At 71.8% G+C, this 57086-nt stretch carries 51 protein-coding genes (2 of these 51 running past the window's edge); 17 read left to right on the plus strand and 34 right to left on the minus strand.

Annotation, left to right across the window (positions count from 1 at the left end):
• Positions 1–292: the 5' portion of an SsgA family sporulation/cell division regulator gene (locus ACFYS8_RS28910; RefSeq protein WP_387646357.1), read on the minus strand. The gene continues 206 nt to the left of window position 1, outside the view; 292 of the gene's 498 nt are visible here — the first part of the coding sequence; it begins with the start codon at positions 290–292; its stop codon lies beyond the left edge, outside the window.
• A 275-nt stretch (positions 293–567) separates the two neighbouring features.
• Between ACFYS8_RS28910 and ACFYS8_RS28915 the strand changes: the two genes are divergently transcribed.
• Positions 568–1473: a hypothetical protein gene (locus ACFYS8_RS28915; RefSeq protein WP_387646360.1), complete on the plus strand. Its 906-nt coding sequence runs from the start codon at positions 568–570 to the stop codon at positions 1471–1473.
• A gap of 167 nt (positions 1474–1640) precedes the next feature.
• Here ACFYS8_RS28915 and pepN read toward each other — a convergent pair whose 3' ends face one another.
• Complete coding sequence (pepN, locus tag ACFYS8_RS28920) at positions 1641–4133, minus strand: aminopeptidase N (protein WP_387646363.1); 2493 nt, start codon at positions 4131–4133, stop codon at positions 1641–1643.
• 139 nt (positions 4134–4272) lie between these two features.
• On the opposite strand from pepN, the gene ACFYS8_RS28925 reads away from it, so the two are divergent.
• Both ACFYS8_RS28925 and ACFYS8_RS28930 read left to right on the plus strand, forming a co-directional pair.
• Complete coding sequence (locus tag ACFYS8_RS28925) at positions 4273–5391, plus strand: TerD family protein (protein ID WP_387646667.1); 1119 nt, start codon at positions 4273–4275, stop codon at positions 5389–5391.
• Positions 5392–5400: 9 nt separating this feature from the next.
• Positions 5401–5820 (plus strand): barstar family protein, encoded by a 420-nt coding sequence (locus ACFYS8_RS28930; protein ID WP_387646366.1) that lies wholly within the window; start codon positions 5401–5403, stop codon positions 5818–5820.
• 68 nt (positions 5821–5888) lie between these two features.
• Here ACFYS8_RS28930 and ACFYS8_RS28935 read toward each other — a convergent pair whose 3' ends face one another.
• Both ACFYS8_RS28935 and pruA read right to left on the minus strand, forming a co-directional pair.
• Entirely contained in the window at positions 5889–6818 is a 930-nt protein-coding gene (locus tag ACFYS8_RS28935) for a proline dehydrogenase family protein (RefSeq protein ID WP_387646368.1), read from the minus strand.
• 92 nt (positions 6819–6910) lie between these two features.
• On the minus strand, positions 6911–8539 hold the full coding sequence (pruA, locus tag ACFYS8_RS28940; protein WP_387646370.1) for an L-glutamate gamma-semialdehyde dehydrogenase: 1629 nt from the start codon (positions 8537–8539) through the stop codon (positions 6911–6913).
• Between the two features lie 282 nt (positions 8540–8821).
• Between pruA and ACFYS8_RS28945 the strand changes: the two genes are divergently transcribed.
• Positions 8822–10414, plus strand: a complete 1593-nt coding sequence (locus ACFYS8_RS28945) for a PucR family transcriptional regulator (protein ID WP_387646372.1) — start codon at positions 8822–8824, stop codon at positions 10412–10414.
• A gap of 122 nt (positions 10415–10536) precedes the next feature.
• Here ACFYS8_RS28945 and ACFYS8_RS28950 read toward each other — a convergent pair whose 3' ends face one another.
• The 3 genes from ACFYS8_RS28950 to ACFYS8_RS28960 all read right to left on the minus strand — a co-directional run bounded on the left by ACFYS8_RS28950 (position 10537) and on the right by ACFYS8_RS28960 (position 15015).
• Positions 10537–12030, minus strand: coding sequence for an alkaline phosphatase PhoX (locus ACFYS8_RS28950; protein WP_387646374.1), 1494 nt, complete (start codon positions 12028–12030; stop codon positions 10537–10539).
• 144 nt (positions 12031–12174) lie between these two features.
• Positions 12175–13281, minus strand: coding sequence for a hypothetical protein (locus ACFYS8_RS28955; protein WP_387646376.1), 1107 nt, complete (start codon positions 13279–13281; stop codon positions 12175–12177).
• Between the two features lie 153 nt (positions 13282–13434).
• Positions 13435–15015, minus strand: coding sequence for a hypothetical protein (locus ACFYS8_RS28960; protein WP_387646378.1), 1581 nt, complete (start codon positions 15013–15015; stop codon positions 13435–13437).
• A 376-nt stretch (positions 15016–15391) separates the two neighbouring features.
• Between ACFYS8_RS28960 and ACFYS8_RS28965 the strand changes: the two genes are divergently transcribed.
• Entirely contained in the window at positions 15392–16717 is a 1326-nt protein-coding gene (locus ACFYS8_RS28965) for an MFS transporter (RefSeq protein ID WP_387646381.1), read from the plus strand.
• A gap of 221 nt (positions 16718–16938) precedes the next feature.
• Positions 16939–17094, plus strand: coding sequence for a hypothetical protein (locus ACFYS8_RS28970; RefSeq protein WP_387646384.1), 156 nt, complete (start codon positions 16939–16941; stop codon positions 17092–17094).
• Positions 17095–17154: 60 nt separating this feature from the next.
• Here the strand turns inward: ACFYS8_RS28970 and ACFYS8_RS28975 are convergent, their stop codons facing one another.
• The 8 genes from ACFYS8_RS28975 to ACFYS8_RS29010 all read right to left on the minus strand — a co-directional run bounded on the left by ACFYS8_RS28975 (position 17155) and on the right by ACFYS8_RS29010 (position 23949).
• Positions 17155–17442 carry a metal-sulfur cluster assembly factor gene (locus tag ACFYS8_RS28975; RefSeq protein ID WP_051055973.1) on the minus strand — a complete coding sequence of 96 codons (288 nt, stop codon included), beginning with the start codon at positions 17440–17442 and terminating at the stop codon, positions 17155–17157.
• A gap of 126 nt (positions 17443–17568) precedes the next feature.
• Positions 17569–18021: a Fe-S cluster assembly sulfur transfer protein SufU gene (gene sufU / locus ACFYS8_RS28980; RefSeq protein ID WP_073814843.1), complete on the minus strand. Its 453-nt coding sequence runs from the start codon at positions 18019–18021 to the stop codon at positions 17569–17571.
• A 9-nt stretch (positions 18022–18030) separates the two neighbouring features.
• The gene (locus tag ACFYS8_RS28985) at positions 18031–19293 is read right to left on the minus strand and encodes a cysteine desulfurase (RefSeq protein ID WP_387646387.1); all 1263 of its coding nucleotides are present in this window, start codon (positions 19291–19293) and stop codon (positions 18031–18033) included.
• Positions 19290–20054: a Fe-S cluster assembly ATPase SufC gene (gene sufC / locus ACFYS8_RS28990; RefSeq protein ID WP_387646389.1), complete on the minus strand. Its 765-nt coding sequence runs from the start codon at positions 20052–20054 to the stop codon at positions 19290–19292. The genes ACFYS8_RS28985 and sufC overlap by 4 nt, the downstream gene beginning before the upstream one ends.
• A gap of 7 nt (positions 20055–20061) precedes the next feature.
• Positions 20062–20385, minus strand: a complete 324-nt coding sequence (locus ACFYS8_RS28995) for a non-heme iron oxygenase ferredoxin subunit (RefSeq protein ID WP_380365196.1) — start codon at positions 20383–20385, stop codon at positions 20062–20064.
• Positions 20382–21614: a Fe-S cluster assembly protein SufD gene (gene sufD / locus ACFYS8_RS29000; protein ID WP_387646392.1), complete on the minus strand. Its 1233-nt coding sequence runs from the start codon at positions 21612–21614 to the stop codon at positions 20382–20384. The genes ACFYS8_RS28995 and sufD overlap by 4 nt, the downstream gene beginning before the upstream one ends.
• A 60-nt stretch (positions 21615–21674) precedes the next feature.
• Positions 21675–23087 (minus strand): Fe-S cluster assembly protein SufB, encoded by a 1413-nt coding sequence (gene sufB, locus ACFYS8_RS29005; protein WP_363480938.1) that lies wholly within the window; start codon positions 23085–23087, stop codon positions 21675–21677.
• A complete protein-coding gene (locus tag ACFYS8_RS29010; protein ID WP_387646397.1) occupies positions 23080–23949 on the minus strand; it encodes a helix-turn-helix transcriptional regulator in 870 nt (289 codons plus the stop codon). The genes sufB and ACFYS8_RS29010 overlap by 8 nt, the downstream gene beginning before the upstream one ends.
• 124 nt (positions 23950–24073) lie before the next feature.
• Here ACFYS8_RS29010 and ACFYS8_RS29015 point away from each other — a divergent pair, with 124 nt between their 5' ends.
• Positions 24074–24991 carry an ABC transporter ATP-binding protein gene (locus ACFYS8_RS29015; RefSeq protein WP_387646399.1) on the plus strand — a complete coding sequence of 306 codons (918 nt, stop codon included), beginning with the start codon at positions 24074–24076 and terminating at the stop codon, positions 24989–24991.
• Positions 24988–25758 carry an ABC transporter permease gene (locus tag ACFYS8_RS29020; protein WP_380485442.1) on the plus strand — a complete coding sequence of 257 codons (771 nt, stop codon included), beginning with the start codon at positions 24988–24990 and terminating at the stop codon, positions 25756–25758. The genes ACFYS8_RS29015 and ACFYS8_RS29020 overlap by 4 nt, the downstream gene beginning before the upstream one ends.
• 31 nt (positions 25759–25789) lie before the next feature.
• Here ACFYS8_RS29020 and ACFYS8_RS29025 read toward each other — a convergent pair whose 3' ends face one another.
• Entirely contained in the window at positions 25790–27058 is a 1269-nt protein-coding gene (locus ACFYS8_RS29025) for a choice-of-anchor A family protein (protein ID WP_387646401.1), read from the minus strand.
• 213 nt (positions 27059–27271) lie between these two features.
• Between ACFYS8_RS29025 and ACFYS8_RS29030 the strand changes: the two genes are divergently transcribed.
• Complete coding sequence (locus ACFYS8_RS29030) at positions 27272–28237, plus strand: heme A synthase (protein ID WP_387646403.1); 966 nt, start codon at positions 27272–27274, stop codon at positions 28235–28237.
• A gap of 267 nt (positions 28238–28504) precedes the next feature.
• On the opposite strand, the gene ACFYS8_RS29035 is transcribed toward ACFYS8_RS29030, so the two are convergent.
• The 3 genes from ACFYS8_RS29035 to ACFYS8_RS29045 are packed head-to-tail and all read right to left on the minus strand — an operon-like array spanning position 28505 to position 30690.
• Complete coding sequence (locus ACFYS8_RS29035; protein ID WP_387646406.1) at positions 28505–28837, minus strand: hypothetical protein; 333 nt, start codon at positions 28835–28837, stop codon at positions 28505–28507.
• A gap of 9 nt (positions 28838–28846) precedes the next feature.
• Complete coding sequence (locus ACFYS8_RS29040; protein ID WP_387646409.1) at positions 28847–30103, minus strand: FAD-dependent monooxygenase; 1257 nt, start codon at positions 30101–30103, stop codon at positions 28847–28849.
• On the minus strand, positions 30100–30690 hold the full coding sequence (locus tag ACFYS8_RS29045) for a chorismate pyruvate-lyase family protein (protein WP_387646412.1): 591 nt from the start codon (positions 30688–30690) through the stop codon (positions 30100–30102). The genes ACFYS8_RS29040 and ACFYS8_RS29045 overlap by 4 nt, the downstream gene beginning before the upstream one ends.
• Before the next feature lie 137 nt (positions 30691–30827).
• Here ACFYS8_RS29045 and ACFYS8_RS29050 point away from each other — a divergent pair, with 137 nt between their 5' ends.
• Positions 30828–31472, plus strand: a complete 645-nt coding sequence (locus ACFYS8_RS29050) for a DUF2461 domain-containing protein (protein ID WP_387646415.1) — start codon at positions 30828–30830, stop codon at positions 31470–31472.
• A gap of 28 nt (positions 31473–31500) precedes the next feature.
• On the opposite strand, the gene ACFYS8_RS29055 is transcribed toward ACFYS8_RS29050, so the two are convergent.
• A complete protein-coding gene (locus tag ACFYS8_RS29055; protein ID WP_387646669.1) occupies positions 31501–32442 on the minus strand; it encodes a heme o synthase in 942 nt (313 codons plus the stop codon).
• A 402-nt stretch (positions 32443–32844) separates the two neighbouring features.
• On the opposite strand from ACFYS8_RS29055, the gene tkt reads away from it, so the two are divergent.
• From tkt to pgl, 5 genes are all read left to right on the plus strand, one after another.
• The gene (gene tkt, locus ACFYS8_RS29060; protein WP_387646418.1) at positions 32845–34941 is read left to right on the plus strand and encodes a transketolase; all 2097 of its coding nucleotides are present in this window, start codon (positions 32845–32847) and stop codon (positions 34939–34941) included.
• Positions 34942–35038: 97 nt separating this feature from the next.
• Positions 35039–36172 carry a transaldolase gene (gene tal / locus ACFYS8_RS29065; protein ID WP_387646419.1) on the plus strand — a complete coding sequence of 378 codons (1134 nt, stop codon included), beginning with the start codon at positions 35039–35041 and terminating at the stop codon, positions 36170–36172.
• Positions 36173–36240: 68 nt separating this feature from the next.
• On the plus strand, positions 36241–37800 hold the full coding sequence (gene zwf, locus ACFYS8_RS29070) for a glucose-6-phosphate dehydrogenase (protein WP_387646672.1): 1560 nt from the start codon (positions 36241–36243) through the stop codon (positions 37798–37800).
• On the plus strand, positions 37797–38852 hold the full coding sequence (gene opcA, locus ACFYS8_RS29075; protein ID WP_387646422.1) for a glucose-6-phosphate dehydrogenase assembly protein OpcA: 1056 nt from the start codon (positions 37797–37799) through the stop codon (positions 38850–38852). The genes zwf and opcA overlap by 4 nt, the downstream gene beginning before the upstream one ends.
• Positions 38849–39586, plus strand: a complete 738-nt coding sequence (pgl, locus tag ACFYS8_RS29080; RefSeq protein ID WP_387646424.1) for a 6-phosphogluconolactonase — start codon at positions 38849–38851, stop codon at positions 39584–39586. Before opcA ends, pgl begins: the two co-directional genes overlap by 4 nt.
• 159 nt (positions 39587–39745) lie before the next feature.
• Here pgl and ACFYS8_RS29085 read toward each other — a convergent pair whose 3' ends face one another.
• From ACFYS8_RS29085 to uvrA, 11 genes are all read right to left on the minus strand, one after another.
• A complete protein-coding gene (locus ACFYS8_RS29085) occupies positions 39746–40081 on the minus strand; it encodes an RNA polymerase-binding protein RbpA (RefSeq protein WP_073814874.1) in 336 nt (111 codons plus the stop codon).
• Positions 40082–40208: 127 nt separating this feature from the next.
• On the minus strand, positions 40209–40442 hold the full coding sequence (gene secG / locus ACFYS8_RS29090; RefSeq protein WP_387646428.1) for a preprotein translocase subunit SecG: 234 nt from the start codon (positions 40440–40442) through the stop codon (positions 40209–40211).
• An 88-nt stretch (positions 40443–40530) separates the two neighbouring features.
• Complete coding sequence (gene tpiA / locus ACFYS8_RS29095) at positions 40531–41316, minus strand: triose-phosphate isomerase (RefSeq protein ID WP_387646431.1); 786 nt, start codon at positions 41314–41316, stop codon at positions 40531–40533.
• 7 nt (positions 41317–41323) lie between these two features.
• Positions 41324–42529, minus strand: coding sequence for a phosphoglycerate kinase (locus ACFYS8_RS29100; protein ID WP_387646433.1), 1206 nt, complete (start codon positions 42527–42529; stop codon positions 41324–41326).
• A 158-nt stretch (positions 42530–42687) separates the two neighbouring features.
• Entirely contained in the window at positions 42688–43695 is a 1008-nt protein-coding gene (gene gap / locus ACFYS8_RS29105) for a type I glyceraldehyde-3-phosphate dehydrogenase (protein ID WP_387646436.1), read from the minus strand.
• Between the two features lie 233 nt (positions 43696–43928).
• On the minus strand, positions 43929–44909 hold the full coding sequence (whiA, locus tag ACFYS8_RS29110) for a DNA-binding protein WhiA (protein WP_043910002.1): 981 nt from the start codon (positions 44907–44909) through the stop codon (positions 43929–43931).
• Complete coding sequence (yvcK, locus tag ACFYS8_RS29115; protein ID WP_387646440.1) at positions 44900–45958, minus strand: uridine diphosphate-N-acetylglucosamine-binding protein YvcK; 1059 nt, start codon at positions 45956–45958, stop codon at positions 44900–44902. Before yvcK ends, whiA begins: the two co-directional genes overlap by 10 nt.
• A 62-nt stretch (positions 45959–46020) precedes the next feature.
• Positions 46021–46905 carry an RNase adapter RapZ gene (rapZ, locus tag ACFYS8_RS29120; protein WP_369880792.1) on the minus strand — a complete coding sequence of 295 codons (885 nt, stop codon included), beginning with the start codon at positions 46903–46905 and terminating at the stop codon, positions 46021–46023.
• Entirely contained in the window at positions 46902–48893 is a 1992-nt protein-coding gene (gene uvrC, locus ACFYS8_RS29125; RefSeq protein WP_387646443.1) for an excinuclease ABC subunit UvrC, read from the minus strand. The genes rapZ and uvrC overlap by 4 nt, the downstream gene beginning before the upstream one ends.
• A gap of 43 nt (positions 48894–48936) precedes the next feature.
• Positions 48937–49347 (minus strand): Rieske (2Fe-2S) protein, encoded by a 411-nt coding sequence (locus ACFYS8_RS29130; protein WP_387646446.1) that lies wholly within the window; start codon positions 49345–49347, stop codon positions 48937–48939.
• 195 nt (positions 49348–49542) lie between these two features.
• Positions 49543–52419, minus strand: coding sequence for an excinuclease ABC subunit UvrA (gene uvrA, locus ACFYS8_RS29135; protein WP_387646448.1), 2877 nt, complete (start codon positions 52417–52419; stop codon positions 49543–49545).
• Between the two features lie 240 nt (positions 52420–52659).
• Here uvrA and ACFYS8_RS29140 point away from each other — a divergent pair, with 240 nt between their 5' ends.
• Both ACFYS8_RS29140 and ACFYS8_RS29145 read left to right on the plus strand, forming a co-directional pair.
• Entirely contained in the window at positions 52660–53409 is a 750-nt protein-coding gene (locus ACFYS8_RS29140; protein ID WP_387646452.1) for a maleylpyruvate isomerase family mycothiol-dependent enzyme, read from the plus strand.
• Between the two features lie 46 nt (positions 53410–53455).
• Positions 53456–54109, plus strand: coding sequence for an MBL fold metallo-hydrolase (locus ACFYS8_RS29145; RefSeq protein WP_387646455.1), 654 nt, complete (start codon positions 53456–53458; stop codon positions 54107–54109).
• Positions 54110–54160: 51 nt separating this feature from the next.
• Here the strand turns inward: ACFYS8_RS29145 and ACFYS8_RS29150 are convergent, their stop codons facing one another.
• The 3 genes from ACFYS8_RS29150 to uvrB all read right to left on the minus strand — a co-directional run.
• Positions 54161–55141 carry a TerC family protein gene (locus tag ACFYS8_RS29150; RefSeq protein WP_387646457.1) on the minus strand — a complete coding sequence of 327 codons (981 nt, stop codon included), beginning with the start codon at positions 55139–55141 and terminating at the stop codon, positions 54161–54163.
• Positions 55142–55410: 269 nt separating this feature from the next.
• A complete protein-coding gene (locus ACFYS8_RS29155; protein WP_387646460.1) occupies positions 55411–55989 on the minus strand; it encodes a TerD family protein in 579 nt (192 codons plus the stop codon).
• Positions 55990–56162: 173 nt separating this feature from the next.
• Positions 56163–57086, minus strand: the end of a protein-coding gene (gene uvrB / locus ACFYS8_RS29160) for an excinuclease ABC subunit UvrB (protein WP_387646463.1). It continues 1167 nt past the right edge of the window; 924 of the gene's 2091 nt are visible here — the last part of the coding sequence; its start codon lies off the right edge, out of view; the stop codon is at positions 56163–56165.

Below are 57086 nucleotides of genomic sequence, written 5' to 3' on the forward strand. Positions count from 1 at the left end.
CGTCGCCCTGGCCGGACAACGAATCCAGGCCGTCCCGCAGCAGATCGCGGGAGAACACCCAGTCCGCCTCGTCGGGACGCCCCGCGTGGAACGTCAGGCGCACCTCGTACGGCGCGGCGGCGTCGTAGCGGAACCGCGTCCGCACCTCGCCGACCTGCTCCTCGTCCAGCGCGATCCGCAGCACCAGCGTCTCCTCCAGCACCCGGGGCACGGCGGCACCGGCCGGCTCGCCGCCCGTGGGGGTGGCGGCGAGCGGCTGGTCGGACGGGGCGGGCAGCGGATCGCGCGGCATGACTGTCTCTCCGGGGCGGGCTGGGTGTCCGCCAAGCCTGCTCCCGCACACCGGCGCCCGCAACGGTTGCAGGGGGTTGCACGGGTGTCCGCTTCCGGCCGGCGGGCGGCGGCCCGATTCGCACCCGGGTTCGGTCCGGAATCTGGCGGACCGTCAGGCCGCTGGTACTCTCGTCCTTCCTCCGCCGTTCGTCCGGGCACCCCCGGCGGCGCGGGATGCGGCGTGGCGTTCGGACCGAACGCCGGACGCGGACCAGACCCAGGAAGGGGAGCCCGGTGGCGCTCCGCGAGCACTCCCGGCCCGTCGCCGCCGGGCGAACCGGCCGGCACGGCCGCCCCCGGCCCTTCGGCGGACGGCTCCGGCTGCCCACCATCCGCTTCTCCGGCGCGGCGATGGCGATGTCCACGGTGGTCGGCATCAGCCTGGCCACCACCTGGCTGCTGAACGAACAGCAGCAGATCGGCCGCCGCCCCGGAGTCACCGTCGGCGGCCCGCCCGTCCCCAGCCCCGACGCCTCGCCCACGACCGACGCCACCCCCGTCGACGAGCCCACCGACACCCCGCCGCCCCCGCGCAGCTCCGCGACCGCCTCCCCCGTCCCGGGACCGACCCGCACCGGAGCCCGCCCCGCAGCCGCCACCGGCCCGGCCGCACCCTCCGCTTCGCCGAGCATCCCCGCCGCCCCGTCGACCCGGCCCTCGCCGTCGATCCCCGCCGGCCCCACCACGCCGTCCCCGACGCCGTCCCCGAGCGACACCCTCTCGCCCCTGAACCCCGCCGAGCCTTCACCGACGGCCGCGCCCGCCCCCTCGCAGCCGCTGAGCGGCACCGCCCGGGTGGACGCCCTGGGCCGCGCCGGCACCCGGCACGTCGTACAGATCCAGCTCGACGAAACGATGACGGCCCTCCAGGTCGAGTTCCGCCTCGCCCGCCCCGCCGCCCTCCCCGGCACCGCCCCCGCCACCGACCTGCCGGGCGCGGTCGCCACCATCGCCCTCGAACGCGACACCCTGATCTACCGCTTCACCACCCCGTCCCACCTCCAACTGCCCCCCGGCACCTACACCTTCACCGTCACCGGCGCCCTCGCCGCCCCCACCCCCACCACCCCGGAAACCTGGACCGCCTCCGCCTTCGCCCTCCCCACCACCCGCGCAGTCGCAGCCCGCGGCAGCTTCTGAGCCTGCGGCAGGGGGGAAGCGGAGCCCCCGCCAGGGGCCCGGGGAACGGCGGGGCCGTGCCTGCGGAGGATCAACAGGGCGCGGAGCGTTCCGCCGTTTCTGGCCCCCGTCTCTGACCCTCCGCAGCCACGGACAACCGCCGTCCCCGGGCCCCTGGTTTCGCACCCCTACTCGAACGCCACCCGAATCGCCCGCGCCCGCCGCAAATCGTCCGCGCAGTCGGCCAGGTTCCGCCGCAGCCCGGGCGTCAACTCCGGCTCCGCGAGCGCAGCTTCGGCCGCAGCCACCACCTCGGGCGTCGCCTGGTCCACCGGGAACAGCGTCCCCCCGAGCAAGTGCGCGACAATGTCGCCGCGGTCCGAGGCCTCCCCGATCCGCTCGAAGTACCGCAGCGCGTACGCGGCCTTCTCCTCCGGGTCACCGGAGGCCCAGAAACCACGCGCGGTGGCTTCCAGCAGACGGTTGGACATCGACTCGGGCGTGAACAGGACCTGCCACGCCGCGGCCTTGGCCGCACTCTCCGGCCGGGCCGCCCGGCACTGCGCGGCGCCGAACTCGGCCTCGGTGCCGGGCTCGCGGGCGAGCTCCGCAGCGATCTCGTCCTCGGAGAGTTCGCCGAGCGAGGCCAGCCGGGCCAGGCCCGCCCAGCGCAGCTCGGGGCCGATCTCCAGCCCGGCGGGGACCCCGTCGCCGGCCAGCCAGCCGCGCAGTTCGGCGAGTTGCTGCTCGCCGCCGGAGGCCTCCACGGCGACCCGCAGCGCGGCCAGCCGGATTCCGTCGCCGGCGCCGCCGGTGACCAGCGCGCGGGCGGTGCGGCTGAGCGCGGCCAGGCCTTCGGTGCGGCGTTCGCCGGTCAGGTGCCGGCCGACGACGTGGAGGTGGGCGAAGGTGAGCACCGCCTCGACGATCGCGTCGGAGGTCTCGGCGGGCAGGTGCCGCTCCAGCAGGGCGAGGTAGGCGACCGGGTCGAGCTCGGCGTCCCGGACCAGGTCACGGGCGTGTGCCCAGAGCACGGCGCGGGTGACGTCGTCCTCGACGGCGGACAGCGATTCGGTGACGAGCTGCCAGGAGTGCGCGTCCAGGCGGATCTTGGCCCAGCTGAGGTCGCCGTCGTTGGGGACGACCAGCTGCGCGCCGGCCTCCACCAGGGCGGGCACGGCGACCCGGCGGCCGGGGGCGAGCTCGACGGCGGCGCGGCCGACGGGGACGACCCGGCCGTCCTCGATCCGGTAGCCGCCGACCTCGATCAGGTGCGGCCGCTCGCCCTCGTTGACCACGGTGAGCGCGGTCAGGGTGCCGTCGGCGGCGCGCTCGGTCTCGGCGCGCAGCGTGTCGACGCCGCTGGTGCGCAGCCAGCTCTCGGCCCAGGCGTGCACGTCGCGGCCGCTGGCGGTGGCCAGCGCGGCCAGGAAGTCGGGCAGTTCGGCGTTGCCGTACAGGTGGTCGGCGAAGTAGGCGTTCAGGCCGGTGAAGAACGCCTCGTCGCCGAGCCAGGCGACCAGCTGGCGCAGCACGGAGGCGCCCTTGGCGTAGGAGATGCCGTCGAAGTTGACCATCGCCTCGGCGACCGAGCGGGTGCCGTTGCCGGCCACCGGGTGGGTGGAGGCGCGCTGGTCGGCGTCGTAGCCCCAGCCCTTGCGCTGCACCGAGAAGCCGGTCCAGGTGCCGGTGAAGCGGGTGGATTCGGCGGCGATCCGGTAGCCGAGCATCTCGGCGAACGACTCGTTCAGCCACAGGTCGTCCCACCAGCGCATGGTGACCAGGTCGCCGAACCACATGTGGGCCATCTCGTGGCAGACCACCATGGCGCGGCGCTCGCGCTCGACATCGGTGGCCGGCGAGCGGAACAGCATCTCGTCGCGGAACACCACGCAGCCGGGGTTCTCCATCGCGCCCCAGTTGAACTCGGGGACGAACGCCTGGTGGTACTCGCCGAACGGGTAGCGCTCGTCGAAGAATTCGTGCAGCCGGTCGAACGAGGCGGCCGTCACCTCGAACAACTCGGGGGCCTCGCGGTCGAGTTCGGCGGCCAGCGAGCGGCGGGCGTGCAGGCCGAGCGGGATGCCGTCGTGCTCGCCGTACACCGAGTGCAGCGGGCCGGCCACCACGGTGAACAGGTAGGTGGAGATCGGCTTGGTGGCGACGAACTCCCAGTGCCCGCCCTCGGACTTGACCGGCGCCCCGTTGGAGACCAGGGTCCAGTCCTCGGGGGCGGTGGCGGTGAGGGTGATGGGGGCCTTCAGGTCGGGCTGGTCGAAGCAGGCGAACACCTTGGCCGCCAGGTCGGGGCCGCAGGTGGCGTACAGGTAGACCGCGTCGTCGGCGGGGTCGGTGTAGCGGTGCAGGCCCTCGCCGGTGCGCGAGTAGCGCATCTCGGCCTCGATCAGCAGCTCGTTCTCGGCGCGCAGTCCGGGCAGCGCGAGCCGGTTGCCGTCCAGGGCGGCCACGTCCAGCGGCTGCCCGTTCAGGACGGCCCGGTGCAGGGTGGCCGGCTCCAGGTCGACAAAGCTGTCGCTGCCGGGCTCGGCGCATCCGAACCGGATCACGGTGGTGCTGCCGAACCGGTCCGGTCCGCGGGTCAGGTCGAGGTCGACGGTGTAGCCGTGGACCGCCAACAGGCGGGCACGGACAGTTGCTTCGGCTCGTTGCAGTGCTGGCATGACTGCATGCTCGCCGAGCCCGCCCGGGACCGGCAAGCGGGTTCGACCCGGATTCGCTGGCGGCGTACCAGGGGCGGTCCGGGGAGTTGGCTAGGGTGTGTCGCGGCGGCGAGTCGAGGAGGAGCACGTGACGACAGTTCTGGTGCGGGGCGGCAATGCGTCGCTCGGCGCGAGCCGGGTCGTGGTGGAGGTCACCGCGCGCAAGCAGCTGGACGTGTCCGCGCTGCTGCTGACCCAGTCCGGCAAGGTCCGTTCGGACGCCGACTTCGTCTTCTTCAACGCCCCCACCGGCCCCGGTGTGACGCACCGTCCGGCCGCCGGCAGCAACCCCGACGCGATCACCGTCGACACCGCGGGCGTGCCCGCCGACGTCACCCGGATCGTGGTCACCGCCTCCCTCGACGACCGGCAGGCCACCTTCGCCGGCACCGAGCCCACCGCGACCGTCCGGGACGCCGACAGCGGCCGCGAACTGTTCACCTTCACCCCGCCCCGGCTCGGCGGCGAGACCGCCCTGGTGGTGGTCGAGGTGTACCGGCGCGGCGCCGAATGGAAGATCCGCGCCGTCGGCCAGGGCTACGCCAACGGCCTGGCGGGCATCGCCACCGACTTCGGCGTCACCGTCGAGGACGCACCGGCCGCGGCCGCACCCCCCATGCCGTCCGGCTCCCCCGCCGTCGGCAAGATCACCCTCGACAAGGGCAAGGTCAACCTGGTCAAGGGCGGCTCGGTCTCCCTGGAGAAGGCCGGCAAGCCGTTCCTCGCCTCGGTCCGGATGGGCCTCGGCTGGGAACCCGCCACCCACGGCCGCGGCATCGACCTGGACGCCTCGGTGATCGCCTTCGACGCCCGGCGCGAAAAGGTCGACACCGCCTGGTTCATGAAGCTCTCCGTCTTCAACGGCGCCATCGCCCACTCCGGCGACAACCTCACCGGCAAGGGCGGCGGCGACGACGAAGCCATCACCGTCCACCTCGAAGGCCTGCCCGCCGAGGTCTGCGGCCTGGTCTTCGTCGTCAACTCCTTCTCCGGCCAGAAGTTCACCGACGTCAAGAACGCCTACTGCCGCCTCACCGACGCCGCCACCGGCGAAGAACTCGTCCGCTTCGACCTCACCCACGCCGAACCCCGCACCGGCGTCGCCATGTGCAAACTCGTCCGCCAGTTCTCCGGCGAATGGGTCATGACCGCCCTCGGCGAATACGTCGACGCCAAAACCGCCCGCTCCATGGTCCAGCCCGCGGCGGCGATGCTCTGAGCGCCCCCCGTGCCGGCGCCGCTCCGCACCCCCGGGGTCACCCTGGTCGATCCGTCCGCGATCGGCCGGGCCGCAGCAGCCCGGGACGCCGTCCTGCGCTACCGGGTCGACACCGTCGCGGCCACCTCCCGCGCCGACTTCTTCGACGCCGTGCGCGGCGCGCTCCCCATGGACCCGCCGCTGCTCGGCCGGCGCGGCTGGGACGCCCTCGCCGACTCGCTGTGGAGCGGCCTGCACGGGGCCCCCGGCGACACCGCCCTGATCGTCGTGACCGACCTCACCCTCCTGCACGACCGGGCCCCCGGGGAGTTCCGGACCGCCGTCGGCATCCTCACGGAACTCGCCGACACCCTCACCGACCCCTCCTTCACCGGGGGCCGCCCCACCTCCCTGCACTGTCTGATCGGCCTGCGCGGCGCGGCCGGCTGACGGCCCTCCGCACGCCGACGGGGCCCGTGGCGTCATGCCACGGGCCCTGTGCGGGAGTTGAGCCGTCGTCAGCCGCGGGTGGCCATCGCCCGCAGGAAGAACGTCAGGTTCGCGGGGCGCTCCGCCAGGCGGCGCATGAAGTAGCCGTACCACTCCTGGCCGTACGGCAGGTACACGCGCATGGTGTTGCCGGCCTCGGCGAGGCGGAGCTGCTCCTCGGGGCGGATGCCGAACAGCATCTGGTACTCGAAGGAGGTGACGTCGCGGCGGTTCCACTCGGCCAGCTGGCCCGCGATCTTGATCATGTTGGGGTCGTGCGAGGCCACCATCGGGTAGCCCTGACCGGCCATCAGGACCTTCAGCGCGCGGACGTACGCGAGGTCGACCTCGTGCTTGCCCTGGAAGGCGACCGACTCGGGCTCCTTGTAGGCACCCTTGCAGATGCGCACCCGGGAGCCCTCGTGGGAGAGGTCTCGGCAGTCGGCCTCGGTGCGCCGCAGGTAGGCCTGCAGGACGACGCCGAGCCACGGGAAGTCGGCGCGCAGTTCGCGGGCGATGCCGAGGGTGGAGTCGGTGGTGGTGTGGTCCTCCATGTCGAGGGTCACCGTGGTGCCGGCGTCGGCGGCGGCCTGGCAGATCCGGCGGGCGTTCTCCAGCGCGATCTTCTCGCCGTCCACGGGCAGGAACTGGCCGACCGCGGAGAGCTTGACGGAGACCTCGGCGTTCGCGGCGAGGCCGGTCTCCTTGAGGGCGGTCAGCAGGTGCTCGTACGCCAGGGCGGTGCCGGCCGCCTGGGCGGCGTCCTTGGTGTCCTCGCCGAGGTGGTCGAGGGTGACCTTGCGGCCGCTGTTGACCAGCGTCTCGGTGGCGTCCACGCCCTGGTCGAGGCGGTCACCGGCGACGAAGCGCTCGACTATCGCGTGGGTGGGCGGGAACTTCTCGACCATGGTGCGCACCTGCGGGGAGCGCGAGGCGGCGAGGAGGGCGGAACGGAGCATCGGTACTCCCGGATCAAGGTTCAGCTGGTGGCGAGAGGTGGCGGGGCGGCCGGGGTGGCGGCCGCCCCGCCGAAGAGCACAGCGGGGCTGGGTCAGCCCATGTGCGGGTAGCGGTAGTCCGTCGGCGGGACGAACGTCTCCTTGATGGACCGGGTGGACGTCCAGCGCATCAGGTTCTGCTTGGCACCGGCCTTGTCGTTGGTGCCGGAGGCCCGGCCGCCGCCGAAGGGCTGCTGGCCGACGACGGCGCCGGTCGGCTTGTCGTTGATGTAGAAGTTGCCGGCGGCGTTGCGCAGCACGTGCATGGCGTGCTGCACGGCCTCGCGGTCCTGGGCGATGATCGAGCCGGTCAGGCCGTAGGACGACACCGACTCCATCTGCGCGAGCATCTCGTCGTACTTGTCGTCCTCGTAGACGTGCACGGAGAGGATCGGGCCGAAGTACTCGTCCTTGAAGTACTCGGCGGTCGGGTCCTCGCAGACCAGCACGGTCGGGCGGACGAAGTAGCCGACCGAGTCGTCGTACGTGCCGCCCGCCAGGACCTCGACCTTCGGGTCGGCCTGGGCGCGGTCGATCGCGGCCTTGTTCTTGGCGAACGCACGCTCGTCGATGACGGCGCCCATGAAGTTCGCCAGGTCGGTGACGTCACCCATGGTGAGCCACTCGACCTCGTCGCGGAAGTCGTCCTTCAGCTCGGCCCAGATCGAGGCCGGGACGTACGCGCGGGACAGCGCCGAGCACTTCTGGCCCTGGAACTCGAAGGCGCCGCGGGTCATCGCGGTCTTCAGGATCGCCTTGTCGGCGGACGGGTGGGCGACCAGGAAGTCCTTGCCGCCGGTCTCGCCGACGATCCGCGGGTAGGTGCGGTAGTTGGCGATGTTCTCGCCGACCGTGCGCCACAGGTGCTGGAAGGTGGGGGTGGAGCCGGTGAAGTGGATGCCGGCCAGCGCGGGATGCTTCAGCGCGACCTCGGAGACGTCCAGGCCGTCACCGGTGACCATGTTGATGACGCCCTTGGGCAGGCCGGCGGCCTCCAGCAGACGCATCAGGTAGTGCGCGGCGAACTGCTGCGTCGGGGACGGCTTCCAGATCACCACGTTGCCCATCAGCGCGGGCGCGGTCGGCAGGTTGAGGGCGATCGCGGTGAAGTTGAACGGGGTGATCGCGTAGACGAAGCCCTCCAGCGGGCGGTGGTCCATGCGGTTCCACACGCCGTCCGAGGAGATCGGCTGCTCGGCCAGGATCTGCCGGGCGAAGTGCACGTTGAAGCGCAGGAAGTCGACCAGCTCGCAGGGGGTGTCGATCTCCGCCTGCTGGGCGGTCTTCGACTGGCCGAGCATGGTGGCGGCGGCCAGCGTCTCGCGCCACGGGCCGGCCAGCAGGTCGGCGGCGCGCAGGAAGATCGCGGCGCGCGAGTCGAAGGAGAGCGCCTGCCAGGCCGGGGCGGCGGCCAGCGCGGTGTCGATGGCCTCACGCGCGTCGTCCTGGGTGGCGTTGCGCAGCGTGCCGAGCTTCGCCGCGTGGTTGTGCGGCTGCACCACGTGGAACTCGGAGCCACCGCCGAGGCGCTGCTCGCCGTTGATCGTCATGGTGAGCTGGATCGGCCCCTGGCCGCCCAGCTCCTTCAGCTTCGCCTCCAGGCGGGCCCGCTCGGGGCTCCCGGGGGCGTAGCTGTGGACCGGCTCGTTGACCGGCGCGGGGACCTGGGTCACAGCATCCATGGCGCACGCTCTCCTTCTCGTCATGGGACGCCGACGGGGTTCACACGTCGGCCATGTCACGAACGCTATTCCCCGTCCTGGCCGCCAACTGTTGGCCGCGCCGCCAAAGTCCCCCGCTCGCCGTTGTCCGCCCGGACGAACACCGTCACGTCCCGGTCACGGCCGCCGAATCCTGTCCGGCTCACTAAACTCGGGGCCGGGATGTTGTCCGCCCCGACGAAGACCCGACGGGCTCGACGGACCCCGCCAGACCCCGACAGTGACTCGACGAGGACCCCGCCCATGAACGGCCTGCCGCTGCGCCAGTTGCTGATGTCGCTCGGCGAACCCCTGGTCGAACTCCAGGCCGCGCCGGCCGGCCTGGACGTCCCGGTCCGCGACGTCGCCATCCTCGACCCGGAGGACCCGCCGACCGCCGCCCCGGGCGAGCTCGTCCTGGCCATCGGCGCCCGCGGCCGCGCCGCCCTCCCCGCCCTGCGCGCCGCCGGCCGCGCCCGGGCCGCCGCCGTCGCCGTCAAACTCGACGGGCCCGGCCAGGCCGACGCGCTGCGCGAGGCCGCCACCGAAGCCGGCGTCGCCCTTCTCTCAGTACGCCGCGAAACCCGCTGGGAACACCTCGACTCGCTCGCCCGCGCCCTGCTCGCCGGACCCGACAGCGGAGAACCGGGCGAGGCCGACACCGGCGACCTCTTCACCCTCGCCCAGACCGTCGCCGTCCTCACCGGCGGCATCGTCTCCATCGAGGACACCTCCAGCCGGGTCCTCGCCTACTCCCGCACCTCCGACTCCGACGAGGTCGACGACCTGCGCCGGCTGTCCATCCTCGGCCGCCAGGGGCCCGAGCCCTACCTCGCCAAGCTCCGCGAATGGGGCGTCTTCTCCCACCTGCGCGGCTCCGACGGCGCGATCGAGATCGCCGCCCACCCCGAACTCGGCATCCGCCGCCGCCTCGCCATCGCGATCCGCTCCGGCGCCCAGCCGCTCGGCACCATCTGGGTCCAGGAGAGCACCCGCCCGCTCGCCCCCACCGCCGACCGCGCCCTGGTCGGCGCCGCCCGCGTCGCCGCCGGCCAACTGGTGCGCCGCCGCCGCGAGTTGTCGGCCGACGCCCGGCTCACCCAGACCCTGCTCACCGGCCTGCTGGAAGGCTCCACCGGCCCCCAGTCGCTCGCCACCCACCTCGGCCTCGACCTGCGCCGCCCCGCCACCGTCCTCGCCTACGCCCCGGCCGCCACCGCCGAACGCGACGTCGAACTCTCCCGCGACGAAGTCACCGGCCTGATCTCCGTCCACACCGCCGCCCGCCACCGCGGCGCCCTGCTCGCCCCCGTCGACTCCCGCATCTACGTCCTGCTGCCCGAACTCCCGCCCGCCCTCCCGCAGTCCACCCTCCGCGACTGGGCCCAGGAAACCGTCGACGCCGCCCGCACCCACCTCGCCATCCCCCTGCGCGCCGCCATCGGCCCCACCGTCCCCGGGCTCGCCGACGTCCCCTCCTCCCGCGCCCAGGCCGACCGCATCCTCGACGCCATGGGCCGCGGCGGCGTCGTCCCCGACGTCGCCGCCCTGCACGACGTCCAGGCCGAAGTCCTGGTCTCCGAAGTCCTCGCCCTCCTCCAGGACCGCCCCGAACTCCGCGACCCCCGCCTCACCGCCCTCACCACCTACGACACCCGCCACCACACCCGCCTCGCCGAATCCGTCCTCGCCTACCTCGAAGCCCTCGGCGAAGTCCGCGCAGCCGCAGACGCCCTCCACATCCACCCCAACACCCTGCGCTACCGAGTCCGCAGAGCAGAGCAGTTGACCGGCCTCGACCTGACCCAACCCCAACAACGCCTCCTGGCCATGCTCCAACTGCGCCTCTCCGACTAACGGTCCGCGCCCCGCCAGGGGCGCTGGGGGTCCCCCCAGCGGAGCGCGAGCAACCACCCACAAACGGCAAGGTCCGCCCAAGGGAGCGCAACACCCCTCCCCGGGCGGACCCACCAGTCACGTCACATCCGGTGCCACGGCCCACTGATCGCGAGCATGATCCCCGGCTCCTGAATATTCGCGAACAACGTCCGCCCGTCCCGCGAGAACGTCACCCCGGTGAACTCGCTGAACTCCGGCTTCTCCGCCGTCCCCAGGTTGAGCTCGTTCCGCGCCAGCGCATACGTCCGCCCGTCCGAAGTCGCCCCGAACAGGTGCTGCAGCCCGTTGCCGTCCTCGGCGATGATCAGCCCGCCGTGCGGCGACACCGTGATGTTGTCGGGGCCGTCGAAGTTCCCCTTGTCCGTCCACACATCCGCGTTGACCCCGAGGATGACCTTCAGCGTCAGCGTCCGCCGGGCCGGATGGTAGAACCAGACCTGCCCGTCGTGCTGCAGCGGCGACTCCTCACGCGCGAACGACGACACGAAGTAGATGCCGCCGTCCCCCCACCACATGCCTTCGAGCTTGCGGGCCCGGGTGATCTCGCCGGCTGCGAACTGCTTGCGGATCGAGGTGGTGCGGGCGTCCCGGTCCGCGACCTTGACCCAGTCCGCGCCGTACGTGGTGCCGGGCTTGGTGGCGCGGGAGAGGTCGTCGACCAGCTTGCCCTGGGCGTCGAACGCCTTCAGCGCCTCCAGCACGCCCGCGTCGGCGGCCAGCGTGCGCAGCTTGCCCTTGCCGTGCCGGAAGCCGGCCGGCGGCGTCCAGCGGTAGAAGAGGCCGTTGGGCTTGGCCGCGTCCTCGGTGAGGTAGGCGTGGCCACGCTTCTCGTCGATGACGACGGCCTCGTGCGGGAACCGGCCGAAGGCCTTGATCGGCTGCGGGTTCCGGTTGGCGTCCTGGTCGTGCGGGTCGACCTCGAAGACGTAGCCGTGGTCCTTGGTGAAGCCGTTGGTGCCGGCCTTGTCCTCGGTCTCCTCGCAGGTCAGCCAGGTGCCCCAGGGGGTGGCCCCGCCGGCGCAGTTGGTGGCGGTGCCGGCGATGCCGACCCACTCCCGCACCCGCCGCCTGCCGTACCCGTGCCCGCGACCGTGATCGTCGCCGTCCTCCTGGAAATGACCACGCCCGGACACCTCCACGACCGTGCACCCACCGGCCGCCGCCGGGTCGTACACGTAGCCGTCCAGCAGCGGCACGGGGTGCGGCCAGTTCGCCCGCGGGCCGGCCAGTTCGTGGTTGTTGACCAGCAGGGTCGCGCCGTGGCGGCCCTCGAACGCGGCGGTGCCGTCGTGGTTGCTGGGGGTGCTCTCGCCGGTCAGCAGGGTGGTGACGCCGGTCCGGGTGATGATCTCGTAGGAGAAGCCCCTGGGCAGTGCCAGGATGCCCTCGGGGTCGGACACCAGCGCGCCGTAGCCGACCGCGGCGTGCCCGGCCCCGGCGAGGGCGGCCTCGCCGCCGGAGGGAGCGGCGATCGCCCCGGGCGCGGTGGCGAGGACCTCCGCGCTTCCGGCGATCAGGACGCCTGCGCCGAGCACGGTCGAACGGTTCAACAAGTCCCGGCGGGACAGCGACATGACGGTCACTCCTCAGCGGAAGGAGACGGATCGGTGACCGTCAGAGTCCGGCCCGCGCGTGAACCGGGCGTGAATCGGACGCTACGTCAAAGCGCCGATCCACCGACCGTTTTGCCAACCGGAGACGACCCCGTGACCGGGTCTTTACCACTGGTTCCGGTGCTGGGTACGCTCGACGCGCCACTGCTCCCAGGCGGTCAGCCAGGCGTCCTCCGTGCCGGACGGCAGCTCGGGCGTGCCCCCGGCCCACAGGCGTTCCCAGGCGCGCTGCGCGGGCAGGCTCGGCACCTCACTGGCGAACACGGTGTACCGCACCACCTCCTCGGCGGCCGCGGCGCCCTCCGCGGTGCCGGTCAGCCAGTCCACGTGGTGGGCGAGCCGGCCGAGGTGGTTGACCATCGAGGTGACGGCGCTGTCCGCCTCCTCCTCGGTCTCCGAGGCGAGCCACATCTGCTGGCGCACCACGGTCTCCCAGCGGGCCTTGCGGTCCGCACCGCGCAGGTACCGGGGGAGCCTCGCGCTGCGGCCGGCCCGGAGCTGGGTGACCATCGCGGTGGCCCGGGCAATGCCGTGCTCGACGAGTTCGCGGTGGGCGGTCAGGCCGAGCTCGGCGGGTGTCGGTTCGGCCGCGGGCTCGGACGCGGTGGTCCGGCGGGCGGCCAGGGTCCGCAGCAGCGCGGTGCGGCCGATGATGTACTGCTCGAAGTCGGCGATTCCGCGCAGTTCGATCGCGCCGGGCGGCACCCCGCGTCCGGTGACGGTGACGGTGGTGCCGTCCATCCACAGCCGGCCGGCCCAGACGGTGCCGGCGCCGGGGCGGCGGTCCTCGTGGATCTGCAGGGCGCGCGGGTCGCCGTCCACGGTGATCCACTCGCGCAGCGCCCGCACGCCGCCGGGGGTGTCGCCCTCGTCGATGCCGAGCTGCTCGTACACCCGGTCGCGCTCGTCCTCGACCACGTCCTCCAGGTCGGGCAGCGGTTCGGTGAGTTCCGCGCCGGGCCGGTAGGTGCGGACGGTCACGTACGGACCGTCCGCACGGTTCCAGTCACCGGAGCGGACCTCCACCCAGCCGAGTTCGCCGTTGTCGACCTGGTACTCGGCGAGGACGTCCCGCCCGGGCAGGCCGCCCGCGCGGTGCTCCCAGCCGAACACCGGGAACCCGGCCCCGGCCATCAGCCGCCGGCTGTACGCCTCCTGGTCCGCGTAGACCTCCTCGATCTCCCACGGCCCGCTCGCGTGCTGCCTCTTCATTTCTCGCCGCACCCCCGGCACTCGCCACACCGTTCCGCTGCCGGGCGGGCCCGGCACGGCGACCACCATACGGCCCGGGGAACCTGTCGATCCATCAGCTCCGCAGTGGTCTTCCGCCAGGGTGACGCGGCGGGAACCCGCCCGGGTTGCCCGTCAGCGCTGCGCCCTCAGCGAACGGGCCTTGATCGCGGCCCGCCGCGCCTCCTTGGCGACCTTGCGGTCCAGGTGGAGCGCGCCGATGACCTCCAGCACCTCGGGCGTCAACGGGTGCGGCACCCGCCACACCTCACCGAAGTAGCTGGCCGGGTTGTCGGTGACCGGCAGGTCGGCGACCAGCGCCTGCAGGCGGCCGCCCTCACCGGCGGTGAGCAGCAGCACGGCGGCCACCGAGTCGACCACCCGCCACAGCGCGTCGGGGCGTTCGGCGGCCTCGACGTCCTCGCCGCGGGCGCGCAGCCACTCGCGGGCCAGGCCGCCCAGCTCGGGGTCGTCGACGACCTCCCGGACGGCGGGGACGGCGTCCTCGCCGAGCTCGCCGAGCGCGAACCCGCAGTAGTAGCGGCGCACCGGCGACTGCACGTCGCGGCCCCGCCCGCCGGACAGCAGCGCGCGGGCGGCGTCGGTGGCGTTCTCCCGGGCGGCCAGCCAGGCCTTGAGCTCGGGCTCGGCGAACGTGTTGCCGTTCTCGGCGAGGGCGCGCAGCAGGGCGGGGCCGTCGAGGTCGGCGAGGTCACCGATCAGCGGGGCGTCGAGGCCGTCGGCGATCAGCCACTCGCGGACGGCGTACTGGCCGAGCGGGGTGAGCCGGACGGTGCCGAAGCGAGCGGCGTCCTCGTCGGTCAGCGGGTGCTCGGGCTCGGCGGCGGCGTCGTCCTCCTCCTCGAACAGTTCGGGGTCGATCGGCGTGTGCTCGACCAGGCCGAGTTCGGCGAGGTCGCCGAGCATCGGGTCGAGGACGACCATCAGGTCGGTGATCTCGCCGAGCATCTCCTCGTCGGGCTCCTCGCCCTCGGGGACGACCAGCAGCGCGGCCAGCACGCCCAGCGGGACGGTGGTGTCGGCGCCGGGCTCGGCGAACGCGGTGGACTCGTACAGCACGTGCAGCGCCTCGTCGAGGATCTCGGCGGCCTGGTCCCGGGCGTCCTCCACCTCGGCCAGGCCCTCGGGATCGTCCCGCTCGCTGCCCTCGACCACGTCCGGGTCCACCGACTCGGCCTCGGCGGCGAGTTCGCGGACCAGTTCGGCGGCCTCGAACCACAGGCCGAGCACGGCCGCCGGCTCGCCGGCCTCGACGGCGGGCAGGTCGGCGCCGGGGACGGCGATGTGGGTGCCGCCCTCGGTGGTGCCGGTCTCCACCGCGCCGAGGTCGCAGGCCAGCGCCCAGGCGCGCATCGCCTCGACGACGTCCTCCTCGTCCGGGTTCTCGATGCCGAGCATCCGGGCGGCCCGGATCCGGTCCTCGGGGCCGAGGTCGCCGTGCTCGTCGACGTCGCGGTGCGGGTCGACCCAGCGGGCCAGCGCGACCACCTGGGCGATCAGCGGGACGGCGAGCGCCGCGTCGGCGAGTTCCCGGTCCGAGGGCAGCACGATCGGCGGGATCAGCACCGCCGTGTCGTCGGGGTCCTCGTCGCCGCTGCTGGAGCCGTACAGCTCCGCGAGGTCGTAGTCGGCGGGCAGCAGGCCCTCGGCGTCGGACGGCTGCTGCTCAGGGGTCTTACGGCTTCGTCCGGCCATCGCGCGCGAACTCCCGCTGTTCGTCGGAGGTAACCGCCGCCCGGTGGGCGGTCCGACAAATGGGCGGACGCCGGGGCATCGGCGGCGCGGACCGGTGTGTCGGCCCGTCAACCCAGCGTATCGGCCGCCACCACCGAAAGCGTGAGCCGCCCGGGCGTCCCCCCGAACGAGTGGGACGGTGCGGCCGAACGAGTGCCCGGGTGCACGTATCCTTCGGTGGGCGCCGCGCACCACCCCCGCGCGTGCGTCCCCGGAGCGACGGAGCTCCGAACCCCAAGAACCACGTGCACACCCGCGCCGACCGGGCCAGTCCGCCATGCCACCACTCCCCGGCCTGGCCACGCCCGGCGGCGCCCGGCCACAGGAGACCCCTGCCATGGCGGACCTCTCCCCCGCCGGCCCCGGCCTGAGCACCGCTCAGTACGCCGGCCGCCGACTGTCGGAGGCCCTGCTTCCGCTGGAACTCGCCCCTCGCAAGCAGCTCCAGCTCTCCGCGATCAGCCGATGGAACGCGCTGCGCGGCATCCGGGTCGGCCTGGTCGCCGCCGGCCTGCTGCTGATGCTGATCGGCGCCAACCTGGTCACGCCGCTCTACCCCGCGCTCCAGCAGCGGCTCGGCCTGACCCCGCTCGACACCACGATCCTGTTCACGGTCTACGTGTTCGCCCTGGTCCCGGTACTGGCCGCGGTCGGCCACTGGTCGGACCACCTCGGGCGACGCGCCATGATCCTGCCCGCGGTCGCGCTGTCCGCCGCCGGCGACGTCGTCTTCGCCACCGCCGGCTCCTTCTGGCAACTGGCCGCCGGACGCGCCGTCCAGGGCATCGCCGTCGGCCTGTCCACGGGCGCGGCGGGCGCCGCCCTCGGCGACCTGCTGCCCGACCGGCCCACCCTCGCCGCCAAACTCACCCTGGCCTGCTCGGCCGGCGGCGTCGCGCTCGGCCCGCTGGTCGGCGCGGCCATGGCCTCGGGTTCGAACCCGCTGCCGGGCCTGTTCCTGACCCACGCCGTCGCGCTGCTCGCCCTCTGCGTACCCCTCGCCCTGGTGCACCCGCGGATGCCCGGCTCGGTCCGCCCCCCGGCCTCCCCGCCGCGCATCACCACCCCCACCCACCTGCGCCCGCAGCGCCTGCGGCTGCCCCGCTCCGGGCGCCGCGAGTTCCTGCTCGCCTCCGGCGCGGGCTTCGTCTCGTACGCGGTCTTCGGCGTCTACCTGGCGCTCGCCCCGGCGTTCTCCAGCACCCTGCTGCACACCGACTCCAAGATGGCGGGCGCCGCCGTCGCGGCCCTGCTGCTCGGCTCCTCAGCAGCCGCCCAGCTGCTGGTCCCGCCCACCTCCGACCGCATCGTGGTCGCCGCCGGCCTGACCGGCCTGGCCACCGGCCTCGGCCTGCTCACCGCGGCCGCCGCCACCGGCACCCCCGCACTCCTCTTCATCGGCAGCGTGGTCGCCGGCGTCAGCCAGGGCATCGCCTTCCGCTCCCTGTTCACCGCCGCAGTGGCCGCCCTCGACCCCGCCCGCCGCGGCAGCGAACTCTCCACCCTCTGGGTGATCGTCTACCTCGGCTCCTCCGCCCCGATCATCGCCGTCGGCGCCCTCACCCGCGCCTACGGCCTGATCCCCGCCATCACCACCTTCGCCGCCCTCGCCGCCACCGCCTCCCTGGCCCTGGCCGCCGCCGTCCTGCGCCGCAAGGACTGACCCCCCGCCGCGAGGCGGACATCCCCGAAGGCGACACCCGCCGGGCCGGGCCGAGGACACCCCCGCCCCAGCCCGGCCCGGCAGCGCCCTCGCCGCCACCGCGACTGGCTGGCCAAACTGCATCTGGTGGCGGCGGGCTGCGGGCTGCGGGCTGCGGGCTGCGGGCTGCGGGCTGCGGGCTGCGGGCTGCGGGCTGCGGGCTGACCACGGTCTCCCCGGCGATGGCCGCCGCCGCGCCGCCGGGCGTGCGGGTGCTGCCGGTGCGCGGCGGCCCGCAGGAGGTGCGCCGGCTGCTGCTGGCCCGGCTGCCCGACCGTCCGCAGTCGGGCCCGGTCCGCCAGGTGGCGGCGGCGCTGCGGGAGGCAACGATCAAGTGAGCACACGCAGCAGGGGCGGAACCCGAAGGTCCCGCCCCTGCCAGAAGTACTACTGACCGATCAGACGTTGAAGCCGAGCGCGCGCAGCTGGTCGCGGCCCTCGTCGGTGATCTTGTCCGGGCCCCACGGCGGCATCCAGACCCAGTTGATCCGCAGGTCCTTGACCAGGCCGTCGGTGGCGGTCCGGGCCTGGTCCTCGATCACGTCGGTGAGGGGGCAGGCCGCGGAGGTGAGGGTCATGTCGACGGTGGCGGTGTCGTCCTCGTCGATGTGCAGGCCGTAGATCAGGCCCAGGTTGACGACGTCGATGCCCAGTTCGGGGTCGACGACGTCCATCAGGGCCTCCATGAGGTCCTCGGTGGTGACGGTCCCGGCGGTGGTGAACGCACCGGGGCTGTCGGACACCGCGACCTCGGCCGTGGCGGCCTCGGGGGTCTCGTTCTCGCTCATGAATTCAGTGTCCTTACCGGAACGTCAGTCGGAAATCTCGGGGTGGCCGGCCAGCGCCTTGGCGGTGGCGTCCTTCCAGGCCATCCAGCCGAGCAGGGCGCACTTGACCCGGGCCGGGTACTTGGAGACCCCGGCGAACGCGACGGCGTCCTCCAGGATCTCCTCGTCGCCCTCGGACTGGCCCTTGCTCTGCATCAGCTCCAGGAACGCCTCCTGGACCTGCTGCGCCTCGCCGACCGTCTTGCCGACCACCAGGTCGTTGAGCACGGAGGCGGAGGCCTGGCTGATCGAGCAGCCCTGCGACTCGTAGGAGACGTCCGCGACGACCGCGCCGTCGAGCTTCACCCGCAGGGTGATCTCGTCGCCGCACGTCGGGTTGACGTGGTGCACCTCGGCGTCGCCGTCCCGCAGCCCCTTGCCGTGGGGGTTGCGGTAGTGGTCCAGGATGATCTCCTGGTACATCGAGTCGAGCTTCATGCGACCACCTCAGCCGAAGAAGTTGCGGACGTGGTGGAGGCCGTCGATCAGCGCGTCCACCTCACCGGGCGTGGAGTACAGATAGAACGACGCCCTGGTGGTCGCCGGAATTCCGTACCGCAGGCAGACCGGCCGCGCGCAGTGGTGGCCGACCCGGACCGCGATGCCCTGCTCGTCGAGCACCTGGCCGACGTCGTGCGGGTGGATGTCGCCGAGCGTGAAGGAGATCGCCGCGCCGCGGTCCACGGCCGTGCGCGGGCCGATGATCCGCAGGTCGGGGACGTCCAGCAGGCGCTCGATGGCGTACTCGGTGATCGCGTGCTCGTGCGCGGCCACGCGGTCCATGCCGATCGCCGACAGGTAGTCGATGGCGGCGCCGAGACCGACGGCCTGGGCGATCGGCGGGGTGCCGGCCTCGAACTTGTGCGGCGCGGGGGCGTAGGTGGACGAGCCCATGGTGACGGTCTCGATCATCTCGCCGCCACCGAGGAACGGCGGGAGGTCCTCGAGGAGCTCCTGGCGTCCCCACAGCACGCCGATGCCGGTCGGGGCCAGCATCTTGTGGCCGGTGAAGGCGACGAAGTCGGCCTCCAGCGCCTGCACGTCGAGGACGGCGTGCGGGGCGGCCTGCGAGGCGTCGATGGCGACCAGCGCGCCGACCGACTGGGCCTTGCGGACGATGGTCTCCACCGGGTTGATGGTGCCCAGCAGGTTGGACACCAGGGTGACGGAGACGATCTTCGTCTTCTCGGTGATCAGCTCGTCGATGTTGGACAGGTCGAGCCGGCCCTCGTCGGTCAGCCCGAACCACTTCAGCTTCGCGCCGGTGCGCTGCGCGAGCAGCTGCCACGGAACGATGTTGGAGTGGTGCTCCATCTCGGTGATCACGATCTCCGAGTCGGCGTCCACCCGGTACGGCTCGTCGGCCCAACCCAGCATGTTGGCAACGAGGTTGAGCGACTCCGAGGCGTTCTTGGTGAAGATCACCTCGTTCCGGCTGGGCGCGTTGATGAACGCCGCGACCTTGTCCCGGGCGCCCTCGTACAGCGCGGTCGCCTCCTCGGCGAGCACGTGCACGCCGCGGTGGACGTTGGAGTTGTGCTGCTCGTAGTAGGCGTTCAGCGCGTCCAGCACCTGGCGCGGCTTCTGCGAGGTCGCCGCGTTGTCCAGGTACACCAGCGGCTTGCCGTCGTGCAGCACCCGCGACAGGACGGGGAAGTCCTTGCGGATCGCGTCGGTGTCCAGGAGTCCGGTCAGATGGGAGTGGGTCACTCGGAAGCGCCGCCCTTCACGTAGCTCTCGTAGCCCTCTTCCTCCAGCTTGTCGGCGAGCTCGGCACCGCCGGACTCGACGATCCGGCCGCCCGCGAAGACGTGCACGTAGTCGGGCTTGATGTAGCGCAGGATGCGGGTGTAGTGGGTGACCAGCAGGGTGCCGACCTCGCCGGTGGAGCGGACCCGGTTGATGCCCTCGGAGACGATCCGCAGCGCGTCGACGTCCAGGCCGGAGTCGGTCTCGTCGAGGATCGCGACCTTCGGCTTGAGCAGCTCGAGCTGGAGGATCTCGTGACGCTTCTTCTCACCGCCGGAGAAGCCCTCGTTGACGTTGCGCTCGGCGAACGCCGGGTCCATCTGCAGGGCGGCCATCGCCTCCTTGACCTCCTTGACCCACAGCCGCAGCTTGGGGGCCTCGCCGCGGACGGCGGTGGCGGCGGTGCGCAGGAAGTTGGAGACCGAGACGCCGGGGACCTCGACCGGGTACTGCATGGCCAGGAAGAGGCCGGCCTTGGCGCGCTCGTCGACCGACATCGCCAGCACGTCCTCGCCGTCCAGCAGCACCTCGCCACCGGTGACGGTGTACTTGGGGTGGCCGGCCAGCGAGTAGGCCAGGGTGGACTTGCCGGAGCCGTTCGGACCCATGATCGCGTGGGTCTCGCCCTGCTTGACCGTCAGGTCGACGCCCTTGAGGATCTGGCGCGGGCCGCCCTCGGCGTTGACGGAGACGTGCAGGTCGCGGATTTCAAGCGTTGCCATGGGGTACTCAGTTCTCCTGGTTGACGGAGACGAGCACATCGTCCCCTTCGATCTTTACGGGGTAGACGGCGACCGGCCTGGTCGCGGGCAGCCCGGACGGCTTTCCGGTGCGCAGGTCGAAGCTGGAGCCGTGCAGCCAGCACTCGATCATGCAGTCCTCGACCTCGCCCTCGGAGAGCGAGACGTTGGCGTGCGAGCAGATGTCGTTGATCGCGAACACGCCCTCGTCGGTGCGGACGATCGCCACCGGGACGCCGTTCAGCTCGACCTTCTTGGGCACGTCCTCCTGCAGCACGCTCAGCGCGCAGGCACGCAGGTAGCCGGCGCTCATGCGACCGTCTCTTCCAGCTCGGCCTCGATCTTCTCCATCAGGCGGTCCTGGATCTCGGCGACGCCGATCTGCTGGACCAGCTCGGCGAAGAAGCCGCGCACCACCAGGCGGCGGGCCTCGTCGGCCGGGATGCCGCGGGACTGCAGGTAGAACAGCTGCTCGTCGTCGAAGCGGCCGGTGGCGGAGGCGTGGCCGGCGCCGACGATCTCGCCGGTCTCGATCTCCAGGTTGGGGACCGAGTCGACCCGGGCGCCGTCGGTGAGCACCAGGTTGCGGTTGAGCTCGTAGGTGTCGGTGCCGACCGCGGCCGCGCGGATCAGCACGTCGCCGATCCACACCGCGTGCGCGTCCTCGCCCTGCAGCGCGCCCTTGTAGGCCACGTTGGAGCGGCAGTGCGGGGTGTCGTGGTCGATGATCAGGCGGTGCTCGAGGTGCTGCCCGGCGTCCGCGAAGTACAGGCCGAACAGCTCGGCCTCGCCGCCGGGGCCCGCGTAGGAGACCCGCGGGTGCAGGCGCACCACGTCGCCGCCGAAGGTGACCACCACGGACTTGAAGGTGGCGTCCCGGCCGACCAGCGCGTTGTGCTGGGCGGCGTGCACCGCGTCCCGCTCCCAGTCCTGGACGGAGACGAAGGTCAGCTTGGCGCCGTCGCCGACCAGCAGGTCGACGTTGGCGGCGCGGGTGCCGGTGCCGGAGTGGTTCAGCACCACGACGGCCTCGGCGAACGGCTTGACCTCGATCACCACGTGGGCGAAGCGGACCCCGCCCTCGCCGTGCACGTCGATCCGGACCGGCTCGGTCAGCACCGTCTCCTTGGGGACGGTCACCACCAGGGCCTGCTCGAAGGCGCTGAACGCCTGCGCGGCGATCCGGTCCACCGGGGTGCCGGCCTTGCCGACGCGGGCGTCGTCGCGGCCGACCAGCTCGGAGGTGACACCCTCCGGCAGGCCCAGCTCGATCTTGTCCTCACCGCGGACCGCGTCGACGGCCGTGCCGTCGTGCAGGCCGGCGAGGCGGTGCATCGGCGTGAAGCGCCAGTCCTCCTCGCGGCCGGTCGGCACCGGGAAGTCGTTCACGTCGAAGGACGGCTTGACCGCGACGCGGGCGTCGATCGGCTGCCGGACGCTCTCGCGGCCGGTGCCCGGACCGGCGAGCTGCGCGCCGGCGCCGGCGGTGCCCACCTCGATCGAACCGGCGGTGGTGGAGCCGGGAGTGTTCTGCTCAGCCATGGCTGTTCGTGTTGCTCTCTTTCGGAAATGGTCGACGGACGGGCGGGGGCTGACGGCGCGTCAGCCGACCGCGCCCTCCATCTGCAGCTCGATCAGCCGGTTCAGCTCCAGCGCGTATTCCATCGGCAGCTCGCGCGCGATCGGCTCGACGAAGCCTCGGACGATCATCGCCATCGCCTCGGTCTCGGTCAGGCCGCGGCTCATCAGGTAGAAGAGCTGGTCCTCGGAGACCTTGGAGACCGTCGCCTCGTGGCCCATCGACACGTCGTCCTCGCGGACGTCCACGTACGGGTAGGTGTCCGAGCGGGAGATGGTGTCGACCAGCAGCGCGTCGCACAGCACGTTCGACTTGGCGCCGTGCGAGCCCTCGCCGATCTCGATCAGACCGCGGTAGGAGGTCCGGCCGCCGCCGCGCGCCACCGACTTGGAGACGATGTGCGACGAGGTGTTCGGCGCCATGTGGACCATCTTCGCGCCGGCGTCCTGGTGCTGGCCCTCGCCGGCGAACGCGATCGACAGCGTCTCGCCCTTGGCGTGCTCGCCCATCAGGTAGACGGCCGGGTACTTCATGGTGACCTTGGAGCCGATGTTGCCGTCGACCCACTCCATGGTCGCGCCCTCGTACGCCACGGCGCGCTTGGTGACCAGGTTGTAGACGTTGTTCGACCAGTTCTGGATGGTCGTGTAGCGGCAGCGGCCGCCCTTCTTGACGATGATCTCGACCACCGCGGAGTGCAGCGAGTCCGAGGAGTAGATCGGCGCGGTGCAGCCCTCGACGTAGTGGACGTAGGCGTCCTCGTCGACGATGATCAGCGTCCGCTCGAACTGGCCCATGTTCTCGGTGTTGATCCGGAAGTAGGCCTGCAGCGGGATGTCCACGTGCACGCCCTTCGGCACATAGATGAACGATCCGCCGGACCACACCGCGGTGTTCAGCGAGGCGAACTTGTTGTCGCCCACCGGGATGACGGTGCCGAAGTACTCCTTGAACAGCTCCGGGTGCTCGCGCAGCGCGGTGTCGGTGTCCAGGAAGATGACGCCCTGCTCCTCCAAGTCCTCACGGATCTGGTGGTAGACGACCTCGGACTCGTACTGGGCGGCGACACCGGCGACCAGGCGCTGCTTCTCCGCCTCCGGGATGCCCAGCTTGTCGTACGTGGCCTTGATGTCGGCGGGCAGGTCCTCCCAGGACTCGGCCTGCTTCTCGGTCGAGCGCACGAAGTACTTGATGTTGTCGAAGTCGATGCCCGACAGGTCGGAGCCCCAGGTCGGCATCGGCTTCTTGCCGAACAGCTTCAGGCCCTTGAGGCGAAGGTTGAGCATCCACTCGGACTCGTTCTTCTTCGCCGAGATGTCGCGGACGACGTCCTCGCTCAGGCCACGCTTGGCGGCGGCACCGGCCGCGTCCGAGTCGGCCCAGCCGTACTCGTACGTGCCGAGACCTTCGAGCTCGGGGTGTGCGATGTCAGTCATGCGAGGTTCCTCCGCGCGGTGGAGCCGGTTTCGTCGGACGTTCGATGGAGGTACCGGCAGTCGGCACGGCACCGGGCGTCCCGGAGGACGACGGTGCGGCACCGGATGCCGGCACATACGTGGTGCAGACCCCGTCGCCGTGGGCGATGGTGGCCAGCCGTTGCACATGGGTGCCCAGGAGCTGCGAGAAGACCTCGGTCTCCGCCTCGCAGAGCTGCGGGAACTGCTCGGCGATGTGCGCGACCGGGCAGTGGTGCTGGCACAGCTGGGCGCCGGCCGGGGCGGCAGGCGCCGGGGCGGCGGACGGGACGGGCCGCACCGTGGCAGCGTACCCGTCGGCGCTCAAGGCCCGAGCGAGCGCCTGGGCCCGCTGCGGGGCGTCGGCCTGTTCGACCTCGCCCCGGTACTTCCGGCCCTGCTTGGCGAGCCGGGCCCGGGCGAAGGCGGCGACCGCCTGCTCGCCCGCCTCGCCGCCACCGGCGGCCTCCGAGATCCAGCGCAGCGCGTCTGCGGCGAGCTGGTCGTAGGCCTGGTAGAAGGCGTCCCGCCCGCCGTCGGTCAGGGCGAACACCTTGGCCGGACGGCCCCGGCCGCGGCTGCCGTAGACCCGCTGCTCGCGGGACTCGACCAGCCCGGCGGCGGTCAGGCCGTCCAGGTGGCGGCGCACCGCGGCGGTGGTCAGGCCGAGGCGGCCGGCCAGGTCGGCGGCCGAGGACGGCCCGTGGTCGAGGATCGAACGGGCGACCCGGTCCCGGGTCGCCCGGTGGCCCTCGGCGGCGAGCGCCTCCGCCGGAGTCGCGGGCACGGCACAGTCGGGAGCCTCGGGCTCCCGCTGAGCGTCGCGCTCGCGAATCTTTTTCACAACACGATTGTTGCTTAATTCGTCCGCGGGAAACAAGCCGTGACCCCGGTCTCACCGGTGGCCTCCATCACGGAAGGCATGCCTTACCTGATGAGGGCCGTGAACTGCTCCTACACTCGCCGGTATGCATGCAGACCCCGCCGTCGAGGTGACCGGACTGGTCAAGCGGTACGGCGACAAGACCGCCGTGGACGGCCTCGACCTGGCCATCGCGCGCGGAACCGTCACCGCGGTGCTCGGCCCCAACGGCGCGGGCAAGACCACCACCATCGAGACCTGCGAGGGCTACCGCCGCCCTGACGCCGGCACCGTCCGGGTCCTCGGCCTGGACCCGGTCGCACAGGCCGGGCAGCTCAAGCCGCGGATCGGCGTGATGCTCCAATCCGGCGGCGTGTACGCCGGTGCGCGCGCCCTCGAAATGCTCCAGCACACCGCGAAGCTCTACGCGAACCCGCTGCCCGTCGGCCCGCTCGCCGAACGCCTCGGCCTGGACTCCTGCGGCCGCACCCCCTACCGCCGGCTCTCCGGCGGCCAGCAGCAGCGCCTGGCCCTCGCCATGGCCGTGGTCGGCCGCCCCGAACTGGTCTTCCTGGACGAGCCCACCGCCGGCCTCGACCCGCAGGCCCGCCGCGCCACCTGGGACTTGGTCACCGAACTGCGCACCGCCGGCGTCACCGTCGTCCTCACCACCCACCAGATGGACGAGGCCGAACAGCTCGCCGACGACGTCGCCGTCGTCGACCGCGGCAAGGTCATCACCCAGGGCTCCCCCGACGAGCTGCGCGGCCCCGACGCCCAGCTGCGCTTCGACGGACCGCCCGGGCTGGACCTGGCCGGCCTGCGCAAGGTCCTCCCCGACACCGCTCTGGTCGCCGAGCCCTCCCGCGGCTCCTACCGCGTCGAGGCCGCCCTGGACGCCGCCCTGCTCGCCGCCGTCACCGGCTGGTGCGCCGAGGCCGGGGTGATGCCCGACAAGCTCGCGGTACAGCGCCGCAGCCTCGAAGACGTCTTCCTCGACCTGACCGGACGGGACCTGCGATGACCGCCACCGACCTCACCCCCCGCCCGGGCGCCGCGCCGGTCGGCCGGATGCTGCTCGCGCAGACCGCCCTGGAGACCAGGATGCTGCTGCGCAACGGCGAGCAGCTGCTGCTCACCGTGGTCATCCCCACCGTGCTGCTGGTGCTGTTCTCCGCCGTCGACGTGGTCGCCGTGGACGGCCCCGGCAAGCGCGTCGACTTCCTCGCCCCCGGCCTGCTGGCGCTCGCCGTGATGTCCACCGCCTTCACCGGCCAGGCCATCGCCACCGGCTTCGAGCGCCGCTACGGCGTCCTCAAGCGGCTCGGCGCGACACCGCTGCCCCGCTGGGCGCTGCTCACCGCGAAGACCGGCTGCGTGCTGGTCACCGAACTGCTCCAGGTGCTGCTGCTCTCCGGCATCGCGCTGGCCCTCGGCTGGTCGCCGCACGGCAACCCGCTGGCGGTCCTGCTCCTGCTGGTGCTCGGCACCGCCGCGTTCTCCGGCCTCGGCCTGCTGATGGCGGGCACGCTGCGCGCGGAGGCCACCCTGGCCGGCGCCAACCTGGTGTTCATCCTGCTGCTGCTGGCCGGCGGCGTGGTGGTGCCGCTCGCCAAGTTCCCGGACGCGGTGCGCCCGGTGCTGGAGCTGCTGCCGATCTCGGCGCTCTCCGACGGCCTGCGCTCGGTGCTCCAGCTCGGCCACGGCATGCCCTGGTCCGACCTCGGCGTCCTGGGCGTCTGGTCGGTGCTCGGCCTGGCCGCGGCCGCCCGCTTCTTCCGCTGGGAGTAGCCCCCGCTGCCCTCGGGGGCCACGTCCGGGCTCAGGAAGCGGCGCCGGCCTTCTTGCGGCGTGCCGCGTAGACGATCCCGCCGCCCACGCCGAGCACCGCCGCGCCGCCCACGGTCAGCGCCAGCAGGCCCTCCGACCCGGTGAACGCCAGCCCGCCACCGCCGCTGCCACCGCCCGCCTGGGCGGAGTGGCTCGCGGACGGGCTCACCGAAGCGCCGCCCGGCCCGCTCGGGCTCGGCGACTCGCTGCCGCCCGGCGTCGAGGCGCTGCCCGACGGCGACGGGCTCTCCGACCCGCCGCTGCCCGCGGACGGCGAGGGCGACGCGGACGGGGCCCCGGACGGCGAGACCGGCGGCACGGTGGTCCCCGGCAGGCAGCCCTCGAACGGGTAGTGGTGAGTCTCGGCCCCGCCACTGCCGGTGAGCGACTTCGCCCACACCGAGCCGTTCACCGGACCGCCCCTGCCCAGGTCGAACGCCGCGTTCGGCGCCAGGATGCTGCCCGGCCAGGCGTTGCCGCTGTGCTTGGTGATCTTCGTGGCGGTGGGGAAGTTCCACAGCAGCCTGGCCCGCTCGGCGCCGCCGTCCGCGGACTGCAGCTTGTCGTCCAGCAGGTAGCCCTTCTTGGCGTTGTCCCAGATCAGGAACCCGCTGGTGGGCGCCTTGGTCTGGTCGTAGCCGCCGCCGGTGACGGTGATCACGGTGGACGAGCCGGCCGGGACCTTCAGCTGGATCTCGCCCGCCCTCTGCAGGGTGTCCGCGGTCACCGTGAAGAAGTTGGCCTTGGCGTCGGCGCCGGTGAAGGTCAGGGTGCGGCCGTCCGCCACCGGGGCCGCGCCCGCGGTCTTCGCCAGCTCGGCGGACACGGCCCGCAGCTTGGCGAACTCGGCCGCGAAGTCGATCGGCGACGTCCCCTTGGTCACACCGTCCATCGCTCCACCGAGGTTCCGCCCGGCGTAGACGCCCTTGCCCTTCTGCACGTGGACGGGTCCCTTGATGTCGCCGCCGACCACCAGGGAGTAACCGCCGGGCAGGGCCTTGACCTCATCGGCGGTGAGCTCCTGCCCCACCGAGAAACCGGCCTGGCTGAAATCGGCGTTCCCACCGATCGCGACGGCGCCTTCGGCGTCGGGACTGTGGGTGTCGTCACCCTCGATGAACTCGCCGTACTTGCCGGCGACGCCGAGGCTGAAGCAGTTGCCCTCGCCGGGGGAGGCGGTCGCGGGGGTGGGCGCGACCAGGGCCGCGAGGGCGAGCGAGCCGCCGAGCGCCACGGCGGCGGCGGATATGGACTTGCGCATGTGCAGGACTCCACGGGTGGAGAAGGGCAGGGGGAGATGAGCCCAACCTGTGAAAGGTCTGGACCAAGTCGCACCCTTTCGGCCACTCACCAGTAGGTCAAGACCAACGCACCGACACGCTCGATCCGTCCGTTTTGTCCGCGCGCCCCTCGCGAGGCCCGCTGCCGCACCCGCGCCGCCGGACCACCGTGTAAGCCCGCCTACGATGGTCCGGTGACCAACCCGTTCTCCCTCCTCGCCGAGCGCTGGCACCCGAGCGCGCAGCACGTCCGCCGGGCGGCCATGGCCGCCCTGGTGATGAGCGTGGTGATCGTGGTCACCGGCGGCGCCGTCCGGCTGACCGCCTCCGGTCTCGGCTGCACCACCTGGCCGCGCTGCACCGCCGAGAGCCTGACGCCGACGCCCGAGATGGGCATCAACGGCGTCATCGAGTTCACCAACCGGATGCTCACCTACGTGCTGTGCGCGGCCGTCGGCTGGGCGATCCTGGCGGCCCGCTGCGCCAAGCCGTGGCGGCGCTCGCTGACCAAGCTCGGCTGGGCCCAGTTCTGGCTGGTGATGAGCAACGCGGTGATGGGCGGCATCACCGTCCTGACCGGCCTGAACCCGTACATCGTGGCGGCGCACATGGTCGCCGCGCTGGCCCTGGTCTGGGTCGCGGTGGTGCAGTGGGAGCGCACCCGGGAGGGTGACGGCGCGCCGCGGGCCCTGGTCGCGGAGCCGATCCAGCGCCTCGCCCAGGTGCTGGTGCTGACGATCAGCCTGCTGGTGGTGGCCGGTACGGCGGTCACCGGCGCGGGCCACCACCCAGGAGCCTCGTCCAAGGACGGTAAGCCGGTGTACCGCATCCCGATCGACTACGACCGGCTCGTCCAGGCCCACGCCGATCTGGTGTTCCTCTCGGTCGGCCTGACGCTGGCGGCGCTGCTGGTGTTCGCCGCCGTGAAGGCCCCGCCGGCCGCCCGGGCCCGGGTCCGCGAGCTGTTCGGCCTGCTGATGATCCAGGGTGTGCTGGGCTTCGTCCAGTACTTCACCGACGCCCCGGAGATCATGGTCGGCGTGCACATGCTGGGCTCGGCCCTGATCCTCGGCGCCGCCGTCCGCATCCCGCTCGCCCTGCGCACCCGCGCCGAGATCCCGGCCCAGGCCACCGCCCCGTCGACCGAGCTGGTCGCCTGAGCGACACCCCGAACGCAGAAAAGGAGCGCGGACAGCTGTCCGCGCTCCTTTTCCGTCCGCCGGGGCGGACTAGGGTCTGTCCGGTCGATCTTGTCGGATCAGCGCGCGGCTCCCCCAGCCCTTGCGGGCTGGGAGGTGCCCCCATTTCGCGCCCGGCTGGGAGTGCCGGCGAACCGTCCTCGTACTGGGTGTACTTGGGCGGTTTGCCGGTGCTTCCAGGCGGGATGATCCGGCGTCGGGCGCCCGGCAAGATCGGCCGGACAGACCCTAGATCTGGATGCCCGCCATGCGCTTCCACTCGTACGAGCTGGTCTTCACCTTCAGGCCCAGCTCGCCCTCGAAGTCGTCGTGCAGGGTGAGCCCGGCGAGCTCGGCGGCCCGGCGGCCGATCGCGTAGGTCGGCGCGACCTGGTCGCCCCAGGTGCCGTCGGCGCCGACCACGACGATCCGGGTGGCGGTGCGGCCGACGTACTCGACGACACCGTCCGCGTGGCCGCCGTGCTGCTTGGCGAAGCTGCTCAGGTGCTTGGCAATGCGCTTGGCGCGACGCTCGACGCGGGCGTCCGGCGCGGCGGTGGTGGCGGTCTCTGCGCTGGTCATGCCCGCATGCTACCGACCGGTAGCGCCGCTGGCGACGGCACCGCCCTGTGCCGACGGCCACATGGCGGGCAGCCGCAGCTCACCGGCCCCGGCGTAGGCCAGCGCGAAGGCGGCGCCCTCCGGCCCGGGGGCGGCGATCCGGCGGATCCGCTCCAGCCGCAGCCGCAGCGCGAACTCGCGCTGCCCGGGCGGCAGGCCGGCCGGCAGGTGCAGCAGGTCGAGCAGCTGCTCGGAGAACTCCTGGGTCCGCCAGGCGGCGTCCAGCCGTCGCCGCTCGTAGCCGTCCAGCCCGGTGCCGTCCAGCCCGGTGCCGTCGCCGTCGCGCAGCTCGGCGATCAGCGCAGCCGCCAGGTCGGCGGCGTCGGCGACCGCCGAGTTGAGGCCCTTGGCCCCGGACGGGGTGACGGTGTGCGCGGCGTCCCCGGCCAGCAGCAGCCGCCCGGCCCGCATCCGGCGGGCGACCTTGCCGCGCATCCGCAGCATGCCGGTCTCCAGCAGCGCGCCGAGCGCGGGGTCCTCGCCGTCGAGCTCCAGCCGCCGTTCGAGTTCGGCGCGGATCCGCCGTTCGCCCCAGCCGGCCGGGTCCTCCCCGGCGGGCACCTCCAGGTAGAACCGTCCGACGTCGGCGGTGCGCGGCATCATCCCGGCGAACCCGTCGGCGTGCACCGCGTAGCGGATCTGCTCGACCGGCCGGGAGATCCGGGCCAGCACCGTCAGCCAGTCGTACGGGTAGCGCCGCCCGGGCCCGTCGGCGCCGTCGGGGAAGGCGGCGGCGACCACGCTGTGCGCGCCGTCGCAGCCGATCACGTACTCGGCGGTGAGCGGGCCGTCGGCGGTGTTCAGCCCGGGGCGGCCGTCGGCGCCGACCGTGACGGACTCCACCGGCCGCTCGAACGCAATGCTGCCGCCGTCCGCCAGGTACGCGGCGATCAGGTCGCGCAGCAGCAGCTGCTGCGGGTAAACCCAGTGCCGGATGCCGCCGGACAGCGCGCCGTAGTCGACCAGCACGTTCTCGCCGAGGCAGGTGATCTCGCACCGTCCGTGCCGCTCGCCCTCGGCGGTCAGCCGGTCGGTGAGGCCCAGCGCGCGCAGGTACTCCACCACCCGGTGCTCCAGCACCCCGGCCCGGGCGGCGCTCTCGACGGCGGCCCGGGAGAGCCGCTCGTGGACGGTGACGGTGATCCCGGCCCGGTGCAGCGCGTGGGCGAGCACCAGCCCGGCGGGCCCGGCGCCGACGATCGCGACGGTGGTGGTTCGGCGGGTCATCGACGGCCTCCGACGGCGAGCAGGTCGGCCCCGGCCACGGCGGGCACCAGCGCGGGGTTGAACGTTTCGGTGACGGCGGCCAGCGGCTTCGGCCCGTGCCACATCAGGTAGGTCTTGTACGCGGCGTCCGCCCCGTCCCAGTCGCGCACACCGGCGTCCAGCACGGTGCGCCGGTAGCCGGTGCCGGTGGCCTGCAGGGCGGCGCCGATCGGCGCGGCGGTGTCGGTCAGGCACTGCTCGGCGGTGGCGGACAGTACCGGCCGGGCGACCACCACGTTGCGCGACAGCTCGCCGCCGTCACCGCCGGTGAGCACCGAGCGCCGGACGATCAGCTCCTCGTCGTCGCCGGCCAGCAGCAGCGCGGCCGCCCCGGCGGGCGCCTCGGCGGCCGCCACCCGCCGGTGGTCGGCGTGCCCGACCCGCACCGGCCCGCGGGTCCAGGCCGACAGCAGGGTGGTGGTGAGCCCGTCCGCGCCGAGCAGTATCCGGGTGGGCGGGTCGGCGAAGGCCCCGATCAGCCCGGCGAGCTCGGCCGGTTCGCGGGCCAGGAACAGGTGTCCGGACAGGACGATGGACTGGAGCGGCATTCTTTCCCCCGAAAGGCGACGACAGGATCGCAAACGGTGGCCGACCCTACTGGAGAACTGTTTCCGCTGACGAAACGTCACCCCATGCGCGCGCAAAGCCGGCGGCCCGCGCCGCCGCGGCGTGAATACTGGGCCCCGTGAACGATTTCCGTGGCTGGCCGGCCGAGGCCCTGGAGTTCTACGAGCACCTGGAGGCCGACAACTCCAGGACCTTCTGGACGGAGCACCGCACCCAGTACGAGGAACAGGTGCGCGCCCCGATGGAGGCGCTGCTGGCCCGGCTGGAGCCCGAGTTCGGTCCGGGGAAGATCTTCCGGCCGAACCGGGACGTCCGGTTCTCGGCCGACAAGTCCCCGTACAAGACGCACATCGGCGCGGTGCTGGAGTCCGGCGGGTACGTGCAGCTGTCCGCCGAGGGCCTGGCCTGCGGGCTCGGCTACTACCACCTGGCCACCGACCAGCTGGCGGCCTACCGCACCGCGGTCGCCGAGGACCTGCCGGGCGCCGAGCTGGAGCGGGTGGTGGCGGCGGTGCGCGCGGCCGGGCCGGAGGTGGTCGGCCGGGACAGTCTGAAGACCGCGCCGCGCGGCTACCCGAAGGACCACCCGCGGATCGAGCTGCTGCGCCACAAGGGCCTGATCGCCTGGCAGCGGTGGGAGCCCGCGCCCTGGCTGGGCACCGCGAAGGCGTACGGCCGGGTCACCGGTTTCCTGCACGCGGCGGCCCCGCTGCACGAGTGGCTGGAGAACCACGTCGGCCCCAGCGGGCTTGCGCCGCGCTGAGGCCGAGGGGTTCGGAATACGGGGGGTGTCAGCCCACGAACGGGTCGATCGCGACTTCCAGGAACAGCAGCGTCAGGTACGTGATCGACCAGTGGAACAGCCGCATCTCCTTGAGCTTGGCGCCCACGATGCCGGCCTTGGCGCGCGACTGGAGCGCGTACGCCTCCTTCATCCACAGCACGCCGAGCACGCCGGCGGTGATCGGGTACAGCCAGCTGGTGTGCGCGACCGGCCACAGCAGCATCGAGGTCGCCACCATCACCCAGGAGTAGATGACGACCTGCTTGGCGACGCCGATGTTGCCGCGGATCACCGGCAGCATCGGCACGCCGGCCCGGGCGTAGTCGTCGCGGACCTTCATCGACAGCACCCAGGTGTGCGGCGGCGTCCAGAAGAAGACCACCAGGAACAGCAGCAGCGCCGACCAGGACAGCGAGTTGGTGACGGACGCCCAGCCGACGAACACCGGCATGCAGCCGGCGATGCCGCCCCAGACGATGTTCTGCGCGGTGCGGCGCTTGAGGCCCAGCGTGTAGACGAACACGTAGAACAGCAGCGCGGTGCCGGCCAGCGCCGAGGACAGCCAGTTGACCAGGAGGCCGAGCCAGACGGTGGAGATCACGGCCAGCGAGATGCCGAAGACCAGCGCCTCGCGCGGCGAGACCATGCCGGTGACGATCGGGCGCCGCTCGGTGCGGGACATCACCGCGTCGATGTCGCGGTCGATGTACATGTTGAGCGCGTTGGCGCCGCCGGCGGACAGGTATCCACCGACCACCACCGCGAGCACCCGCCACAGGTTGGGCACACCGCCCTGGGCCAGGAACATCACCGGCACCGTGGAGATCAGCAGCAGCTCGATGATCCGGGGTTTGGTGAGGGCGACGAAAGCCCCGATGCGGGCCCCGAACGGCCGGCGCGCGGTGCTCGTCCCTACCACCCCGGCGGGGCGGGATTCGACGGCGGTCACGGACACCTCAACAGTCGATGAACTTCCACAGGCGCCCGGAGAACCCGCAGGGTGCCCACCGTCCGCGCTGCGCGTACCACGCAACGATAGACGCTCCATATCTCCCGATCCGCCCCGGGGTCCCCCGGCGAGCCGTGCGCATGCGCGTCTTACGCCTCGGGCGGGCAAACCCTCCCCGGACGGGTGAATGTAGGACAGAGCAGTTGACGCCCCGACAGGGGAATGCGACGCCGCAGTTCCTGGTTGCCCGGCACGCAGGGTGAGGTGCCCCGCAAACGGTAGGCTCGCACAGAGAAGCGGGATCAACCCTCCGTGATCGGCACCAGCCACAGCGGCGTGGCCGACCGGTCCCCTTCACGGGGTGACACTTCTACAAAAATCCGGAAGGAGCCCTGAGTCAGGGTGAGCACGACGCCGAACGTATTCGAGTGGAGCGAGCTGGACCAGCGGGCCGTTGACACGGCCCGGGTCCTGGCCATGGACGCCGTGCAGAAGGTGGGGAACGGGCACCCCGGCACCGCCATGTCGCTGGCCCCCGCGGCCTACCTCATCTTCCAGCGCTTCCTGCGCCACGACCCGACCGACCCGACCTGGGTCGGCCGCGACCGCTTCGTGCTCTCGCCGGGGCACACCTCCCTCACGCTGTACACCCAGCTGTTCCTGTCCGGTTACGGACTGTCGCTGGACGACCTGAAGGCCTTCCGGGTCGCGGGCAGCCGCACCCCGGGCCACCCCGAGCACGGCCACACGGCCGGCGTCGAGACCACCACCGGCCCGCTGGGCCAGGGCATCGGCAACGCGGTCGGCATGGCGATGGCCGCCCGCTACGAGCGCGGCCTGTTCGACCCGGACGCGCCGGCCGGCACCTCGCCGTTCGACCACACCATCTGGGCGATCGTCTCCGACGGCGACCTCCAGGAGGGCATCTCCGCCGAGGCGTCCTCGCTGGCCGGCCACCAGAAGCTGGGCAACCTGGTCGCGCTGTACGACGACAACCACATCTCCATCGAGGGCGACACCGCCACCGCGTTCTCCGAGGACGTGCTGGCCCGCTACGAGGCGTACGGCTGGCACGTCCAGCGGGTCGTCCCGAAGTCGGACGGCGACATCGACGTGGTCGCGCTGGCCGCCGCGCTGGAGGCCGCCAAGGCGGAGACCGGCAAGCCGTCGATCATCGCGATGCGCACCATCATCGCCTGGCCCGCGCCGAACGCCCAGGACACCGCCAAGGCGCACGGCTCGGCCCTCGGCGACGCCGAGATCGCCGCCACCAAGAAGGTGCTGGGCTTCGACCCGCAGAAGACCTTCGAGGTGACCGACCAGGTCGTCGCGCACGCCCGCGAGGTCGTGCAGCGCGGCCAGGCCGCCCGCACCGCTTGGGAAGAGCAGCTGCGCGAGTGGCGCGCCGCCAACCCGCAGCGCGCCGCCGAGTTCGACCGGATCCAGATCGGCGAACTGCCCGACGGCTGGGAGAAGGCCCTGCCGGTCTTCCCGGCCGGCAAGGACGTCGCCACCCGCAAGGCCTCCGGCGACACCCTGAAGGCCGTCGGCAAGCTGATCCCCGAACTGTGGGGCGGCTCCGCGGACCTCGCCGAGTCGAACCTGACCACCATCGACGAGGAGTCCTCCTTCCTTCCGGAGGGCAACTCGCTCAAGAGCGCCTCGCCGTACGGCCGCACCGTCCACTACGGCATCCGCGAGCACGCCATGGGCTCCGTGATGAACGGCATCTCGCTGCACGGCCGCACCCGCATCTACGGCGGCACCTTCCTGGTGTTCTCCGACTACATGCGCCCCGCGGTCCGGCTCGCCGCGCTGATGAAGCTGCCGGTGGTCTACGTCTGGACGCACGACTCGATCGGCCTCGGCGAGGACGGCCCGACCCACCAGCCGGTCGAGCACCTGGCCGCGCTGCGGGCCATCCCGGGCCTCGCGGTGGTCCGCCCGGCGGACGCCAACGAGACCGCCGTGGTGTGGCGCACCGTCCTGGAGCGGCAGACCAGCCACCCCGGCCCGGTCGGCCTGGTGCTGACCCGGCAGGGCGTGCCGACCTTCGACCGCGAGGTGTTCGGCTCCGCCGAGGGCGCGGCCAAGGGCGGCTACGTGCTGGCCGAGGCCGAGGGCGGCGAGCCCAAGGTGATCCTGCTCGGCACCGGCTCCGAGGTGCAACTGGCGATGCAGGCCCGCGAGGCGCTGCAGGCCGAGGGCACCCCGACCCGCGTGGTGTCGATGCCGTCGGTGGAGTGGTTCAACGAGCAGGACCAGGCGTACCGCGACAGCGTGCTGCCGCCGAACGTCCGGGCCCGGGTCTCGGTCGAGGCGGGTATCGCCCAGGGCTGGCGCGAGCTGGTCGGCGACGCCGGCCGGATCATCAGCCTGGAGCACTTCGGCGCCTCCGCCGACTACAAGGTGCTCTACCAGGAGTTCGGCATCACCGCGGACGCCGTCGCCAACGCGGCCCGCGCCTCGCTGCGCACGGTCGAGGCCGTCTCCCGCTAGCGGTCACACCCGGCCCGGGGGACCGCACTCCCCCGGGCCGGGCCCCCGGACTCCACCGCAGACGTACGAAGAACAGAAGAAGAGGGACTGAAGCACCATGACCGACGCATTGAACCGCCTCAGCGAAGAAGGCGTGGCGATCTGGCTGGACGACCTCAGCCGGGAGCGCCTGAACTCGGGCAACCTGGCCGAGCTGGTGCAGGAGAAGCACGTCGTCGGCGTCACCACCAACCCGACCATCTTCCAGAAGGCGATCGCCGGCAACGGCGCCTACAACCGCCAGCTGGAGGACCTCGCGGTGCGCAAGGTCACCACCGACGAGGCCGTCCGCATGATCACCACCTCGGACGTCCGCGACGCCGCCGACGTGCTGCGCCCGGTGTACGACGCCTCCAACGGCCGTGACGGCCGGGTCTCCATCGAGGTCGACCCGCGCCTGGCCCACGAGACCGCCGCGACCATCGCCGAGGCCAAGCAGCTGTGGTGGCTGGTCGACCGCCCGAACGTGCTGATCAAGATCCCCGCCACGCTGGCCGGCCTGCCCGCGATCAGCGCGGTGCTCGCCAAGGGCATCAGCGTCAACGTCACGCTGATCTTCTCGCTGGAGCGCTACAAGGCCGTCATCGACGCCCACCTGACCGGCCTGGAGCAGGCCAAGGCCGCCGGCCTGGACCTCTCACAGGTCGAGTCGGTCGCCTCGTTCTTCGTCTCCCGGGTGGACACCGAGATCGACAAGCGCCTGGACGCGCTCGGCGGCGAGGCCAAGGACCTGCGTTCCAAGGCCGCGCTGGCCAACGCCCGCCTCGCCTACCAGGCGTACGAGGAGGTGTACGGCTCGGTCGACGGCAGCAAGCCCGCCTCGGCCCGCTGGGCGGCCCTGGAGGCGGCCGGCGCCAAGCCGCAGCGCCCGCTGTGGGCGTCCACCGGCGTGAAGGACCCGAGCCTGCCGGACACCCTGTACGTGACCGAGCTGGTCGCCCCCGGCACCGTCAACACCATGCCCGAGGCCACCCTGGACGCCACCGACGACCACGGCGTCATCACCGGCGACACCATCACCCCGAACTACGCGGACGCCAAGGCCGTGCTGGACGCGATCGCCGCGGCCGGCGTGGACTACGACGACGTCGTGCGGGTGCTGGAGGAGGAGGGCGTGCAGAAGTTCGAGGTCTCCTGGAACGAGCTGCTCGACACCGTCACCGCCGCGCTCCAGTCGCACGGCGACAACTGACTCCCGCTCACGAAACCGAACGGAAAGCGGAGCACACCACAGTGAGCAACACCCAGCCGTACCCGGACGTGGAGGGCACGGAGCCGGTCGGGGGAGACACCCCCGACCAGCCCGTCAACCCGCTGCGGGACCCTGCCGACCGCCGGCTCCCGAGGATCGCCGGCCCGTCCGGCCTGGTGATCTTCGGCGTCACCGGTGACCTGTCGCGCAAGAAGCTGATGCCGGCCGTCTACGACCTCGCCAACCGCGGCCTGCTGCCGCCGGGCTTCTCGCTGATCGGCTTCGCCCGGCGCGAGTGGGCCGACGAGGACTTCGCGCAGGTGGTGCACGACGCCGTCAAGGAGCACGCGCGCACCCCCTTCCGCGAGGAGGTCTGGCAGCAGCTCGCCAAGGGCATGCGCTTCGTCCAGGGCGACTTCGGCGACGACGACGCCTTCGCCACCCTGCGCCGCACCATCGAGGAACTCGACCAGGCGCAGGGCACCAGCGGCAACTTCGCGTTCTACCTGTCGGTGCCGCCGAAGTTCTTCCCCACCGTGGTCCAGCAGCTGAAGAAGCACGGCCTGACCGACCCGGCGCCGGGTTCCTGGCGGCGCGCGGTCATCGAGAAGCCGTTCGGCCACAACCTGGAGAGCGCCCAGGAGCTGAACCGGATCGTCCACGAGGTCTTCCCGCGTGACGAGGTCTTCCGGATCGACCACTACCTGGGCAAGGAGACCGTCCAGAACATCCTGGCGCTGCGTTTCGCCAACCAGATGTTCGAGCCGATCTGGAACCGGTCGTACGTCGACCACGTGCAGATCACCATGGCCGAGGACATCGGCATCGGCGGCCGCGCCGGCTACTACGACGGCATCGGGTCGGCCCGTGACGTCATCCAGAACCACCTGCTCCAGCTGATGGCGCTGACCGCCATCGAGGAGCCGGCGTCCTTCCACCCGAAGGCGCTGGTCGCCGAGAAGCTGAAGGTGCTCAGCGCCGTCAAGCTCCCCGCCGACCTGGGCAAGCACACCGTGCGCGGCCAGTACACCTCCGGCTGGCAGGGCGGCGAGGAGGTGCGCGGCTACCTGGACGAGGACGGCATCAACCCCGAGTCCAAGACCGACACCTACGCGGCCATCAAGCTGGAGATCAACAACCGGCGCTGGGCGGGCGTGCCGTTCTACCTGCGCACCGGCAAGCGGCTGGGCCGCCGGGTTACCGAGATCGCGGTGGTCTTCCAGCGTGCCCCGTACCTGCCGTTCGACTCCTACGCCACCGAGGAGCTCGGCCAGAACGCCCTGGTGATCCGCGTCCAGCCGGACGAGGGTGTCACCGTGCGCTTCGGCTCGAAGGTCCCCGGCACCGCGCTGGAGGTCCGCGACGTCACCATGGACTTCGCGTACGGCGAATCGTTCACCGAGTCCAGCCCCGAGGCGTACGAGCGCCTCATCCTGGACGTCCTGCTGGGCGACGCCAACCTCTTCCCCCGGCACCAGGAGGTCGAGCTGTCCTGGCAGATCCTCGACCCGATCGAGCAGTACTGGGACGCCAACGGCAAGCCCGCGGAGTACCCGGCCGGCACCTGGGGCCCGGTCGAGGCGGACGAGATGCTCGCACGAGACGGCAGGAGCTGGCGCCGGCCATGAAGATCGACCTGACGAACACCACGTCGAGCAGGATCAACGCTGCCCTGATGGACGCCCGCCGGGCCAGCGGTTCGACCGCCGCCGGCATGGTGCTGACCCTGGTCATCGTGACCGACGAGGGCAGCGCCTACGACGCCCTGAAGGCCGCCAACGACGCCTCCCGCGAGCACCCCTCGCGGACCCTGGCCGTCATCAAGCGGGCCGGCCGCTCGCCCCGCGCCCGGGCCGAGACCCGGCTGGACGCGGAGATCCTGGTCGGCAGCGACGCCGGCAGCGGCGAGACCGTCATCCTGCGCATGCACGGCGAACTCGCCTCGCACGCCCAGTCCGTGGTGCTGCCGCTGCTGCTGCCCGACGCCCCCGTGGTGGTCTGGTGGCCGGACAACGCGCCGCTCAACCCCGCCCAGGACCCGCTGGGCGCGCTCGCCCAGCGCCGGATCACCGACGCGGTGACCGCCGAGTCGCCGGTCGGCCAGCTCGCCCAGCGGGCCGCCGGCTACACCCCCGGCGACACCGACCTGGCGTGGACCCGGATCACCGGCTGGCGCTCGATGCTGGCCGCCGCGCTCGACCAGCGCGACGTCACCATCACCGCCGCGGTGGTCGAGGGCGAGTCGTACAACCCCAGCGTCGAACTGCTCGGCCTGTGGCTGCACAACCGCCTGCGGGTGCCGGTCGAACGGGTCGTCACCGGCGGCCCCGGCATCACCTCCGTCACGCTGCGCACCAAGGACGGCAACATCGTCCTGGACCGCCCCGACGGCCTGCTCGGCACCCTGTCGATGCCCGGCGCGCCCGACCGCATGGTCGCGCTCAAGCGCCGCGACACCGCCGAACTGATCGCCGAGGAACTGCGCCGCCTCGACCCCGACGACATCTACGCCACCGCCGTCCGCACCCCCGTGGACCGGCTGCGCGAGCGGATCGCCGGAGTCGAGCACGCGGGCCCCGGCGGCACTGTCGAGGGGCACGCCGCGGAGCAGACGGCCGACGAGCCCGAGGAGCCCGTCGCCGCCAAGAAGGCCACCACCCGCAAGCGGAGCGCCCAGTGAGCACCGAGACGGTCCTGGTCCACCGCGACCCGACGGTGCTGGCCGAGGCGGTCGCCGCCCGGCTGATCACCACCGTGGTCGACGCGCAGGCCGCCCACGGCTCCGCCCACGTGGTGCTCACCGGCGGCCGCAACGGCAACGCCCTGCTCGCCGCACTCGCCGCCCACCCGGCGCGCGACGCGGTGAACTGGGCACAGGTCGACCTGTGGTGGGGCGACGAGCGCTACCTGCCGGCCGGCGACCCGGAACGCAACGCCGTACAGGCCGCCGCGTTCCTGGACGCCGTCCGGCCGCTCGGCGCCCGGGTGCACGAGATGCCCGCCGACGACGGCTCCTCCCCCGAGGACGCCGCCGCCCGGTACGCCGCCGAACTCCGCGCGGCCGCCCCCAACGGCGCGGACCTGCCGGTCTTCGACGTCCTGCTGCTCGGCGTCGGCCCGGACGCGCACGTCGCCTCGCTGTTCCCCGGCCACCCCGGGGTCAAGCAGACCGAGGGCACCGTGATCGCCGTCCACGACTCCCCCAAGCCGCCCCCCACCCGCATCTCCCTCACCCTCCCCGCGCTCCGCACCGCCCACCAGGTCTGGCTCCTCGCCGCCGGCCCCGACAAGGCCGACGCCGTAGCCCTGGCCCGCACCACCCCCACCCCCGAAACAGCCCCCGCCGGCGCCGTCACCGGAACCACCCGAACCCTCTGGTTCCTCGACACCACCGCCGCCGGCAAGCTCACCTGACACCCCATCACCGCACCCCGTCAGGGGCACGTAGAACCAGCGCCCAACCTCCGCGCCCCGTCAGGGGCGCGGGGAACTGCGCGCAGGGGAACGGGACCAACAGAAAGCCGCCCACCCGGAGAACTCCCCAGGTGGGCGGCTTTCGCGTTGCCGTACGGCTCAGATCTCGCCACGCAGCTTGGCCAGCGCCTCAGCGAGAATCGCCTCGCCGTCCGCGTCCGTCCGACGCTCCCGCACGTACGCGAGGTGGGTCTTGTAGGGCTCGTTGCGGGCCGGGGCGGGCGGGTTGTGCTCGTCCTGGCCGGCCGGGAACCCGCAGCGGGGGCAGTCCCAGGTGTCCGGGATGGCCGCCTCCGCGGCGAAACTGGGGCGCGTCTCATGCTTGTTGGCGCACCAGAAGGAGATCCGGTTGCGGGGGGCGGACTCGCCGCGCTCCGCTTCTCCCATCGGGCCGGCACCGACTCTGCTGCCTCGGATCGCGTTGCCACTTGCCACGGTCTGACTCCCCTGCGTGCTGGTGCCGTCCGGCCGCGGCTGGGCGGACGGTGGCGAAGTCGTCCTAGTGTAAGCGGCGGTTAAGGCTGTGCCACCATCGCCGCCGACTTCACGTCAGTTGTCGGTGTCAGCTGCTCTTCAGCAGCAGGCCGAGCACGATGATGCAGGCGAACCAGGCCAGGCCGATCACGATGGTGATGCGGTCGAGGTTGCGCTCGGCCACCGCGGAGCCGCCGCCGGTGGACATCGCGCCGCCGCCGAACATGTCGGACAGGCCGCCGCCCTTGCCCTTGTGCAGCAGGACCAGCATGATCATCAGCACACTGAGAATGATCAGAGCAATCTCGAACCCGAGAACCACGACGGGACCAACTCTCTCGAATCTTCGGCGAAGGGGCCGGGCCCGCTCCACGCGGTCCGGCCCCAAAGCCTACGTTGCTGCGGCGGCGTTAGCCTACTGCCTGGTCACGGTACCGCACGATCTTGACGAACTCCTCGGCGTCCAGCGAGGCGCCGCCGATCAGTCCGCCGTCGATGTCGGGCTTCGCCATCAGGCCGGCCGCCGACGAGGACTTCACCGAACCGCCGTACAGGACGCGGACCTTGTCGGCCAGATCGGTGCCGTACAGCTCGCCGAGCCGGGCCCGGATCGCGCCGCACACCTCCTGCGCGTCCTCGGGGGTGGCAACCTCGCCGGTGCCGATCGCCCAGACCGGCTCGTACGCGACCACGATGCTCTCCGCGTCGCCGGCCGGAACGCCGTCCAGCGCGCCGTCCAGCTGCGCGAGGGTGTACGCGACGTGGGTGCCGGCCTTGCGGATCTCCAGCGGCTCGCCGATGCACAGGATCGGGGTGACCCCGCTGCGGTAGGCGGCCTTCACCTTGGCGTTGACGATCTCCTCGTTCTCGCCGTGGTACTGGCGGCGCTCGGAGTGGCCGATCACCGCGTAGGTGCACTTCAGCTTCGCCAGCATCGGGCCGGACACCTCACCGGTGTAGGCGCCGCCGTCGTGCTGCGAGATGTCCTGCGAGCCGTACTTGAGCTTCAGCTTGTCGCCGTCGACCAGGGTCTGCACGGAGCGCAGGTCGGTGAACGGCACCAGGACGGCGACCTCGACGGCCTTGTAGTCCTTGTCGGCCAGCGAGAACGCCAGCTTCTGGGTGTGCTGGATGGCCTCGAGGTGGTCGAGGTTCATCTTCCAGTTGCCCGCCATCAGCGGGAGACGCTCAGTCATGTCTTTCTCAGTCCTCCAGGGCGGCGAGACCGGGGAGGGTCTTGCCCTCCAGGTACTCGAGGCTCGCGCCACCGCCGGTCGAGATGTGTCCGAACTTCGCCTCGTCGAACCCGAGGGTGCGCACCGCTGCCGCCGAGTCTCCGCCGCCGACCACCGTGAACGCCTCGGAGTCGATCAGCGCCTGGGCCACGGCCCGGGTGCCGTCCGCGAACGCCGGGTGCTCGAACACGCCCATCGGGCCGTTCCAGAACACGGTCTTCGCGTCGGCGATCTTCTCCGCGAACAGCTGCGCGGTCTTCGGGCCGATGTCCAGGCCCAGCGCGCCGTCCGGGATGGCGTCCACGTCGACCACCGCGAAGTCGTCCACCGGGGCACCGGTCTTGACGTCCGGGAACGAGCCGGACACCGCGGTGTCCAGCGGGATCACGAACTCCACGCCCTGCTCGGCGCCGCGCTTCAGGTAGTCCTGGACGACCGGGATCTGGTCCTCCTGGAGCAGCGAGTTGCCGACGCCGTGGCCCTGGGCGGCGATGAAGGTGTACATCATGCCGCCGCCGATCAGGATCCGGTCGGCCTTGCCGAGCAGGTTCTCGATCACGCCGACCTTGTCGGAGACCTTGGAGCCGCCGAGCACCACCACGTACGGGCGGGCCACGTCCTCGGTGAGGCGCTTGAGCACGCCCACCTCGGTGGCGATCAGGTCGCCGACGGCGTGCGGCAGGCGGGCCGGCAGGTCGTAGACGGAGGCGTGCTTGCGGTGCACCGCACCGAAGCCGTCGCCGACGTACAGGTCCGCCAGGGCGGCCAGCTGGTCGGCGAACGCGCCGCGCTCGGCGTCGTCCTTGGAGGTCTCGCCGGCGTTGAAGCGCAGGTTCTCCAGCAGCGTGACCTCGCCGTCGCCGAGTGCGGCGACGGTGGCCTTCGCGCTGTCCCCGACCGTGTCGGTGGCGAAGCTCACCGGGCGGCCGAGGATCTCGCCGAGGCGGACCGCCACCGGCGCGAGAGAGAACTTCGGGTCCGGCTCGCCCTTCGGGCGGCCCAGGTGCGAGGCGACGACCACCCGGGCGCCGCGCTCGACGAGCTTGGCGATGGTCGGCGCGACGGCGCGGATCCGGCCGTCGTCGGTGATGGTGTCACCGGACAGCGGCACGTTGAGGTCGGCGCGGACGAACACCCGCTTGCCCGAGACCTCCAGGTCTTCGATCGTCTTCACGGTCTTGCTCCTCGATGGATGGATCGGCAGACGGCGACACGGCGCAGTGCGTCACCGGAATGGGTAGGACGGACGAGGTGGGCGCAGCGGCAGGGCCCGGTCGGCGATGACAGCCGTCCGGGCCCTGCCCCTTACGTCACGTCAGCTACCGCTGGGAGTCAGAGCTGCTCGCCGATGATGGCGACCAGGTCGACGAGGCGGTTCGAGTAGCCGAACTCGTTGTCGTACCAGCCGAGCACCTTGACCTGGTTCCCCTGAACCATCGTCAGCTGGGAGTCGAAGATGCAGGAGTGCGGGTCGTTCACGATGTCCGAGGACACGATCGGGTCTTCGGTGTACGCCAGGATGCCCTTCAGCGAGCCCTCCTGGGCGGCCTTCTGGAACGCGGCGTTGACCTCGTCCTTGGTGACCTCGCGCTCCAGGGTGACCACCAGGTCGGTGATGGAGCCGGTCGGGACCGGGACGCGCAGCGAGGTGCCGTCCAGCTTGCCCTTCAGCTGCGGCAGCACCAGGGCGGTGGCCTTGGCGGCGCCGGTCGAGGTCGGAATGATGTTCTGCGAGGCGGCGCGGGCGCGGCGCAGGTCCCGGTGTGGGAAGTCCAGGGTGACCTGGTCGTTGGTGAAGGCGTGCACGGTGGTCATCAGACCCTTGACGATGCCGAAGTTCTCGTCCAGCACCTTCGCCATCGGCGCCACGCAGTTGGTGGTGCAGGAGGCGTTCGAGATGATGTGGTGCGCGGCGGCGTCGTACTTGCCGTCGTTGACGCCCAGCACGATGGTGATGTCCTCGCCGGAGGCGGGCGCCGAGATGATGACCTTCTTCGCACCGGCCGCCAGGTGCTTCTTCGCACCCTCGGCCTTGGTGAAGATTCCGGTGGACTCGACGACGATGTCGGCGCCCAGCGCGGCCCAGGGGAGGTTGGCCGGGTCACGCTCGGCGGTGACCTTGAAGGTGTGGCCGTCGACGGTGATGCTGTCCTCGGTGTGCGAGACCTCACCGGGGAAGGTACCGAGGGTGGTGTCGTACTTGAGCAGGTGAGCGAGCGTCTTGGTGTCCGTCAGGTCGTTGACACCGACGATCTCGATGTCCGCGCCCTGGGCCTTGACCGCACGGAAGAAGTTGCGGCCGATGCGGCCGAACCCGTTGATGCCTACCCGGATCGTCACGAACCGATCTCCTCTTAGGTACGCCGGGCCGGAGCCCGACGGGGGTGAAATTTTGGGTTTTCCCCGACCAGTGCTGACCCTACCTCCCCCAAGTGTGGCAAGGCACATCGCCTCACCGGTAGGCCGCGAGGGCCCAGATGGCCGAAAAGGGGCGTGCGAGCCTGTCCGCGGCAGATGCCGCGTCATGCTCCGCACGCCCCTCCGGGGTTGCGTTCCGGGAGGCTGATGACCCGTCAGTTCAGGGCCATTTCCTCCGTCAGGTTGGCCTCGGTGTTGGGCAGGCCGAGTTCGGCGGCGCGCTTGTCGGCCATCGCCAGCAGGCGACGGATCCGGCCTGCGACCGCGTCCTTGGTCAGCGGCGGGTCGGCGAGCGCGCCGAGCTCCTCCAGCGAGGCCTGCTTGTGCTGCATGCGCAGCGCGCCGGCCGCCGCCAGGTGCTCGGGCACCTCCTCGCCGAGGATCTCCAGGGCGCGGGCCACCCGGGCGCCGGCCGCGACCGCGGCGCGGGCCGAGCGGCGGAGGTTGGCGTCGTCGAAGTTGGCCAGCCGGTTGGCGGTGGCGCGCACCTCGCGGCGCATCCGGCGCTCCTCCCAGGCCAGCACGGACTCGTGCGCGCCGAGGCGGGTGAGCAGCGCGCCGATCGCGTCGCCGTCGCGGATCACCACCCGGTCGACGCCGCGCACCTCGCGGGCCTTGGCCGGGATGCCGAGCCGGCGGGCCGCGCCGACCAGGGCGAGCGCCGCCTCCGAGCCGGGGCAGGTGATCTCCAGGGAGGAGGAGCGGCCGGGCTCGGTGAGCGAGCCGTGCGCCAGGAACGCGCCGCGCCAGGCGGCCTCCGCGTCGCAGGTCGCGCCGGAGACCACCGCCGGGGGCAGGCCCCGGATCGGTCGTCCGCGTCCGTCCACCAGCCCGGTCTGCCGGGCCAGCAGCTCGCCGTCCTTCACCACCCGCACCACGTACCGGCTGCCGCGACGCAGCCCGCCGGGGGCCATCACCACCAGATCCGAGGAGTGTCCGAAGATCTCCAGGAGGTCCTTGCGCAGCCGCCGTGCCGCAATGCCGGTGTCCAGCTCCGCCTCGATCACGATGCGGCCGCTCACAATGTGCAGTCCGCCCGCAAAACGCAGGATCGCCGAGACCTCCGCCTTGCGGCAGCAGGCACGGGTGACGGGAAGCCGGGAGATCTCGTCTTTCACCGCTGCCGTCATCGCCATGGGCCGATCCTTCCATGAGTCCGGAAAATCCGGTCGTACGCCGCGGCCAAGAGCTCCGGGTCGTGTCGCGGGGTGCCGTCGGCGCGGGCCACCTGGTCGAGCACCAGTGCGGCGCCCATCCGTTTCGCGGCCTGCTCCAGGCCCGTCAGGTCGGCGAGCCCGAAAGCTCCTCCGCTGACGGCCCGCTCATCCACCAGGATCGCATCCACCGCGAGGTCCGGAGCGTGGTCGGCGATCACCTCCAGGTGGCGCTGCGGGGTGAAGCCCTCGGTCTCGCCGGGCTGCGGCGCCAGGTTGAGGGTCAGCAGGCGGCGGGCCCGGGTCTCGACGAGGGCCTTCGCCAGGTCCGGCACCAGCAGGTGCGGCAGCACGCTGGTGAACCAGGAGCCGGGGCCGAGCACCACCCAGTCCGCCTCCCGTACGGCCTGCACGGCCTCGGGGACGGCGGGGGGCCCGTCCGGGAGCAGCCGGATCGACAGCACCGTGCCCGGCGTCACCGCCACCGCGGCCTGGCCGCGCACCGCCGAGACCTCGCCCGGCTTCAGCGGGTCGTGGCCGCGCACCTGCGCCTCGATGTCCAGCGGCACGGCGGACATCGGCAGTACGCGGCCCTGCACGTTCAGCAGCCGGCCCACCCAGTTCAGCGCCTCCACCGGGTCGCCGAGCTTCTCCCAGAGCGCCACGATCAGCAGGTTGCCGACCGCGTGGCCGCCGAGCTCGCCGTTGCCGGTGAAGCGCTGCTGGATCACCTCGGACCAGGTGCGGCCCCAGTCGTCGTCCCCGCACAGCGCGGCCAGCGCCTTGCGCAGGTCACCGGGCGGCAGCACGCCGAGCTCGGCGCGCAGCCGCCCGCTGGAGCCGCCGTCGTCGGCGACGGTGACCACGGCGGTCAGCTCGGTGGTCAGCCGGCGCAGCGCGGACAGCGACGCGGACAGGCCCTGGCCGCCGCCCAGCGCGGCGATGCGCGGGGCCCCGGGGCGGGGCCCCGGGGCGGCCCGCTCGGCAGGTCTGGTCCGGATCTGCTGCCGTGCTGGCACGTATCCCGTCACGCCGACCCCATGTTCCTGTCTCGTGCTCGGCCGGGGCGGCGGTTACGGGGGGTTCCCGGCCGCTACTCCCGGCCCATGTCCCGGTGGACCAGCACCGTCTCGACCCCGTCCGCGATCAGACGCTTCGTCAGTTGCTCGGACATCGCGACGCTGCGGTGCTTGCCTCCGGTGCAGCCTACGGCAAGCGTCATGTAGCGCTTCCCCTCGCGGCGGTAACCCTCGGTGATGATCCGCAGCAGCTCGGTGTAGCCGTCCAGGAACGGCTGCGCGCCGGGCTGCTGGAACACGTACTCTGCCACGTCCGGATCGGTTCCGGTACGGGCCCGAAGCTCCGGGACCCAGTGCGGGTTCGGCAGGAAGCGGCAGTCCACCACCAGGTCGGCGTCGACCGGCAGGCCGTACTTGAAGCCGAACGACATCACGGTGGCGCGCAGCTCCGGCTCGTCCTGGCCGGCGAACTGGGCGTCCATCTTGGCGCGCAGCTGGTGCACGTTGAGGTTCGAGGTGTCGACCACCAGGTCGGCCTCGCCGCGCAGTTCGCGCAGCAGCTCGCGTTCGCGGGCGATGCCGTCGACGATCCGGCCGTCGGCCTGCAGCGGGTGCGGGCGGCGCACCGACTCGAAGCGGCGCACCAGGGCGTCGTCGGAGGAGTCCAGGAACACCACCCGCAGGCGGACGCCGCGCTTCTCCAGCTCCTCCAGCGAGGTCAGCAGGTCGTCGAAGAAGGTGCGGCCGCGCACGTCTACCACCACGCCGATCCGCGGTACCGCGCCCTGCGAGCGGGCCCCCAGGTCGACCATGGTGGGAATCAGCGCCGGCGGCAGGTTGTCGACCACGAACCAGCCGAGGTCCTCCAGGCACTTGGCGGCCGTGGAACGGCCCGCCCCGGACATGCCGGAGATGATCACCAGCTCGGGGGTGCTCTCTCCCCCGTTGGACACAGTCACGTCTCTTCCCCGCTTCTCGGTACTGCTGTGGCGGTGCTGTCTTCGATGATCTCGCCGGTCGCGGTGTTGACCGCGAATGCGGCAGGTGTACGGGAGGCCAAGGCTGTGGCAACAGTCTCGGCGGTCCGGCGCCCGATCCCGGGGACTTCGCACAGCTCGTCGATGGTGGCCGCGCGAAGCTTCTTCAGTGAACCGAAGTGCTTCAGCAGGGCCCGGCGGCGAGTCTCTCCGAGCCCGGGGACGGAGTCCAGTTCCCCCGCCGTGAGCCGTTTGGCCCGCTTCGAGCGCTGATAGGTGATGGCGAACCGGTGCGCCTCGTCGCGCACCCGCTGCAGCAGGTACAGGCCCTCGCTGGAGCGCGGCAGCACCACCGGGTCGTCCTGGCCGGGCAGCCACACCTCCTCCAGCCGCTTCGCCAGGCCGCACACCGCGACATCGTCTATGCCGAGCTCGTCCAACGCCCGCTTGGCGGCGGCGACCTGGGGCTGTCCGCCGTCGACCACCAGCAGCTGCGGCGGGTAGGCGAAGCGCTTGGGGCGGCCGCTCTCGTCGGTGAGCGACTCGTCCTCCTCCGGGACGGCCCACTCGCCGGTCTGCTCGCGCTCCTGGAGGTAGCGGCGGAACCGGCGGGTGATCACCTCGTGCATCGAGCGGACGTCGTCCTGGCCCTCGAAGCTCTTGATCTGGAACCGGCGGTACTCGCTCTTGCGCACCAGGCCGTCCTCGAACACCACCATGGACGCCACCACGTCCTCGCCCTGCAGGTGCGAGATGTCGAAGCACTCGATCCGCAGCGGCGCCGAGTCCAGCTCCAGCGCCTCGGCGATCTCCTGCAGCGCCCGGCTGCGGGTGGTCAGATCGGAGGCGCGCTTGGTCTTGTGCAGCGCCAGCGCCTGCTGGGCGTTGCGCTGCACCGTCTCCATCAGGTCCTTCTTGTCGCCGCGCTGCGGCACCCGCAGGTCGACCTGGGCGCCGCGCAGGCCGGACAGCCACTCGTGCACGGCTTCGTCCGGCACCGCCGGGACGAGCACCTCGCGCGGCACCTGCTCGGTGCCCGCGCCGTACAGCTGCTGCAGCGCGTGCTCGACCAGGCCGGCCGTGTCCACGTCCTCGACCTTGTCGGTCACCCAGCCGCGCTGGCCGCGCACCCGGCCGCCGCGGACGTGGAAGATCTGTACGGCGGCTTCGAGTTCGTCCTCGGCGACCGCCAGCAGGTCCGCGTCGGTGCCGTCGCCGAGCACCACCGCGTTCTTCTCCATCGCGCGGCGCAGCGCCCCCAGGTCGTCGCGCAGCCGGGCCGCCTTCTCGTACTCCATGTCGGCGGCGGCCTCCTGCATCTGCGCTTCCAGGCGGCGCAGGTAGTTGCCCGTCCGGCCGGCCATGAAGTCGCAGAACTCCTCGGCGAGTTCGCGGTGCTCATCCGCGCTCACCCGGCCCACGCAGGGCGCCGCGCACTTGCCGATGTAGCCCAACAAGCAGGGGCGGCCGACCTGTTGGGCGCGCTTGAACACGCCGTTGGAGCACGTCCGGACCGGGAACACCCGCAGCATCAGGTCGACCGTCTCGCGGATCGCCCACGCGTGCCCGTACGGGCCGAAGTAGCGCACGCCCTTCTTGTGCGCCCCGCGCATCACCTGGACCCGCGGGAACTCCTCGTTCAGGGTGACCGCCAGCTCCGGGTAGCTCTTGTCGTCCCGGTACTTGACGTTGAACCGCGGGTCGAACTCCTTGATCCAGGAGTACTCCAGCTGCAGCGCCTCGACCTCGGTGGACACCACCGTCCACTCCACCGACGCCGCGGTGGTGACCATCGTCGCGGTGCGCGGGTGCAGGTTCGCGACGTCCTGGAAGTACGAGGACAGCCGCTGGCGCAGGTTCTTCGCCTTGCCGACGTAGATGACCCGGCCGTGCGCGTCACGGAACTTGTACACCCCGGGCGAAAGCGGGATCGCCCCCGGAGCCGGACGGTAGGTGGACGGGTCAGCCATGCCCCTACCGTACCGACTGACGCCGACACCTCGGAGCGGGAAGTTACTTGGTGACCTGGAGTTGACCGTTCTGCACCGCGACCTTGTACTCCGGCAGCGGCTTCGGCGCCGGGCCGTCCAGCACCGCGCCGTCGGTGATCGCGAAACGGCTGCCGTGGCACAGGCACTGGATCTGCTCCTTGGCCACGCCGTTGACCAGGCACCCGGCGTGCGTGCACTTCGCGCTGAACGCCTTGTACTCGCCCGCGGCCGGCTGCGTCACGACGACGGCCTGCTCGCGGTACACCTTGCCGCCGCCGACGGGGACGTCGGAGGCCGCGCCGAGGTCGACGGGGCCGGAGGACTTGGCCTGTTCCTTGCTGTTGTTGGAGGAGCAGCCCGCGGCCGTGGCACCGGCCAGCGCAACGGCTGCGCAGCAGAGGACGGTTCGGCGGGAAGCGACGGGCTCGGACATCGGGAACTCCTCGGTGCGGGGAAGGGCGCCAGCAACGTAGCACGCACAACGCGGGCCGCCCGGGGAGCCTGGTGCTCTCCGCGGGCGGCCCGCGTTGACGTTCGCCTCCCGCTTCGCGCAGTTCCCCGCGCCCCTGGCGGGGCGCGGGGGTTGGAGGAGTGAAAAAACCTCGCCGGCCTGCGGCAGCGCCGGAGATTACTTCTTCTTGCGCTTCACCGGGGTCGCGTCCGAAACCCCCGGCAGGATGTCCCGGAGGAACTTGCCGGTGTGGCTGATCGTCGAGGCGGCGACCTCTTCCGGGGTGCCTTCGATGACCACGCCGCCGCCGCCGGCGCCGCCCTCGGGGCCCATGTCGACCAGCCAGTCGGCGGTCTTGATGACGTCGAGGTTGTGCTCGATGACGATGACGGTGTTGCCCTTGTCGACCAGGCCCTCCAGGACCTTGATCAGCTTGCTGATGTCCTCGAAGTGCAGGCCGGTGGTGGGCTCGTCGAGGACGTAGACCGTCCGGCCGGTGGAGCGCTTCTGGAGTTCGGCGGAGAGCTTGACGCGCTGGGCCTCGCCGCCGGAGAGGGTGGTGGCGGGCTGGCCGAGGCGGACGTAGCCGAGGCCGACCTCCTTGAGGGTGCGCAGGTGGCGGGCGATCGCGGGGACGGCCTCGAAGAAGTCGAGGCCCTCCTCGATCGGCATGTCCAGCACCTCGGCGATGGACTTGCCCTTGTAGTGGACCTCCAGCGTCTCCCGGTTGTAGCGGGCGCCGTGGCAGACCTCGCAGGGGACGTAGACGTCCGGCAGGAAGTTCATCTCGATCTTGATGGTGCCGTCGCCGGAGCAGTTCTCGCAGCGGCCGCCCTTGACGTTGAACGAGAACCGGCCGGGCAGGTAGCCGCGGACCTTGGCCTCCTGGGTCTCCGCGAACAGCCGCCGGACGTGGTCGAAGACGCCGGTGTAGGTGGCCGGGTTGGAGCGCGGGGTGCGGCCGATCGGCGACTGGTCGACGTGCACCACCTTGTCGACCAGGTCGGTGCCGGTGATCCGGGTGTGCCGGCCGGGGACGCTGCGGGCGCCGTTCAGCTCGCGGGCCAGGTGCGAGTAGAGGATGTCGTTGACCAGCGTCGACTTGCCGGAGCCGGAGACGCCCGTGACCGCCGTGAAGGTGCCCAGCGGGAAGGCGACCGTGACGTCCTTCAGGTTGTGCTCGCGGGCGCCGTGCACCACGAGCTGGCGCTTCTTGTCGCGCGGGCGGCGCGCGGCCGGGATCGGGATGCTGCGCTTGCCCGCCAGGTACTGGCCGGTGAGCGACTCGGGGTTCTTCAGCAGGTCCTTGAGCGAGCCGGAGTGCACCACCTTGCCGCCGTGCTCGCCGGCGCCGGGGCCGATGTCGACGATCCAGTCGGCGGTCTTGATGGTGTCCTCGTCGTGCTCGACGACGATCAGGGTGTTGCCGATGTCCCGCAGCCGGACCAGGGTCTCGATCAGGCGGTGGTTGTCGCGCTGGTGCAGGCCGATGGACGGCTCGTCCAGCACGTACAGCACGCCGACCAGGCCGGAGCCGATCTGGGTGGCCAGCCGGATGCGCTGGGCCTCGCCGCCGGAGAGGGTGCCGGCGGCGCGGTTCAGCGACAGGTAGTCGAGGCCGACGTCGACCAGGAAGCGCAGCCGCTCCAGGACCTCCTTGAGGACCCGCTCGGCGATCTTCTTGTCGCGGGCGTCGAGGCGGAGGGCGCCGAGGAAGTCCGCGCAGTCGCTGATCGACATGGCGGAGACCTCGGCGATGGACCTGTCCATCACGGTGACCGCGAGGACCACCGGCTTGAGCCGGGTGCCCTTACAGGTCGGGCAGGGCACCTCGCGCATGTAGCCCTCGAAGCGCTCGCGGCTGGAGTCGCTCTCCGACTCGGAGTGCCGCCGCGTCACGAACGGGACGGCGCCCTCGAACGCGGTGGTGTAGGAGCGCTCGCGGCCGTACCGGTTGCGGTAGCGCACCTCGACCTGGGTCTTGTGCCCGTACATCAGGGCCTTGCGGGCGCGGGCGGGCAGCCCGGCCCACGGGATGTCGGTGCGGAAGCCGAGCTCGCCGGCCAGCGCGTTGACCAGCCGCTGGAAGTACTCCTTGGTGGCGCCCTGCGACCACGGGTGGATGGCACCCTCGTCGAGCGACTTCTCCGGGTCGGGAACCAGCAGCTCCGGGTCGACCTCCATCCGATTGCCCAGGCCCGAGCAGTCCGGGCAGGCGCCGAACGGGGAGTTGAAGGAGAACGACCGCGGCTCCAACTCCTCGAAGGAGACGTCGTCGTAGGGGCAGTAGAGGTGCTCCGAGAACATCTTCTCGCGCTCGGGGTCGTCCTCCGGGAGGTCGACGAAGTCGAGCACCACCATGCCGCCGGCCAGCTTGAGGGCCGTCTCCACCGAGTCGGTGAGGCGGCGCTTGGCGCTGGACTTCACGGTGAGGCGGTCGACGACCACCTCGATGGTGTGCTTCTCCTGCTTCTTGAGCGTCGGCGGCTCGGTCAGCTGGACGGTCTGGCCGTCCACCCGGGCCCGGGCGTAGCCCTTGGACTGCAGGTCGGCGAAGAGGTCGACGAACTCGCCCTTGCGCTCCCGGACCACCGGGCTGAGCACCTGGAACCGGGTGCCCTCGGCCAGCGACAGCACCTTGTCGACGATGGCCTGCGGCGACTGCCGGGCGATCGGGCGGCCGCAATGCGGGCAGTGCGGCTTGCCGATCCGGGCGAACAGCAGGCGCAGGTAGTCGTACACCTCGGTGATGGTGCCGACGGTGGAGCGCGGGTTCCGGCTGGTGGACTTCTGGTCGATCGAGACGGCCGGGGAGAGACCCTCGATGAAGTCGACGTCCGGCTTGTCCATCTGCCCGAGGAACTGCCGGGCGTACGAGGACAGCGACTCGACGTATCGCCGCTGGCCCTCGGCGAAGATCGTGTCGAAGGCGAGCGAGGACTTGCCGGACCCGGAGAGGCCCGTGAAGACGATGAGGGAATCCCGGGGCAGGTCGAGCGAGACGTTCTTGAGGTTGTGCTCGCGTGCACCGCGGACGACGAGGCGGTCTGCCACAGCTACTGGCGCCTTTCTCCGGGTCGAAATGTGTGAGGTCTGTTTCTTCCAGGATGCGCCCGCCAGCGTACTAGCTCATCTGTTCGAATCTCGAACCGTCCAGCGGGGTCCACCCGTACGAGTGAACGGCACCCGCGCCCGACGGTAGCGTCAACGACTGACAACCGCCCCCGGCAACGGCCCGGGGCGGTCGAGTACCGCCCGGAACCGCTCCACCCGACCGTCGAAAGGCACCGCCCGATGAGCGACGCGACCACCGCAGCCGAGCAGCTGCGGGCCACTGTCGAGAGCACCGCCGAACTGCTGCACACGCTGTCCGAGCTGAAGCCCGAGGAGGTGTTCGAACCGTCCTCGCTGCCCGGCTGGACCCGCGGCCACGTACTGGCCCACATCGCCCGCAACGCCGACTCGCTGGTCAACCTGCTGAACGGCGCCCGCACCGGCCAGGACATCCCCCAGTACGCCAGCTCGGCCGCCCGGGACGCCGGCATCGAGGCCGGCGCGGGCCGGCCGCTGGAGGTGCAGCTGGCCGACGTCCGCGACAGCCAGCAGCGCTTCGTGGACGCCGCCCGGCAGCTCGCGCCCGAGCACTGGCAGGCCACGGTCCGCCACCGGGCCGGCTACACCTTCCCGGCCTGGCAGCTGCCCGGGAAGCGGCTGGCCGAACTGGAGTACCACCACGTCGACCTGAACGCGGGCTACACCCCGGCGCACTGGCCCGAGCAGTTCGCGATCGCCGAGTTCCGGCGCCTGGGCACCCACTTCGGCGCCCTGGACGGCCTCCCGGTGGTCCGGCTGATCGCCGAGGACGCCGCGACGGAGGCCCGGCTCGGCGGCGCGGGCGAGCCGGAGCTGACCGTCGAGGGCCCGGTGCGGGCGCTCACCGGCTGGCTGTCGGGCCGCTCCGACGGCGACGGCCTGCAGGTCCACCGCGCCGGCCACCTGGTCGACGCGCGCAGCTCGCTGCCCGAGCTCCCCCCGATGGGATGATGGTGCCGATTGACGGGGAACCCCAGCAGCAGCGAGGAGCGACGTGATGACGTACCACGGAACGGTCAAGGTCGGCGGCGCGCCCGACGTCCGGGAGCTGGCCCACCTGATGATCACCAAGGTGGCGGTCGGACCGTACGACAACAACGCCTACCTGCTGCGCTGCCGGGCCACCGACGAGCAGCTGCTGATCGACGCGGCCGCCGACGCGCCGGTGCTGCTGGAGACCGTCGGCAGCCGACTGGCCATGGTGGTCACCACCCACCGGCACCACGACCACTGGGGCGCGCTGGCCGAGGTGGTCGCCGCCACCGGGGCACGCACCGCGGCCGGGCGGGTCGACGCGGAGGGCATCGAGGTGCCCACCGACGTCCTGCTGGAGGACGGCTCGGTGCTCCGGGTCGGGCAGGTCGAGCTGACGGTCCGCCACCTGGTGGGCCACACCCCCGGCGCGATCGTGCTGGTCTACGACGACCCGCAGGGTCACCCGCACCTGTTCACCGGCGACTGCCTGTTCCCGGGCGGGGTGGGCAACACCTGGGGCGACCCGGCCGCCTTCGACTCACTGTTCCGGGACGTCAACGAGAAGATCTTCGACGTCCTCCCGGACGAGACCTGGGTCTACCCGGGCCACGGCAACGACACCACGCTGGGCGCCGAGCGCCCGCACCTGCCGGAGTGGCGCGAACGCGGCTGGTGAGCGGAGAGCACGAGGGCCCCCGCCGAGGCGGGGGCCCTCATGTGTGTGCGGTCAGGCGTCGATCTTCTCCGGCTTGCTGGAATCGTCCTGCTTCCGCGAGGCGATCAGACTGGTGACGGTGGTGACCGCCAGGGTCAGCAGGATGAAGCCCAGCGACACCGGGATGCTGATCTCCGGGACGTGCACGCCGGCCTCGTGCAGCGCGTGCAGCACCAGCTTCACGCCGATGAAGCCGAGGATCACCGACAGGCCGTAGGACAGGTGGACCAGCTTCTTCAGCAGCCCGCCGATCAGGAAGTACAGCTGCCGCAGACCCATCAGCGCGAAGGCGTTGGCGGTGAAGACGATGTACGGGTCCTGGGTGAGGCCGAAGATGGCGGGGATCGAGTCCAGCGCGAACAGCACGTCGGTGGTGCCGATCGCGATCATCACGATCAGCATCGGCGTCATCAGCCGGCGGCCGTTCTCCCGGACGAACAGCTTGGTGCCGTGGTACTGGCCGGTGGACGGGATGCGCTTCTGGACCGCCTTGAGCAGGCGGTTCTCCTCGAAGTCCTCCTCGCCCTCCTCCTCGGCCCGGGCCTCCTTCAGCAGCTTCCAGGCGGTCCAGATCAGGAACCCGCCGAAGATGAAGAACACCCAGGAGAAGCTGGAGACCAGCGCCGCTCCGCCGGCGATGAACACCGTCCGGAGAACCAGGGCGATGATCACACCGAACATCAGCACGCGCTGCTGGTAGATCTTCGGCACCGCGAACTTGCCCATGATCAGAATGAACACGAACAGGTTGTCGACGCTGAGCGACTTCTCGGTGATGTAGCCGGCGAAGAACTCCCCGGCCGGCTCTCCGCCGCCGTACCACCAGAGGAACCCGCCGAACAGCACGGCCAGCACGACCCAGACCGCGGTCCAGATCCCGGCCTCCTTGAGGGAGACCTCGTGCGGCTTGCGGCCGCCGATGAAGAAATCGGCGGTGATCAAAAGGGCCAGCACCACGATGGTGCCGGCCCACAGGCCTGCGGAAACGTCCATGACTGCTCCTCCGGCAGTTAGGCGAACATCGTCACTGCTGGAGGTCTCTTCCGCCGCGCGGCACACCCATTGGTCGGCGCCGCACGGCCAGCGCCCCGGGATGCCGCGACGGGCATCCGTGATGACGGGGTCACTGAACGGGGAATACTCCCCTCCGCTCCCGTCGAGAGTAACAGGGGAACCAAGGGAAGGTAAAGAAGGTAAAGAGATGCGTGATCGGGTAAAGCCCGGGCCGCCCCTACGCGGAGCCGCTCACAGGGCGGAGCGGCTTACAGGAAGGGCTCGATGAACGGCAGCATGTCCCGGAAGGTGCGGCCCGTCGCGGGCGCGCCGATCGCGGTCATCTTCCAGCCCGCGCCGTCCCGCTCCACCTTGGCCATGATCTGACCGGTGTGGGTGCCGCCGCCGGCGAGCTCGTAGCGGGCCAGCTCCTTGTTGGTGGTCTCGTCGACCAGGCGGCAGTGCGCGTTCTGCACCTCCTGGAAGTTCTGGCCGCTGTACGAGCTGACGGTGAACACGATCTGGGTGACCTTGCGCGGCACCTTGGTCAGATCGACCAGGATGCTCTCGTCGTCCTCGCCGCCGACGCCGCCGACCAGGTTGTCGCCGGTGTGCTGCACCGATCCGTCGTTGCTGACCAGGTGCGAGAAGAACACCACGTCGCTCATCGTCTTGCCGTCGTACAGCAGGGCGGACGCGTCCAGGTCGATGTCCTTCGGGCGGCGGCTGAAGAAGCCGCGCTTGCCCGGCGCCGACTTCCAACCGAGGCCCATCCGGACCACGCTCAGGGTCTCGCCACTGGACTTCAACAGGCTGACGCTCTGACCCTTGGCCAGGTTCACCGACACGCCACCACCCCTTCCTCCGGGTCGCCCCGGCTTCTCGCCCGTGACCGGCCGCGACAGGAGCGTCCTGCCCCCATGCCGGTCCGCACCACCCTACGCCGCCGCCCCGCCGCCCCGGTCCGGGACGGCGAGACTGTGGCAGAACTACGACACAGCGGCTGTTTCGGACAGCCGGATCAGGCCATGCCGGCCTCGCGCATCTGGCGCAGCTCGCGCTTGAGCTCCTTGACCTCGTCGCGCAGCCGGGCCGCCACCTCGAACTGCAGCTCGGCGGCGGCGGTGTGCATCCGGTCCGTCATGTCCTGGATCAGCTCGGCGAGTTCGGCCGCCGGCAGGTTCTTCGCGGGCTTGCGGTCGATGCCCAGCGACGGCACCGCGGCCTTGCCCTTGCCCTGCTGGCGGTAGCCGGTGGCGAGCAGCTCCTCGGTGTCGACGTCCTCGCCGGCCATGGTGGAGAGCAGGTCGCCGATCTTCTTCCGCAGCGGCTGCGGGTCGATCCCGTGCTTCTCGTTGTACGCCTGCTGGACGGCGCGCCGGCGGTTGGTCTCGGAGATCGCCAGGTCCATCGCCGGGGTGATCTTGTCGGCGTACATGTGCACCTGGCCGGAGACGTTACGCGCGGCACGGCCGATGGTCTGGATCAGCGAGGTGCCGGAGCGCAGGAAGCCCTCCTTGTCGGCGTCCAGGATCGCCACCAGCGAGACCTCGGGCAGGTCCAGGCCCTCGCGCAGCAGGTTGATGCCGACCAGCACGTCGTACTCGCCGGCCCGCAGTTCGCGCAGCAGCTCGATCCGGCGCAGCGTGTCCACGTCGCTGTGCAGGTAGCGGACCCGGATGTCCAGGCCGAGGAAGTAGTCGGTGAGGTCCTCGGCCATCTTCTTGGTGAGCGTGGTGACCAGGACCCGCTCGTTCTTCTCCACCCGCTGCCGGATCTCGTGCACCAGGTCGTCGATCTGGCCCTCGGTCGGCTTGACGATCACCTCGGGGTCGATCAGGCCGGTCGGGCGGATGATCTGCTCCACCTGCCCGTCGCCGCGCGCCAGTTCGTACTTGCCGGGGGTGGCCGACAGGTAGACGGTCTGGCCGATCCGCTCCTGGAA

This window comes from Kitasatospora sp. NPDC004615, assembly GCF_042873545.1.
In the GTDB taxonomy this organism is placed as follows: Bacteria; Actinomycetota; Actinomycetes; order Streptomycetales; family Streptomycetaceae; genus Kitasatospora.

What these genes read in the sequence shown, in the direction of transcription:
- pepN (WP_387646363.1), bottom strand. Translation starts at nt 4,133, where the DNA reads ATGCCAGCACTGCAACGAGCCGAAGCAACTGTCCGTGCCCGCCTGTTG.
- ACFYS8_RS28935 (WP_387646368.1), bottom strand. Translation starts at nt 6,818, where the DNA reads ATGCTCCGTTCCGCCCTCCTCGCCGCCTCGCGCTCCCCGCAGGTGCGC.
- pruA (WP_387646370.1), bottom strand. Translation starts at nt 8,539, where the DNA reads ATGGATGCTGTGACCCAGGTCCCCGCGCCGGTCAACGAGCCGGTCCAC.
- ACFYS8_RS28945 (WP_387646372.1), top strand. Translation starts at nt 8,822, where the DNA reads ATGAACGGCCTGCCGCTGCGCCAGTTGCTGATGTCGCTCGGCGAACCC.
- ACFYS8_RS28950 (WP_387646374.1), bottom strand. Translation starts at nt 12,030, where the DNA reads ATGTCGCTGTCCCGCCGGGACTTGTTGAACCGTTCGACCGTGCTCGGC.
- ACFYS8_RS28955 (WP_387646376.1), bottom strand. Translation starts at nt 13,281, where the DNA reads ATGAAGAGGCAGCACGCGAGCGGGCCGTGGGAGATCGAGGAGGTCTAC.
- ACFYS8_RS28960 (WP_387646378.1), bottom strand. Translation starts at nt 15,015, where the DNA reads ATGGCCGGACGAAGCCGTAAGACCCCTGAGCAGCAGCCGTCCGACGCC.
- ACFYS8_RS28965 (WP_387646381.1), top strand. Translation starts at nt 15,392, where the DNA reads ATGGCGGACCTCTCCCCCGCCGGCCCCGGCCTGAGCACCGCTCAGTAC.
- ACFYS8_RS28970 (WP_387646384.1), top strand. Translation starts at nt 16,939, where the DNA reads ATGGCCGCCGCCGCGCCGCCGGGCGTGCGGGTGCTGCCGGTGCGCGGC.
- ACFYS8_RS28975 (WP_051055973.1), bottom strand. Translation starts at nt 17,442, where the DNA reads ATGGAGGCCCTGATGGACGTCGTCGACCCCGAACTGGGCATCGACGTC.
- sufU (WP_073814843.1), bottom strand. Translation starts at nt 18,021, where the DNA reads ATGAAGCTCGACTCGATGTACCAGGAGATCATCCTGGACCACTACCGC.
- sufC (WP_387646389.1), bottom strand. Translation starts at nt 20,054, where the DNA reads ATGGCAACGCTTGAAATCCGCGACCTGCACGTCTCCGTCAACGCCGAG.
- ACFYS8_RS28995 (WP_380365196.1), bottom strand. Translation starts at nt 20,385, where the DNA reads ATGAGCGCCGGCTACCTGCGTGCCTGCGCGCTGAGCGTGCTGCAGGAG.
- sufD (WP_387646392.1), bottom strand. Translation starts at nt 21,614, where the DNA reads ATGGCTGAGCAGAACACTCCCGGCTCCACCACCGCCGGTTCGATCGAG.
- sufB (WP_363480938.1), bottom strand. Translation starts at nt 23,087, where the DNA reads ATGACTGACATCGCACACCCCGAGCTCGAAGGTCTCGGCACGTACGAG.
- ACFYS8_RS29015 (WP_387646399.1), top strand. Translation starts at nt 24,074, where the DNA reads ATGCATGCAGACCCCGCCGTCGAGGTGACCGGACTGGTCAAGCGGTAC.
- ACFYS8_RS29020 (WP_380485442.1), top strand. Translation starts at nt 24,988, where the DNA reads ATGACCGCCACCGACCTCACCCCCCGCCCGGGCGCCGCGCCGGTCGGC.
- ACFYS8_RS29025 (WP_387646401.1), bottom strand. Translation starts at nt 27,058, where the DNA reads ATGCGCAAGTCCATATCCGCCGCCGCCGTGGCGCTCGGCGGCTCGCTC.
- ACFYS8_RS29035 (WP_387646406.1), bottom strand. Translation starts at nt 28,837, where the DNA reads ATGACCAGCGCAGAGACCGCCACCACCGCCGCGCCGGACGCCCGCGTC.
- ACFYS8_RS29040 (WP_387646409.1), bottom strand. Translation starts at nt 30,103, where the DNA reads ATGACCCGCCGAACCACCACCGTCGCGATCGTCGGCGCCGGGCCCGCC.
- ACFYS8_RS29045 (WP_387646412.1), bottom strand. Translation starts at nt 30,690, where the DNA reads ATGCCGCTCCAGTCCATCGTCCTGTCCGGACACCTGTTCCTGGCCCGC.
- tal (WP_387646419.1), top strand. Translation starts at nt 35,039, where the DNA reads ATGACCGACGCATTGAACCGCCTCAGCGAAGAAGGCGTGGCGATCTGG.
- opcA (WP_387646422.1), top strand. Translation starts at nt 37,797, where the DNA reads ATGAAGATCGACCTGACGAACACCACGTCGAGCAGGATCAACGCTGCC.
- tpiA (WP_387646431.1), bottom strand. Translation starts at nt 41,316, where the DNA reads ATGACTGAGCGTCTCCCGCTGATGGCGGGCAACTGGAAGATGAACCTC.
- whiA (WP_043910002.1), bottom strand. Translation starts at nt 44,909, where the DNA reads ATGGCGATGACGGCAGCGGTGAAAGACGAGATCTCCCGGCTTCCCGTC.
- uvrC (WP_387646443.1), bottom strand. Translation starts at nt 48,893, where the DNA reads ATGGCTGACCCGTCCACCTACCGTCCGGCTCCGGGGGCGATCCCGCTT.
- ACFYS8_RS29130 (WP_387646446.1), bottom strand. Translation starts at nt 49,347, where the DNA reads ATGTCCGAGCCCGTCGCTTCCCGCCGAACCGTCCTCTGCTGCGCAGCC.
- ACFYS8_RS29140 (WP_387646452.1), top strand. Translation starts at nt 52,660, where the DNA reads ATGAGCGACGCGACCACCGCAGCCGAGCAGCTGCGGGCCACTGTCGAG.
- ACFYS8_RS29145 (WP_387646455.1), top strand. Translation starts at nt 53,456, where the DNA reads ATGACGTACCACGGAACGGTCAAGGTCGGCGGCGCGCCCGACGTCCGG.
- ACFYS8_RS29150 (WP_387646457.1), bottom strand. Translation starts at nt 55,141, where the DNA reads ATGGACGTTTCCGCAGGCCTGTGGGCCGGCACCATCGTGGTGCTGGCC.